The organism is Methylothermaceae bacteria B42 (assembly GCA_001566965.1).
Classification (GTDB): Bacteria; Pseudomonadota; Gammaproteobacteria; order Methylococcales; family Methylothermaceae; genus Methylohalobius.
In genome coordinates this window covers 1-57,507 of sequence record LSNW01000005.1, presented here as the reverse complement: position 1 = coordinate 57,507, position 57,507 = coordinate 1, and the positions used below count along the sequence as shown (strand labels likewise).

Below are 57,507 nucleotides of genomic sequence, written 5' to 3'. Positions count from 1 at the left end.
CGGGCATTTTCAGGGAGTTGAATATCTTCCAATTCATCCGCCGCGCTGACTTGACGGCTGAGGAAGTAAGCCAAGTGCGTGGTAATGCGGGCATCTTGCGCATAGGGCAGGCCCAGTGTGGTTAAGCCGGTTCGGGGGCGGGAGATCGGCTTTTCGTCGATTTCCACAATGGGGAAAAAACCATCGATGAGCGTCCGGTCAACTTCTTCCCGGGTTAATTCACTGCGCAGCGTACCGCCAATCAGTTTCGACCCCCGGCTGGGGACGATCACCGGGGCGGAAGTTAACTCAGGATCGGCCAACAGTTGTTCCTTGGCTTCCCGGCAACTGTGGGTCAGGGCCTGGATCTGCCAGGGATCGAGTTGGGTGCCTTCTTGTTCCAGCTTCATCTTGACTACATAGGCCAGGGCCAAATCCATGTTGTCGCCGCCCAGCAGAATATGGTCGCCAACGGCAACGCGGTTGAGCTGCAGGTTGCCGTCTTCCTCGGTCACCGCAATCAAGGACAAGTCGGTGGTGCCGCCGCCAACATCCACCACCAGAATAATGTCGCCGACGTTGACTTGTTCGCGCCAAGTGCCTTCCGTGCGTTGAATCCAGCTATATAATGCAGCCTGAGGTTCCTCCAGAAGAATGGCGTTATCAAGGCCGGATTCCCGCGCGGCTTCCGCAGTCAGTTCCCGGGCCGCGGGGTCGAAAGAGGCGGGCACGGTGATGATGAGGTGCTGTTGTTCCAGAGGTTCCTCTGGATGATGGTAATTCCAGGCATCCCGGAGATGCTGTAAATATTCCATCGAGGCTTGATAGGGGGAAACCCTGGGCACTTCTTCCGGGGCTTCAATGGGCAGAAAAGGCTCCTTGCAGTTGACCCCGGCGTGACACAGCCAGCTTTTGGCGCTAGAAACCAAGCGTATCGGGGTTTTGCTGCCAAGCTCCCGGGCCAGCACGCCGACAATATGATCTACTTTTTCTTTCCACGGGAGAACGAGATCTTCCGGGCGTAACTCCGCTTCGTGGGGTAGATAGAGAAAGGAGGGAAGTTGTTGCCGTTCTTCCACCTCGCCGGGTGCAATTAACTGCGGAACGCCCAGTACTTCAAGCGGGGCTTTTTCGCCGTCGCACTGCTGCAAATTGACCCACGAAACCACACTATTGGTAGTGCCCAAATCAATTCCTACGGCATAGCGTTTTTCATCACTCACAGTTCCACCTCCGCTGGTGCCAGGATTTCGACCTTGTGGCCTTCAGAGAGCTGCGGCAACTTCACGTTGGACACCCGCCAGCCACGATGTACCAATACTCCCTGAAAGGGGGGTTGGCCTACAATATTGCCGGTAATACGGATTTCCGCGGGGTCGAAACCTTTGGGGATTGTAATTCGTGTGCCTTCCTTTTCGCCGCGAACCGGCTCGATATCGAAATGGTCATGTAAAACCTTACGGCAGCCTTCGTGAACGATTCTGGCGGCGGCGCCAACATCGGCATCTGAATAGCCGCTGATATTTTCTTCGATAAAATCGATAAAACGCGCTTCTCCCTGGAGCAAGCCTAAAAACTGTAGCGCAGCGTCCGGAGTAGGTTCGCGTAGGATCACAGGTTTGGGTGGTGCGGCAGGGGCGGGTTTTTCTTTGGGGGCTTCAGTAATCGCCGCCGCTGGTTGCTCTTTGATGGCCGGAGGGGCTTGTTGGATGATTGCGGGTCTGCTGGAACGCCTGAGTAATGCAATAACGGCAATAGACAGTACCAGAACCAGTAAAAATAGCAGGATAAAGATTGCTATCGCTAACGCAACATGTAAAGCATCCAAAGTGGTTGGGAGCTGAGACAGATCGATTTTCATGAATACCTCTTGGAAGATCCTTATTATTCAGGGAAGCCGTCAAAAAACGGTTTCCTCATGTTAAACAGTTAGGCCTTATCCGCCTTTTTCTTCTTGGTTCACTGTAGGCTGGAATTTATCATGGTAAAAAATTACTGAAATTGTATCATTTTTAAGCACAAATATAGTTTCAGCATCCTGGATAAAGGCACGGCACGGGCATATCTGGTACAGCCTGCGCCGGGATAGGATTCGGGCTACGGTTGATTCGCCGCTCTTTGCCTTGCCTCCATGGACATGATGATGCGTAGTACATGACGGGCGGCTTGGGTGCGTTTCCGGCGTAAATACCGTTGGGTAATAGTGTCATCCACATTTTCTTTGGCAAAGGCGGTGCGGATTGGAGCTAGACGGTTTTCGCACCGCTTCAGCAGCTTGCCGGTTTCATATCTAGAGTCCCCCCCGCGATATTGGTAGCGGATCAATTCATGTTCGATGCAAGAAAAATAATCATTAGAGGCTTGGCGTGCCGATTGGATGGTTTGTGAGGACAAAGTGCTAGGTTGCCAATGTTTGGGTTGGGCTGATTTTTCTGTAGTTGCACAACCGGCCAGCAATAAAAAACTCCAAACCAGGATGTTCGTTTTTGCTCTTGTCATTGTAATCCTCACTTTCATGATTTTGAACTTAGGATACCTCTGATCAATTTGTCCGTGAATTGCAGAGGACGAAAAACAAAAGTACGATTTCCTGTTTTTCGTCACAAAATCAATCGGTTGTTTCTTTTGATTTTAGCGGTACATTCTTAGGAGTGATTTTACGAAAATCGTTCAAAGTCTTCGATAGTTTTCTGAAGATCCGGCTTGAGAAGTGCAAAGGCCAAGGCTGTATTGTTATAAGGTTTGAGAAAAAATAGTAGAAAAAAGACGTCTAAAGCTTGTAAAAAAACAGCAGGTTCAATATGATTACTTGTTTAATTTTGCATTGCTGATAATGGTCGAACATTAAAAATGTTCGGTCTAGATAGAGGTGAAGTACATGAAACCTGGAATTCATCCAGAATATAAAGAAATTACAGTTACTTGTAGTTGCGGACACACTTTTGAAACCAAGTCCACGCTGGGCAAGGACATCCATGTGGAAGTTTGTTCTGCCTGTCACCCATTCTATACAGGCAAGCAGAAAATTGTAGATACCGCCGGCCGGGTGGACAAGTTCCGCCGCAAGTACGGTAGCAATTAATTTCAACCTACATCTTGCAAGCGATTCGAGTACCGAGGGTGTTAGGCAAGGCGGCAAGCCAATTTTCGCGTAGGCGTGGCAGCGCTACTTCGAGCATAAAATTTGGTGCAGCCAACCCAGCATAAGGGCTTGATTTGGCTGCCGAGTGCCGAAATACTTGTAGAATTTAGGTTCAAGTCAGTTGTTGATTTTCTAATGTCTGCGGCACCGCCAGCACACCGGCTGTACCGCAGGCACCCTTAAAGTTGATGCTTCTTTGGCCGGTTACGATTCATCTGCGTTGTAACTGGCCAACAGCTTTCTGAGTTTTTTTAAAGAAGCCCGCGGTGGCGCGTTTTTGGAGGATTGCCGCAAGGCAATTGCGGGGTACAGGAAAATCCTGACGATGCGTTCTTCGCGGGATAACTCAATCACCGGGATTTTCAATAGCCTGGTATTTAATTCCACGTCTGCAAAAGGCATTTCCCTGAAGGGAATGCCGACTTGATTGATTTTTAAGAGAACCTCTTCCGGGGTTTCCGGAAACAAGTGCAGAAGAATGGGGCTATGATCCCCGGCTGTGCCTTCCAATACAGGCCCCACCAAGCGAGGGGAAAAATCCTCAAATAATTCCATGGTTTCCAGCGCAATCTCTTGCAGCTTGCGGATAAACTGGGGCTGCTTCATAAAGCGGAAAATCCGGTGATATTCCTGTAAGGCTAGATCTATTTCTTCGTTGCTTGGCAAGTCTTGATTACCTTCCAGGCCTAGCCTGTGGATGGCCTTTTTTTTGGCCAGGGCATATTGGCTGATGCCTTCTTCAACCATGATGCGGGCGCAGGCTTGAGCAATGTGTTGGCGGATTCTGGAATGGGTTTCCATTGTCGTTAAAATAATGAATTTAAAACCGAATCCTGGGGTTGTTGAGAATCATTTTGAAAATTAGCCGTTTCTTCTTCCGGGGCAAACTCTTCTCTAAAAATTTCATGGATTGCGTGGGCATTGGAAGTAACGCGCAATCCTGTTTCTGGATTGATAGGGACAGTTACGATTCCTTTTGGCATGGGAAAGGCATTTTCCGGCTGATCTTTGAGGGCAGTCTTCATATATTCTATCCAAATCGGCAGCGCAGCCTTGCCGCCTGTCTCGCCATTGCCCAATGGCTTGGCGGAATCGAATCCCACCCAAGAAACCGCGACTAGCGGCGAAGCATAGCCATTAAACCAGGCATCTCTTTGATCATTAGTGGTGCCGGTTTTACCGGCAAGATCGGATCGCTTTAATACTTTTGCCTTGACGGCGGTTCCCCGCCTGACGACATCTTGCAGCAAAGAGTGCATGATGTAATGAATTCTGGGCGCCAAGATACGCGGGGCTGAATCCAGGCATTGGTTACAGGCGCGCTTTGGTTGCGATTGTTCAATGACTGTGCCATCGGCGGTTTCGATCCGCTCTATATAATAAGGATTGATGCGGTAACCTCCATTGGCAAATACAGAGAACATCCGCGCCATGTCCAAAGGTGTTGCCGTGCCGCTACCTAGGGCTAGGGTTGGGCTTTTGGGTAGCTGCTCCGGTTTGAAGCCAAATCGCCGCGCTACTTCAATGACCTTGTCCAAACCCACTTCTTGCAGCAAGCGGATGGACACCAAATTTCTGGAATTGCGGAGCGCCACCCGGAGCCGGGTAGGGCCATAAAATCGGCCGCTGTAATTCTGCGGCCGCCAGTCTCCTTCACTGTCCGTATAAACAATGGGCGCATCATTAAATAAGCTGGCGGCGGTAAAACCGGATTCTAAAGCGGCGGTATAGAGCACCGGCTTGAACCCAGAACCAGGCTGGCGCTGGGCATCCGTAACGCGGTTGAATTTACTCAAGGCGAAATCATAACCTCCCACAAGCGCAATGATGGCGCCGGTTCGGCTATCGACTGAGACGAGAGCGCCTTCAACCTTGGGAATTTGCGTCAGCCGCCATTGACCATCCTTGGTGAAGCGCACTCGGATTAAATCTCCCGGCTTTAAAACCTGGGTGACGGAAGTAGGCGGCTTGCCAAGATGATTGTTAGCCAAGGCAGGCCTGGCCCAGCGGATATTTTCCCAAGTCAGAGTGATGGTTTTGTCTTGCTCTAAAAGCACGTTTGCTGAATTAGCCCGGGGGTTGATGGAAGTAACCCAGCCAGGCGTAGTGAGCCCCTTAGTGCCCATTTTGGCAAGGGATTGCGTGACCTGTTCTATAGGTGTATTCAGGGGGAGCTTCCCTTCCGGGCCACGATAGCCGTGACGTTCATCATATTGATGAAGCCCCTTTTTTACAGCCAAATCAGCGGCTTTTTGCAGTTGCAAATTCAAGGTAGTGAATACCCGATAGCCTTCTGAATAGATAGCCTCTCCATAACGTTCAAACAAATCTTGCCGGACCATTTCAGCCAAATGAGATGCTAACAGCGTTTCCTTGGGTTTGTGCAGATTGGCTGTGACTGGTTGGGCAATGGCTTGATTATATTCACGCACTTCAATCATGCCATGTTCCAGCATATGTTTAAGAATGTAGTTACGCCTTTCCAGAGCCCGGCTAGGGTTGGTGATCGGATTGTAGCGCGATGGCGCCTTGGGGAGCCCGGCTATCATGGCATATTGGGCAAGATTCAGTTCAGCTAGATCCTTACCGTAGTAAACATTAGCGGCGGCGGCTACGCCATAAGCGTGATGGCCCAAATAGATTTTGTTGAGATACAACTCAAGGATTTCATCTTTGCTTAAATGTCGTTCGATTTTTAACGCCAGGAGGATTTCCTTGATTTTCCGTTCATAGGTTTTTTCCGGGCTTAAAAAGAAGTTGCGCGCCACCTGCATGGTAATGGTACTGCCGCCTTGCCGCTTTTGACCGCTGCGGATTAACTCAATAGCAGCCCGTAAAATGCCTTGAATATCAACCCCGTTATGTTGATAAAAACGGGCATCTTCGGCCGCGAGAACAGCGTCAATCATGGGCTTGGGAATTTGTTTGATATCCAGTGGCGTGCGTTTTTTATCCCCAAACTGGGCAATCAATTGGCCATCGTGGCTGTAAATTTCCAGGGGCAGTTGATACTTGACTTCCCGTAGTTGATCGGGGTTGGGCAGTTGTGGATTATAGAGGTAGTAAACACCCCCCAATAATGCGCCACCCAAGAGTAATAACAAGAGCAAAAACCAGACAAATCCTTTGAGTAATCCACGCATGAAAGTTTTTTAAATACTAAAATTTGAGTAAGTAATGAAAATATTCAGAGTAACAGTACGAAAAGCCAAAGCCCTGTCTGCTGCTTCTCGATGTTTGAATTCAAAATATGTGGGAGCAAAAAACTAAAAGCATAAACGAAAAGCAATTAATCACTTCTGAATACAAAAACCTACTTTTCAGGATAGATTGCCTTGCCTAAGGATGACAGCCTACCTGACTTTTCAATGGGGCTTGATGTAGGGCTCTCGCATTTATTGGTTTTTGGCTGGTTTTGAAGGACCGATCGTGTCATGCCACAGCCAACTTATTTTTTTTTACTATACTACAAACTACGACAGGGGCGCTCGATATGCGTTCATTGTCCACACAGGGTATCCAGATCGATTTGTATTGCAGCCCGAAGGAAGTAAGTCTCTATGTTATTCAAACGCAAAAAGCCGCCCTTATTGGGAATAGATATCAGCTCCGCCGCAGTGAAGTTGATTGAACTCAGTAAAAACGGCGACCGTTACCGGGTCGAAAGTTATGCCGTTGAGCCTTTGCCGCCCGATGCCGTGGTGGAGAAAAACATCACCAATGTGGAAACCATTGGCAAGGTATTAAAGTCGGTCGTGAAGAAATCCGGTACCCGTCTCAAGCATGCGGCTGTGGCAGTGTCAGGTTCGGCGGTGATTACCAAAGTGATTGCCATGCCAGCGTCTTTAAGTGAGCAGGAATTGGAAGAGCAAATTGAGCTGGAAGCCGATCAATATATCCCGTATTCATTAGACGAAGTCAGTCTGGATTTTGAGGTCTTGGGCCCCAATGACAAAAATCCGGAAATGAACGATGTCTTACTGGCGGCTTCTCGCCGGGAAAATGTCGACAACCGGGTGGCTGCCCTGGAGTTGGCTGGCCTGAAGGCGGCGGTAGTCGATGTGGAAGCTTATGCTTTGGAAAACACCTTCGGGCTACTGAGTGCGCATATGCCGGACAATGTGACGGAGGAAAGCGCCATAGCCGTTGCCGATGTGGGCGCGACCATGACTACCTTTAATGTGCTTTATAAAAACCGGATCATTTATACACGGGAGCAAGGGTTCGGGGGTAAGCAGCTGACCGAGGAAATCCAGCGCCGCTATGGCTTGTCTTACGAAGAGGCCGGGTTGGCGAAGAAGCATGGCGGCCTGCCTGATAGTTATGTAACAGAAGTATTGGAACCTTTTCGCGTGGCCATGGCCCAGCAGATCGGCCGCTCCCTGCAATTTTTCATGTCTTCCAGCGCCCACCGCAGTGTTGACGCCGTAGTACTGGCCGGAGGATGTGCTTCCATCAATGGCATTAGTCAGTTGGTGGGAAAAAAGATAGGAATTCCCACTATCATGGCGAATCCTTTTGTCAATATGTCGTTGTCGAGCCGGGTCAACGCCCAGAATTTGCGTGACGACGCTCCGGCTATGATGATTGCCTGTGGACTAGCATTGAGGAGTTTTGACTGACATGGCACGGATCAATTTACTGCCTTGGCGCGAGGAACTGCGCAAGCAGCAGCAAAAGGAGTTTTTTTTAAGTATCGCGTTGGCGACAGGGTTGACGGCTTTTACCATGTTCCTGGTGCACATGGCCATCGCGGACAAAATTGAATACCAGGAGCAGAGGAATCGTTACCTGACCATGCAGATCGCGGTACTGGACAAGAAAATCAAGGAAATTCGCGATCTGGAAAAAAAGAAGGAAACCCTGATTTCAAAAATGGAAATCATTCAGAGCCTTCAATCCAGCCGCCCTGAAATTGTCCACTTGTTCGATTCTGTTGCCCGCACGGTGCCAGAGGGCGTGTATATCACCAAACTTACTCAATCGGGCGATAACTTGTCTGTGGATGGATTTGCCCAATCCAATGCCCGGGTATCGGCCTATATGCGCAATATCGAATCTTCGCCGTGGCTGGAAAAACCTCAATTGCAAATTATCGAGACAAAAGCCAAATCCAAACACGAACGGGAAGGACGCTTTTCTTTGAAGATCAAACAGGCCCATCCGAAAGCTAACGAAAATGAAGGCGGCAAGTCATGAATTTGTCTGAAGTCAACTGGGAACTTGAAGCGGCGGGGACCTGGCCCCTGCCCATCAAACTAGCAACGATTGGTATTTTGTGCGCGGTGGTTGCAGGCCTTTGGTTTTATTTTGACACCCAAGATCAACTGGCACAGCTTGAAACTGTTCAAAAGAAGGAAAAGGAGCTCAAGCAAACCTTCGAGTTCAAGCAGCGCAAGGCCGCCAACCTGGATGAATACAAACAGCAATTGGCGGAAATGGAAAAATCCTTTGGAGATATGTTGCGCCAGCTTCCCAATAAAGCAGAAGTGCCGGATTTGTTGGTGGATGTTTCCCAAACCGGTCTGGCCAGCGGTTTGGAATTTGAATTATTCCAACCCCAACCTGAAATCAAAAAAGAGTTCTATGCGGAACTTCCCATCAAAGTGCGAGTTGTTGGGGATTATCAAGAATTGGGGTCGTTCGTCAGTGGTTTGGCGTCACTGCCTCGTATTGTGACAATTCACAATGTGCAGATTGAACCCCTGAAAAAAAAGAAAGAGCTGGTCATGAATGCTTTGATCAAGACCTATCGCTATCTGGATGAAGATGAAATTGGCGCCCAAAAGGGTAAGAAGAAAGGTAGAAAGCGGGGAAGACGATGACAATGGGAATCTTGCGTGAGCCTTTAGCTTTAAACAATAAATCGCTGTTAGTTGTGATTTGTTGCGTGCTCTTAACTGCTTGTAGTGGCCGGGATATGTCAGATTTAGAAGCCTATGTGGCCGAAGTCAAGGCCCGCCCCAAGGCGCCCATCAAACCCTTGCCGGAAATCCAGACAGTGGAAACCTTCGTCTTTGATCCCGAAGGTTTGCGGGACCCATTTGCGCCCGCTAAAGTGGCTCAGCCACCCCGGACCGCAATGATAGGCAGTGGCATTAAGCCGGATCTTGCGCGGCCAAAGGAGGAGTTGGAATCCTACGCGTTGGATAGTTTGCGCATGATGGGGACTGTCAAGAAGGATGGTCAGCTTTGGGCTTTAATTGGTACTTCGGAAGGGACGATTTACCGGGTCCGGCCAGGAAATTATCTGGGCCGCAATCACGGCAAGATTGTCCGTATTTTGGATGATCGGGTAGAGATCGTGGAAATTGTTCCCGATGCCCCGGGTACATGGCGAGAGCGGCAAGCGGCCTTGGCCTTGGCGCAATAAATTATTTGGCTTTTGTAATTTTAGGAAAACCAGTAAGGGTAGATACATATGTTTGATGTAAACGCTTTTAAAAAGCAGATATGTTGGGGGAAAGTGTGGATATTGATTCTGGGCTGGCTATGGGCATCGGTGGCTGCTGCCGAAACCATGCAACTGCGAGATATCCAATTTATTACCTTGCCTGGGGATAAGCTGCAGCTCAAGCTTACATTGGATGGCCCGGCATTCAGTCCCAAGGCCTATAAAACCGACAATCCTGCGCGTATCTTTTTGGATCTGCCCGATGTAAAAAATGCTTTGGGTAAAAAAGCGATTCCGGTAAACACTGGGGTTGTGACCAGTGTCAATGTGGTGGAAGCCGATAACCGCACCCGGGTTGTGATCAATCTGGTTTCTCAAGTACCTTTTGATATTCATACCGAGGGCCGTGAAATCTATGTCACTTTGAAAAATGCAGGCGCAATAGCAACTTCTGCTGCTCCTGTGACTTCAAAAGGATTGTCCGGCCAACGAATTGAAAAAATTGATTTCCGCCGCGGCCCCCGGGGTGAAGGTAGGATTATGGTATTTCTCGCCAGCCCCAATACGTTGGTGGATCTGCGTGAGGAAGGGGGTAAAGTCGTCGCGACTTTCCTTAATACCCAGCTACCGCCCAATTTGGCAAAGAAGCTGGATGTCACTGATTTCGCCACGCCGGTGAAAAGCATCGAGGCGTTTTCTGATGGCCGAAAGACCCAACTGGTGATTACGCCGGCAACTGCTGCTTATGATTATCTTTCTTACCAGTCAGACCGGCTGTTGACTTTGGAATTCAGGCCTTTGACCCCGGCCCAAAAGGCGGAGCGGAAAAAGAAAAAGTTTCCTTATACTGGGGAGCGGCTGTCGCTGAACTTCCAGGATATTCCAGTGCGTTCCGTACTTCAAATCCTGGCGGATTTCACAGGCCTGAACATTATTGCCAGTGATTCTGTACAAGGGAATGTGACCTTAAAACTGAATAATGTCCCCTGGGATCAAGCGTTAGATTTGGTATTGAAGGCGAAGGGATTGGGTAAACGCAAGGAAGGTAATGTGGTTTGGGTGGCTCCCCTGGATGAGATCATCAAGCTGGAAAAGAAAGAGCTGGAGCACGTCCAGTTCCGGGAACAGAAAGAGCCATTGCGCACCGAGCTTATCCAACTCAATTACGCCAAAGCCGCAGATATTTTGAAGGTGCTCAAGGGGATGCAGAAGACTACTTCCCAGACGAGCACCCAGCAAAATCAGGCCCAAGGCATATCTCAATACACCAAGACTTTCGAAGAAACCACTGCTAAGGAAACCGTCGCTGGCGGATCGATTCTTTCTCCACGGGGAGAGGTGAATATCGATGAGCGGACCAATATCCTGATTGTCAAGGACACTGCCAGCAATTTGGAAGCGATTCGCAGGCTTATCAAGGAGTTGGACCGGCCCGTACGCCAAGTACTTATTGAGTCCCGGGTAGTTATCGCCAGCGATGATTTTGGCCGCGAACTGGGGGTTCGCCTCAATGGCTCCAAGCGCGGTGGAAACCAGGGTCAAGGTGGCAGCCTGGGCCAAGGTACACAAACATTATTTGGCGGTACCCAAGGGACGAATTTTGGGATTGTTGATTTGCCTGCCGCCATTGGTCCGGGTGCCGGAGGCGGTTTTGGCATCGCCATCTTCAAGCTCAATAAGTTCCTGATGCAGTTGGAACTCTCCGCCCTCCAGGATGAGAATCGAGGGGAAGTGGTTTCCATGCCGCGGGTGATTACCCAGGATCAGACCCAGGCTTCAATTGAGCAGGGTGTTGAGATTCCCTTCCAGACCGTAAGCCAAAATGGGACTCAAACCCAATTCAAAAAGGCGGTCCTGAAATTACAAGTGACTCCTCATATCACCCCAGATGACAATGTGGTGATGGATCTTCTTGTGAAAAAAGACTCTCGGGGTGAGCTGACTCCCAACGGGCTAGCAATTAATAAACGTGAGATACAAACCACGGTTCAAGTGGCGAATGGGGAGACAGTAGTACTGGGTGGTGTTTACGATAGAGAAAAAAATAAGACGGTGAATAAAGTTCCCTTCTTTGGCGATCTTCCCGTCGTGGGCTTTCTGTTCCGTAAGGAAGTATTAGCGGATAAGAAGTTGGAACTATTGGTATTCATAACCCCCAAGATTCTCAAATCAATGAATTTGCAATGAGGTTGGATTAATGCATGGAAAAAGAATTGTAAAAGGTGGCGAGATGTTGCGTGGGTTGATAGGAAGTGCTGTCCTGTTGGTGACATGTTCAATTCCTGTACAAGCTGATTTGCTGGAAAACTTATTGAACGGGCAAAATCCCTTTCCCACAGGAGGTACTGGGGCTGGTGGTACATCTACCACCGGAAGCAGTAGTAGCGGTACTAACACGGGGGGAACGGCTAGTGGCACGGGTTCTGGCGCAGGGACTGGTACGGGAGTTACTACTGGTGAAGGAACAAATACCAGTGCAGAAGGGGAGGAAAAAAGCCAAAGGTTTCAAGAATTAATTACTATTGCCAAGGGAGAATTGGAGCCGAATAACCACTTGGCGGTTGCTGACCCTCTTTCCCCGGGCCAGCCCGTGAAGGGGCAGCTTTTTTCGATTGAAGATCAGGATTGGTATTCTATCAATACCACTGAGCCAAAAGCCGAAGTGACTATTGAAATGCCTTCAGGACTGGCTGCTTGGAATATTACGATACGCGATCGGTCCGGCAATGTTTTGGCGGCCAAAAACAGCAGCAAGTCCAGCGACCTTGTTTTTTCCACGACTTTGGAAAAGCCGGGAAAATATTATGTTGTTGTATCCAATCTGGAGGATTCAAGAGAGGATTATGTGCTCCTCGTCAGTGGGAGTAACTTGGCAAACCCTGGCGGCAGGCACCCCGATCCCAATTTCCATGACGCCGAAACCGAACTGAACAATGCCCTGGCGGATGCTAATGGTATTGGTTCTGTCGTTCAATTGGTGGGGCATTTGTCCACAGAATCTGACATTGATATCTATAAACTGGAAAGCCAGGGAGACGAGATCCTTTCCGTGGAGCTTTGTCCTGGCAATGCCGCTTGTGCCAATCAAATTGGCGAGGAAGGCGGTCCTTGGGTTGTCTATATTTTTGATGGCGGCAAAGTCAGTCAAGAAATGCTGGATGAGGAAAGACCTTTGTTCGTTTGTGTTGGTGAGACCACACCAACCACGATTTTAGTGCATCATTTATATCTTTCACTGAATGACGGCGTGTTTTCTCCGGCTTTGCTGGGCATTATTGATCCTGCTTTTGGCGTGAGCAAACAGGTAGAAGTCGGATTGCGCAACCCGGGTACTTATTACTTAGTTGTGTCTTCACCATTGAAGCGGGATGAAGACGGCAGTGTCAGAATCAAGGAAGAGGTTAAATGTGGTAAAGATGCCGAAGGTAAAGATAGAACCATCAAGGAAGAAAAAATCATTGTTTTTCCATTCAGTGACGATCAATACGATTTGCGTGTCGTGCAAACCAAATTGACGCCTTCCATCTCCCCTGTACAAAGCGCAAGTTTGGAGGCCAATCGTTCCACCTTTATGGGAGATGTGATGTATATTCCTGTAGTGGAAGCCAATGGCATGGAGTATTCTGCTGAGCTTCGCATGTTTAAACGTAGTAATGAGATTATGTTTGAACTGCTACGGGTTGATTCTTTAGGTCCCATACAGGAGGTCATGGATACCCAGGATCTGGAACGGGAAGCGGGGAAAGCAAGTCTTGAAGGGGATGTGGTGCATATCCCAACCGCGGAGTTCAATGGCCACTACTACTCCGGAGACCTGCGGATGGTCAAAGAAAATGGTAAGCTATTGTTCAAATTGATCAGGGCTCAGCGGCTCAACTGACAATCGGTTTACCGATTTTCTGTCGAGGCCGGGCTTGTCCCGGCCTTTTTTATTCGGCTGATTTGGTTATGCGGCGCAATAACAATCTTTATTTGGTTGGCCCCATGGGAGCGGGCAAAACAACCATTGGTCGTTTCCTCGCGAATGCGTTAGGACGGGATTTTTATGATAGCGACAAGGAAATCGAAGCCAGGACCGGCGTATCCATTCCGGTGATCTTTGAATATGAAGGCGAGGAAGGTTTCCGTAAGCGGGAAAGTGAAGCGCTGGCGGAATTGATAAAGCTGCAAAACATTGTATTGGCCACCGGCGGGGGGATTGTATTGAGGCCGGAAAACCGCGCGCGATTGGCGCAAAACGGTTTTGTGGTCTATCTGCGTTGCCCTGTGGATAAACAAATCCTGCGAACCCGCAAGGACACTAACCGGCCATTGCTGAATGTACCTGATCCAGGAAAACGCTTGCGGGAACTGATGGCGGTTCGGGATCCTCTATATACTTCCATTGCTGATTTGATCATTGATACCGGCATTTGCTCCAGCCGCGCCGCAACCCGCAAAATCCTCAAGGCATATCAACCTACGCAAGAAAACTCCTTTGATGAAAATCGTCAACATTGACTTAGGCAAGCGCAGTTATCCCATCTATATTGGTATTCATTTGCTGGGCAACGAGGGCTTGGTCAACCGGCATTTGCAATCCAATCAGGTAATGGTGGTCACAAATGAAACCATAGCGCCCTTATATTTAACCAAGGTGATGGATGTCTTAAAGGCGCCGGTCAAGGAATCCTTAATTGTGCCGGACGGAGAAATTTATAAAAATCTGGAGTCGGTCAACCGGATTTTTGATGCATTGCTTGATCTGCGCTTTAGCCGCAATGCCACCTTGATTGCACTAGGGGGCGGAGTGATTGGCGACATTGTGGGCTTTGCCGCGGCGTGTTATCAACGGGGAATTCCATTTATCCAGATACCCACCACGCTGCTGGCGCAAGTGGATTCCTCGGTTGGAGGCAAAACCGGCGTCAATCACCCCAAGGGCAAAAACATGATTGGCGCTTTCTATCAGCCCCAATGCGTGATTGCTGATACCAAGGTTTTGGATACCCTGGATGAGCGGCAATTCAAAGCAGGAATTGCCGAGATCATTAAATATGGCTTGATTCGCGATGCGGATTTTTTCTGCTGGCTGGAAACGAATATGGATGCACTGCTGGCACGGGATGACGAGGCATTGGCCTTCGCCATTGAGCGTAGTTGTATCAACAAAGCCGAGGTGGTGGCCGAAGACGAGAGAGAATCAGGGCTGCGCGCTATCTTGAATTTCGGGCATACCTTTGGTCATGCCATTGAAACCGGTACCGATTATGAACAATACTTGCATGGGGAAGCTGTCGCCATAGGCATGTGCCAGGCGGCGGATTTGTCCCGACGCCTGGGTTGGTTGCATCATAATGAGGTGAACCGTATCGAAAAACTGGTCCAGCGGGCAGGCTTGCCCACCTTGCCACCTAAGTCTCTGGATACGGATCGTTTCTTGGAATTGATGGCCGTCGATAAGAAAAATATCAATGGCAAGCTCCGCTTGATTTTACTGGAATCCGTCGGCCGGGCGGCTTTGCCACAGTCGGTGCCTTTAGAACATTTACGAGCGACGCTAAGCGATTATGGTAGATGAATACAGTCACCTTCAAGCTGAATTAAATGAAGCAGGCCCGATAGCTCACTCATTTAACTATCTTTCCCCGGAGCGCAGACAGAAATTCGATTTGCTGCTTCACTTGCTTGTCAACCTGAGTCAACCTTTGCTTCTGACCGGCCCAGAGGGCATTGGCAAATCCACTTTTTTGTCCTGTTTGCAGGAGTTTGCGCCCGATGGCTGGCGTGTATGCACCGTGGAATGCACCCCTCAGCTCAGCTTTGAGGAAATTGAAAATACCCTGGGCCGGTTTTTGGGCGTGGAGAAAGCCACCCTTTCCGAAACCGAACCAGCCTTGATACGGCCACTGGCCAATATGCAGCGGGATGGGCGGATACTCGTGTTGGCCTTGGATAATGCGGGCTGTTTGATGCCGGGTGTATTTGATGCAGTGTGCCGTTTCATTAGCACCGACCCTGCTTTGCGTTTGGTTGCGACGCTGCGTCCAGACGAATTGCACGTGAAAGCTAGCACGGATCCTTGGGCGGTAGAGCAAGCCCATGTGATTGAGCTTCCTCCATTAACTGAATCACAGTGCGGCGAATTTGTCCGTTCCCTTTGGAGCAAGTCTCATCGTTCCTCAGATCCGTTTACGGAGGAAATTGGCCGGCGCATTTACCGTGAATCCCACGGGATTCCTGCCGGGATCAAAAGATTGGCGCAAGAATTCAAGGGAAATCCCCCCATTTATTGGCACAAGGCCATGGCCAAGCCCGTTTATCTTGGTTTGACCGCGCTCGTTTTAGCGGTGGTCGGGATGACTTGGTGGTATCAGTCAAAAGCGCCGGAAGCCCCTGAACCAGGTTCTTCCGTGGTGGACCGGAAAGAAAAGACATCCATTCCGGTCGTTGTAAAATCTGCGCCATCACCGGTTGAGAATGAAAAGCAGGAGATAGCTGAAAATCCGAAGTCTTCCGTCAAGGCTGAGAATCTGCGGGAAAAAGCAGGCCCACTCCCAGTAGAAACCGGTTCTGCGGAAATGCCAGAAGATGTTTTGGCTAGGGAGGGATCGAAACTTAAGCAAGCGCCTATATCCCATGCCCGGTTGAATGAATCTTTACCCAAGGCTGAGCCTGAAATAAAAAAAACGTCGCCTGCACCTTCGCAGCCCCCAGTGACATTGAACAAAACCAAAATAGAGCCCGAGACTTTGAGCCGGTCTCCGGAAAATCCCGTAACCAAGGCATCCCAAAACCCCGGCGAACTGCTGGAAACCAAACTGGCATCTTTGGGTATAAAAGACCGCGCTTGGCTGTTGGCGCAAAATCCCTCCAATTACACCCTACAGATAGCTGCGTTTGACAAGCCGGAAGATCTGTTGGCATTTGCCAAGCGCTATGCGCATCTTGGTTCCTTGGCGGTCTACCGGAAAAAGCGCATGGGCAAGGATTGGTACTCGTTGGTTTATGGGGTGTATACCGATAACATAGAAGCCAAGCAAGCCATCAAGCGCCTACCCCCTGCTCTGGGCAATCCTTGGCTCAGGCGTGTGGGGGTGGTGCAAAAGGAAATCCGCTTGGCTGGTTCTCCCTAGCTAGTTTTTGGAATTTCTGCCTTTAAACTTTATGCGGGAAAGGTGTTCCGGTCTGCCATCAGCGGGACGCCGTGAACCCATCCCTGGTGGCACCGACACTTGCTGTTGGAATAATGATGGCCAAATTCTTATCTACAAACTTTGGAATGACAATGAATGAAAATCCCTATTTGATTGATGCCCTGTTGCGCCGTCCGGTGTCTCGAACACCGGTCTGGTTTATGCGCCAGGCGGGCCGTTATCTGCCTGAATACCGCAAGGTGCGGGAACAAGCGGGTAGTTTTATGAGTCTGTGCACCAACCCGGAGCTTGCCTGCGAAGTCACCCTCCAGCCGCTGCGGCGTTTCCGGCTGGATGCGGCGATCTTGTTTTCCGATATTCTCACCATTCCCGATGCCATGGGCCTTGGCCTGTCCTTTGCCGAGGGCGAGGGACCGCGCTTTGCGCACCCATTGCGCAGCGCTGCGGATATTGAAAGTTTACCCATTCCCGATCCCGAAGCCGAATTGGGCTATGTGATGGACGCGGTGCGGTTGATTCGCCGGGAGCTCGCCGGAAAGACCCCATTGATCGGTTTTGCCGGCAGTCCTTGGACCTTGGCCACCTATATGGTGGAAGGGCGCGGCAGCCGGGATTTTAAGCAAGTCAAAAAATTGCTTTACGACGCGCCGGATCTGATGGCCACTTTGTTGGACAAATTGGCCATGGCGGTGGCGGATTATCTGAATGCCCAAATTGCCGCGGGAGTGCAAGCGGTCATGATTTTCGATACTTGGGGCGGCATGTTGACCACGGAAGACTACCTGGATTTTTCTCTGAAGGCTGCTGAAAAGGTCCGTCAACGGCTGCAAACCCATCAAGGGGGTCAAAAAATCCCCGTGATTTTATTTACCAAGGGTGGCGGGCAATGGTTGGAATCCATGGCCGATGCCGGGTTCGATGCCCTGGGGTTGGATTGGACTTGTGATATTCATCAGGCCCGTAAAAGGGTAGGAGAGCAGGTTGCTCTGCAAGGGAATCTGGATCCTGTGGCTTTATATGCGTCACCTGCCACTATCCGTAATAAAGTCGGGCATATCTTGGAAGCCTTTGGGAAGGGCAGTGGCCACGTGTTCAATTTAGGCCATGGTATTTCACCGGATGTCGATCCCGCCCATGTGGAGGCGATGGTGGAAGCCGTGCACGAACTGAGCCCGAAATTGCATTCTTCCATGTGAAACCGCTTATTCTCGGCATCGCCCTGGTAATTTTTGCCGGGCTGGCACTGGCCCTGGATCTGGGGGATTCTCCCCAGACCGGCCACATGGCGGCGATTGCCATATTAATGGCGCTGCTGTGGATTACCGAGGCAATTCCCCTCGCCGCTACCGCCCTGTTGCCTTTGGTGCTTTTTCCCTTGTTTGGTATCGCCGCCACCAAGGTGGTGGCGGCCAAATATATGAATTCCACGGTGTTTCTGTTACTGGGCGGGTTTATGATTGCTCAGGCCATGGAACGCTGGCAACTTCATCGGCGCATTGCGCTAACGGTGCTTGCCTGGTTTGGCGGCAGACCCGCGTCTTTGATGATGGGCTTCATTGTCGCCACCGCATTTCTTTCCATGTGGATATCCAACACCGCCACGACCTTGGTGATGCTGCCCATCGCCTTGGCGATTTTGGCCCGTTTTGAAGCATTGCTGGGGCCGCGGCAGGCGCATCGATTCGCCGTGGTGCTGTTGTTGGCGATTGCCTATGCCGCTTCCATCGGCGGCATGATGACGCTGGTGGGGACAGCGCCCAACCTGGTTTTTGCCCGCTTGTATGAAGAGACCACAGGGCAGGAAGTGGATTTTCTGCGCTGGATGATGATTGGCCTGCCGGTGGGGATAACGATGTTGATGGCGTTAGTGCTGTATCTCAAGAGCGTTTATCTGCGGCGGTTACCAAAATTGGAACAGCTGGAAACCATTGTCGCCCAGGAAAGAGCCCGGCAAGGCAGGATCAGCCGCGAGGAAAAACTGGTCGCCTGGGTATTCGCCGCTACCGCCATATTATGGATCAGCCGCAAGGGCGTGACCTTGAATAATTTCCACTTGCCTGGCTGGCAGCAGTGGCTTGCCTTTGGTGATTTGATTGACGACGGGACTGTCGCCATTGCCATGGCGATCTTGTTATTTCTGCTGCCGGCCCGCGGCGACTCGGGGCAACGGACCACCTTGTTGGATCAAGGTGTTTTCATGAGACTGCCCTGGCCGGTAGTGATTCTGTTTGGCGGCGGTTTTGCGTTGGCGTCCGGGTTCGAGCAAAGTGGCCTGTCCACTTGGATTGCGTCTCAACTACAGGGACTGGCGGGAACTGGCATGCTGGGTTTGATGGTCTCGGTATCCACGGGCATGACATTTCTGACTGAGCTGACTTCTAATACGGCCACCACCCAACTGGTATTGCCCATTCTTGCCTCGTTGGCCAAGGCGTTGGCACTGGAACCGGTTTGGCTGATGTTGCCCGCCACGGTATCGGCTTCCTGCGCCTTCATGTTCCCCGTCGCCACGCCGCCTAACGCCATTATTTTCGGCAGCGGCCGGGTTCGGGTGTGGGAAATGGTCAAAACCGGCCTGATATTGAATCTGGTGGGTATTGTGGTGGTGACAGGATTGTTGAAATGGTTGATTCCAAAGGTGTTTTTGTGATTTGTTATAATGGCTTTCAATCCTGATTGTGTTGCCGGTATTGGCTATGACAGAACACGCGCGTTTATATCCCACTTCCGTTGAGGAATATCTGCAAGGGGAGCTTGTCAGCGAAGTCAGACACGAATACGTGGCGGGAGAAGTATTCGCCATGGTGGGCAGTACCCGGGGCCATAATCTGGTGGCTTTGAATATTGCGGCGTTTTTACGCGCCCACCTCAAAGGGGGGCCTTGTTTTGCCTATATGAGCGATATGAAGGTCCGCATTGAAGCCGCCGATGCTTTTTATTACCCGGATGTGGTTGTCAGTTGCGAGTCTCTGGCAATGTCCGATGTTTTCCTGCGGGAACCGGTGCTGATTTTTGAAGTATTATCACCTTCCACGGAAACCACCGACCGGCGGGAAAAACGTCTCAATTATCAAAAACTTCCTTCTTTGCAGGAATACGTGCTGGTATCTCCCGAAGAAGTCCGGGTGGAGGTGTATCGCCGCCGTGGCGAAGCGCTGGAACTGGATATTTATGGGGAAGAAGATACGGCCATTGATCTCCGTTCGGTGAAAGCGAACCTGCCGCTGGCGGAGGTCTACGCCGATGTTTTCAACTGATTAACCGGCTTCAAAACGCCGTTCTCGATTCGTATCTTGCCTGCATACTTAGGGATCGGGTGGCTTGGGCTCAGGACTGAATTCAGATTAAGCGGATCGGCGGCAGAGATGACAACCGGTGGGTCCTGATCGGGTTTGTGGGCCTTTCGCAGCATGGACACCGCTTCCGGCAGAGCGAATTGTTCGCCGAATTGCCCGGCGATAAATCGTCCGCCGCGGATTTCTCCCCGTGCTTCCAGACGCCGGTAAACTCTCACCAGGGACAGCCAAGATGGCATGGCCGGTTCCTTGGCGGCCAGGGCACGGCAGACAATGCCGTAGCGCTTGAGCAGCTTGCGGGCCTGATATTCGGTTTGAGTTTCTTCTTCCCCGGAAGCGGAAGACAGCCGGTGCCAGCGGCCGCTGTTTTCCAGCGTATTCAGTTGGCGTTTGTAGCGGCGTTTTTTGGCCTCCGGCAGTTGCAGGGCCTGGAGCCCTTCCAGGCTGTCGGCGCTGATCCAGCCCAAGGCGATTAATTCAGACAAGGCGTTTTCCAGTTGTGAAGGCAGCAAGCGGCAAAGGTCTTGCAGTTCGTCAAAGAAAAGCGCGCCTTCTTTTTCCAGGGTTTCCAGAACCTTTTGGGCTTGGGGGCTTTCGGGAGGGTTCAATGAATCGGGATTGCGCCACAATTTGACATGGCGGCGGGCGACGAAAGCGATGGGCAGGGTTTTCATGGGAGTACGCTTGCCCGATGGCGACAGCCGCAGCCAGGCGTATTTCCCGGACAAACACAAACGATCCAGCCACTCGGGTTGAAAATCCGCCATCCGCATGGGCAGGATCTCCCGCTCCCAGGTTTCCGGGGTGGCCTCAAATCCTTCCAACTGGGAAATTACTTCCATCAATGCTTGCTGGCCTTGCAACCGGCTTTCCGGATGAACATGCTGCCAGCGCAACAGAAAACGCATGAATTGGGCGCCAGAGACCGGCTGGATGGCTTCGCGCAAGGCGTTGAGGGTGAGACGGTGAATCCGGGCCAGGAGGGCCCGCTCGCACCAGCCGAAATCTCCCCGCAGAATGACGCCGTCCTGTTCCAGTTGAAGCAGGGCCTGTTCGATGACGGTGTTGGATAAACCTAATTCTTCCGCCAGGATGTTTGTTTGAATGGGGCCGGTGCAAGCAAGGCGGGCGCGGAGAATTTCCGTCAAGGCTTGTTCGGGGGTAGTTTCCTTGGTTGCCAGTTCAGGAGGCAGTTGTGGCAAGGGAGAGGGCGTGCGGCCGGGGAAAAGCACGTGAAACAAAGGCCAGTGTTCAGCGGCAATCCACAGGGTGTGGTTCGGCAAGGGCAAACGCGCGGTTCGGCCTTGCTCGCATAAATTATCCAACCAGCCTTGCCAATGCGCTTCGGGTTGATTTTCTAACAAGTATCCTGAAACCAGCAATGTATCGTGAAGTTCCTCCGGACTCGTTGGCGCCGGTTTGGCTTCTTGTTGAACCTGGGTGATAGCTTCCGGGGCGAGTTTGCCCAAGTCCTCCGCGTCGTCGGGATCCAGCCAGCGGCGCTGGGACACGGCCCGGACCCGGCGTTCCTCCAGGGGCGCGCCGTCGATAAAGGCATAAACCCGGGCGCTGAGCATCTCCGCCCCCAGGGGCGAGGGTTCCACGGTTTCTTTTGGCGTTACTTTGATCTTATCTGTCTCAATGTTCTTGAGAATGCGTTCCAACCCTTCGATATCCATGGCTTCATGGAGGCAGTCGTCCAGGGTTTGCTGGATCAAAGGGTGGTCGGGAATGGTGCGGTCACCCTGAATATTTTCCAGGCAGGCCATTTGTTCCGGGAATACCGCAGTGACCAGATCTTCCGCCTGCATTCGCACCAGATAGGGCGGCGTCTTGCGGCCGTTTTGAAAGCGCCGCACCGCCAGGGAAATGGTGGCGTTCCAGCGCCAACGGACGGTAAACATGGGGTTGTCCAAAAGGGCTTGGATCAGAAGGTGGCGGACAGTCGCGCTCTTCAAAAAATCCTTGACCGACTCGAGGGGGAAGCTTTGACCGGCGCCGAGGGAGAGCAACAGGGCGTCTTCGGTGGCGGCAGCCTGAAGCTCAAAGTTGAAACCGCGGCAAAAGCGCTTGCGCAGGGCCAGTCCCCACGCCCGGTTGATGCGGCTGCCAAAAGGGCTGTGAATGATGAGGTGAAGATCGCCGGCTTCGTCGAAAAAGCGTTCCATGACAATATTTTCCTGGCTGGGCATGACGCCGAGGGCTTTGCCGGCCGCCGCCAGATATTCCACCGCCTGGCGGATAGCCTGGGGGTTGATGTTGAGTTGTTGAACCAGGTTGTTTTGGGTGGATTGAATGCCGGTTTTTTGAGTACTGTCAAAAATGGCTTGCCGCAGCCGCGAGACCGCCGACGCCAGCACATCGCTGCGCCCCGGCGCTTCTCCGAACCAGAAGGGAATGCTCGGCGGTTGTCCCTGGGCGTCTTCCACCCGCAGGCTGTCTTGTTCCAGCCGCAACACCCGCCAGCTATTATTGCCCAACTGGAATATGTCGCCGGCCAGGCTTTCCACGGCGAAGTCCTCGTCCACCGAGCCGATGCATTCTCCGGAAGGTTCCAAAATCACCCGGTAATCGGCATTGTCGGGAATCGCGCCGCCGCAGGTAATCGCAGTCAAGCGCGCGCCCTTGCGGCCCTTGATTTGGCGGTGAATGGCGTCGTAATGAAGATAAGCGCCGCGACGGCCCCGGCGGGTGGTGTAACCGGTGGCAAGCATTTGAATAACATCGTCGAAGGTATCCCTGGGCAGGTCCCGGTAAGGCGCGGCCTTGCGGATACAGTGGAACAGGTTGTCTTCATGCCAATCTTCACAAGCGGCCATGGCCACAATTTGCTGGGCCAGTACGTCCAAAGGCCGGGCGATAATCTGGTAAGTCTCCAATTCCCGCCGCTGGATGGCGTCAATCAAAGCCAGGGCGACAATCAATTCATCCCGGCTAGTGGGAAACAGACGGCCCTTGGGGGTTTTCTCCAGGCTGTGACCGGCCCGGCCCACCCGCTGCAAAAAGGTGGCAATAGAATCGGTGGTGCCCAGTTGGCAAACCAGGTCCACATCGCCGATATCGATGCCCAGTTCCAATGACGCTGTTGCCACCAGCGCCTTGAGTTCCCCGGCTTTCAGCCTTTTTTCCGCGTCCAGGCGTTGCGGGCGGGAAAGGCTGCCGTGATGGGAAGTGACGTGTTCTTCCCCCAGTCGCTCGCTCAACGCCCGCGCCACCCGCTCCGCCTGCCGCCGGGTATTGACGAATACCAGAGTCGTGCGGTGCTGACGAATCATCCCGGACATACGGTCGTACAGGGATTTGGCCGCTTCCTGAGAGAGAACGGCCTCCAGTGGCAGGTCCGGCAACACGATATCCAGATCCAGAGGGCGCAAGTGGCCGCTATCGATAATTTCACATTGGTCCAAGGGGATATCTGATCCGAGTAGAAATCGGGCGGTGGTTGCCAGGGGCGTCTGGGTGGCGGATAGGCCGATTCGGGTAAGCGGGTGTTGGCAAAGATGTTGCAGACGTTCCAGAGACAAAGCCAGGTGCGCGCCCCGTTTGTTGCCAATCAGGGCGTGGAGTTCGTCGACAATCACTGTGCGGGTGGTTTCAAGCATTCGCCGCCCGCTTTCCGAGGTCAACAGGATATAAAGGGATTCGGGGGTAGTGACCAGGATATGGGGCGGGTGTTTGGCCATGGCGGTTCGAACCGCTTGGGGGGGGTCGCCGGTGCGGCATTGGGCGCGGATGGGTGGATGGGATATACCCTCTTCAAAAAGCTTTTTCTGAATCGCTTCCAGAGGTTCCGCCAGGTTGCGTTCGATATCATGGCTGAGGGCTTTAAGGGGAGAGACATAGACGGCCTGGACACCGGTGGCTAAAGTTCCCTCAGCCGCTTGTTTGACCAGATGGTCGATGGCGGAGAGAAAGGCCGCCAGGGTTTTCCCGGAACCTGTGGGGGCGGCGACCAGGGTGTGGTGGTTTTCCTTCAGGGCTTGCCAGGCAAGCTTTTGACAGTCAGTGGGTTGGCCGAAGGTTTCCCGGAACCATTGGGCTACAGCGGGGTAAAAGGTGTTCATTGGTGGTGATGTTGCCCATGCCGGGCAAATTGGGTAACGTACATGAATTTATTGTGCGCGATGGCGGTGGAAGTGTCCATTGCTTCCGGCAAGACCTAAACCAAGAGAATCTGAGACGTGGCAAAAGTTCAAAAACACTGGGTTTTGGATCCCGACTTGGCGCAGGCGTGGGCGGTTGATGGTTCTTCGACGGTTTCAACATTGTTGTCAAGGGCCGCTGAATCTGGGGTAAAAATCTGGCTGACAGCGGCGACCTTGTCTTATGTGGCTCGCGCCATTGAATCATGCCGGGAAGGAGATCCAGATTTTTGGCGGGGCTTGTTGGCGCGGGCAAATATCCTGAGCGATCACGGTTTCGAGCAGCAGGAGGTTTTTTTGCACGCCCGCAATCCCGTTCAAGCCCAAGTAGCCGCCGCGGCCCGCAGCCTTCCGGATGACCAGACTTATATTGTCAGCCAGGATGAAAACTTCGATACCCTGGGAGAGAAACCCGTGGTATTGCCTGAGAAAGCCTTGGCTGAACTGGAGCGGGAGACGATCAACCAACCGATGCCGTTTATCGATCTCGCCGCCCAACAAGCACGGCTGCGGCCTCATCTGGAGCGGGGAATAGAAGCCGTACTCCGTCACGGCCGCTATGTGCTTGGCCCGGAAGTGGCCGAACTGGAATCCAGACTGGCCGATTTCGTGGGCGTTTCCCATTGCATCACCGTCAGCAGCGGAACAGATGCCCTGTTTATTGCCCTAATGGCCCTGGGTATCGGCCCTGGGGATGAAGTCATCACCACGCCGTTTACTTTCATTGCCACCGCTGAAGCCATTGCCTTGACAGGCGCCAGGCCGTGTTTTGTGGATATTGACCCCAAAACCTATAACCTGGATCCATCCGGAATAGAGGCGGCAATTACCCCCCGGACCCGCGCCATTATCCCTGTCAGTCTTTATGGGCAATGCGCGGATTTTGACCGGATTAATGAAATTGCCGAAAAATCTCGATTGCCAGTGATTGAAGATGGATGTCAGAGCTTTGGCGCCGAATACAAGGGGAGACGTTCCTGCGGCCTGACCCAAATAGGCGTGACCAGCTTTTTCCCCAGCAAGCCATTGGGGGGGTATGGAGATGGTGGCGCTATATTTACCCGTGACGCCGCGCTTGCTGAAGTCATGCGCCAGATTCGAGCGCATGGCCAGAAGCGCCGATACCAACATCAAAGATTGGGCATCAATGGCCGGCTGGACACGCTTCAGGCGGCGGTATTGCTTGCTAAACTGGGTCAATTTGCTTGGGAGTTGGAACGGCGCCGGGAGATTGCCGCCCGTTATTCCCAAATGTTGGCGAATACTGAAGTCATAGTGCCCTATATAGAACCTTACAATACTTCTGTGTACGGGCAGTATACAGTGCAAATTGAAGACCGGGAGCAAGTAGTCCACCGTCTGAATAAAGCAGGAATTCCCACGGCGGTGCATTATCCCTTGCCCATCCATTATCAGCCGGTGTTTGTGGATTTAGGATATGGCGAAGGGGCTTTTCCGGTGGCGGAAAAATTGTCGCGCAGGGTACTGAGTTTGCCAATGGGCCCGGATTTGTCTCCGTCCCGCCAGCGGCGGGTAGTTGAAAAATTATTACAAACATTGGAATAAATAAGAGGTGACATGATGACAGACTTGGATAATCGTTTAATGGAGGTTGTTGGAAAATTGGGGTTGGAAAAGACCCGCCATCATATTTTTTTGTGTTGTGAACCCAGCGAACCCAAGTGCTGCAGCAAAGAAGTGGGGTTGGAATCATGGAATTATCTCAAATGCCGGCTGGATGAATTGAATCTGGCCGGCGCGGGTGGCATACAGCGCACCAAGGCCAATTGTTTGCGGGTGTGCATGAAGGGACCGGTAGCGGTGGTATATCCGGAAGGCGTGTGGTACCACTCCTGTACCCCGGAGGTGTTGGAGCGCATCATCCAGGAGCATTTGATCAAAGGTACAATAGTGTCTGAATATGTTATTGCTGTTGCCAATGCTTGAAATTTCTGAAACTTGCCTATCAATTTTACACAGCATAGATGCTGGGGGAGTTCTTCCGAGGGACACTGTGAACCCATCCTTGAGAGGTTGATAGCGGCCATCCATGCCACTAACACCCGGAAGAACTCCCCCAACACCTTAAAGAAATATCAAACTGAAAGAATAGGTATTTAATGAAATATTTTTCCGGTTATCCTTCCTCCCTAGCGCCCAATCCCAAGTTAGAGATTTATACACTTGGGGATCTGGAAAATAACCGAATTGAGCCGTTGCGAAGGTTTGCCCCGCAGTTCCGCTTCGACATGCAGGTGGTGGCCCAGGTGCTGCCGTTTCGGGTTAACCGCTATGTGGTGGAACAGCTCATTGATTGGAATCGGGTGCCTGAGGACCCCATTTTCAAATTGACCTTTCCCCAGCGCCGGATGTTGGCGGAAGATGACTTCAATGCCATGGCGGATTTGCTGAAAAAGCAGGCTGATAAAAAGACGATTCATGACTTGGCCACCCAAATCCGAGATCGCCTCAATCCCCATCCGGCAGGACAATTGGCGCTGAACAGACCGAAGCAAAGTAACGGTAAAATCATTGACGGGATTCAGCATAAGTACCGGGAAACGGTGCTTTTCTTTCCCAGCCAGGGCCAAACCTGTCACAGCTATTGCACCTTCTGTTTTCGCTGGGCGCAGTTTGTGGGTGACAAAGCATTACGCATCGCAACCCGGGAAAACCAAGCGTTGCTGGACTATTTGCGCAACCATCACGAGGTAACGGACCTGCTGATAACGGGCGGCGATCCCATGGTGATGCGAACCCGCCACCTGGCAGCCTACCTTGAACCCTTGCTCACCCAGGAATTCGACCATATTCGAACCATCCGTATTGGAACCAAAGCATTGACCTATTGGCCCTACCGTTTTTTGAGCGATGACGACGCTGATGATTTACTGCGCTTGCTGGAACGAATCAGTCAGGCGGGCAAACACGTAGCCCTCATGGCCCATTACAACCATTGGCGGGAACTGGAAACCGATGCCGCGCACGAGGCTATTGCCAAGGTGAGAAGCACAGGGGCGGTCATTCGTTCTCAAGGACCGGTGCTGGCGCGTATCAATGATGACCCGGATGTCTGGGCGAGAATGTGGCGTAGCCAGGTATCATTGGGGATTATCCCTTATTACATGTTCGTGGAACGGGATACTGGGGCCCGCCATTATTTTGAAGTGCCGTTAGAGAAATGCTGGCAGATCTATCGTCAAGCTATCCAACAAGTTTCTGGATTGGGGCGCAGCGCACGGGGGCCAAGCATGAGCGCGACGCCGGGGAAAGTGGAAATCCAAGGGGTAACGGAAATCCAGGGCGAGAAAGTGTTTGTGCTCAGGTTTTTACAGGGCCGCAATCCTGATTGGGTCCAGCGGCCGTTTTTCGCCCGCTTTGACGCCCAGGCCACCTGGATAGATCAGTTAAAGCCTGCATTTGGAGAAAAACGGTTTTTCTTCGAAGAAGATAATTAATCTTTTTCGGGGAGCGTTGCGTCGTAGCCGACATTTTCCACGCCGTTGAGTACCAGAAAATGCTTGCCTTTTGCCCGGGAAATTAGTGTCATGCCGATTTTTTTTGCCATCTCCAGTCCCATTTGCGTCGTCCCGGAACGGGAAAGGATGACAGGGATTTTCATTTGCGCGGCTTTGATGACCATTTCCGAGGTTAATCGCCCGGTGGTATAGAAGATTTTGTCATCGCCCCTGATATCTTCCAGCCACATGAATCCGGCGATGGCATCCACGGCATTGTGGCGTCCCACATCTTCGCAGAAAAACAGGATTTCGCTTTCCTTGCATAGGGCGCATCCGTGGACCGCGCCGGCTTGTTTGTATACTTCATTGTAATGACGGATATTGGCAAGCAAATCATAGAGGGTGGATTGTTTGACAGGGGATGGGGTTAACCGGATTTTTTCCAGTTCATCCTGTAAACGGCCGAATACCGTGCCCTGACCGCAGCCAGTAGTGACAGTCCGGCGAGACAGCTTTTCTGCTACTTGCGGAAGATTGGGCGTTTTTGTGGTTACCGCCACTGCTTCCACCTCCCAGTCCACCTGAACGGCGAGGATGTCTTCCAGATTTGGCACTAGCCCTTGATTGCGCAGATAACCCAGGGTCAATAGTTCAGGGTGGGTGCCAATAGTCATCAAAGTGACGATTTCCTGCTTGTCCAAATAGATTGTCAACGCTCTTTCAGCGGCCAGGGAGAGTTCCCGGAGTCGGCCGTATTCATCGTAAGCTGTGGCAGGCACTGCGGAAGCAAGCCCGGCGCGGGTCATGAGAATGTCTGGTTTGCTCATGACGGTTTTGTCCGCAACTGATGTTCCATCTGCTGTAAATCTTCAGGCGTATTGACATTCAAGAATTGATCCGGATTATCACTGCAATCGATTAACACACATTCGTGTTTTTGGGTCCAACGGTCAATTTTTCTTTCTCCCGCGGCAAGCTGGGCGGACAAACTTGGGGCGAGATGGGTGCGCAGCGCCATGATGACAGGATGGGCTCTGCTACCATCGTGGGGCATGGAAATTTCCCCATTCTTTGTTTCCAGGGCCTGAACCAAGCGCCTAAGCGTATCGGCTTCCAGTTTCGGACAATCGCAGGGGATGGAAATTAAATATGGTGTGGAAGCCACATTAAGCCCGGCCAGAATACCCGCCAACGGGCCATCAAAGGTAGTAGTGGCGTCTTGAATGACAGGCATCCCAAATGTTTTATATTGCTCGAGGGAACGGTTAGCGTTGATCAATATATCGCTACAGACTTGATTTAATACGTCAATGGCATAGCTAATGAGCGGTCGGCCGGCGCAATCTATCAAGCCCTTGTCTTGAGTATTCATGCGTTTGGCCCGGCCTCCAGCCAAGACCAGGCCGGTAATCTGATTGGGTGGTATTGTCATGGTTAATTTTGTCTTGCCCATAATTTACACAGCTAGGTGCTGGGGTGGTTCTTCCGTGGGACGTCATAAACTCATCCCTGAGGACTTGATGGCGGCCATCCAGGCCGCCAACACCCACGGAAGAACCACCCCAAGTACTTAAAGAAATCCCAAGCTATCAAATTTTATAGGCATGATTATTTAATAAGTACTCTATTTTGGCACAGGAAAAGGCAAACAGTTTCAGACAAAGCCGGTATTGGTAATGCGGCATAAGGATGGGTTAGTCCAGAGAGTTGCCAATCTTCTGAAAACTTTGCTTTTTTCATTGTTCATCAGCTTGTAAAATGAACTGCTGATGAATTTTCAAAGTTAAGGAGTCGTTCAATGGGAAAAGGTGATTTAAGGACACGGCGGGGAAAAATCGTGAATAAAAGTTATGGAAAAACTCGTCAGAAGGACAAAAAACTCAGGAAGTTAAAATCAAAATCCGGGTCATCGGAATAATGCATTGGTGGATGCTTCAGGCATCCACTTTTTATGTAGCCCGAATATTGCGCCAGCATCCCGGATGATGGCGCAGGACAGGTGCGGTTGGACGCCGGGCTGGACTGAGGCCCATAGCCGTCGTTGCTATGGGTTGAAGGAAGCCCAAGTCCAGGCGTGCCTGGACAAGCCAGGGCCGGGATAGGATTCGGGCCAGGGGCAATCATACCCCACGAATTTTATGAAAATTAAGCATTTTCTTTTTTAATCAATAAATTACTGGAAGGCCTGAAGCCGGCTGGCGCAATATTCGGGCTAGGGGAGGTATGAATGCAAGCAGCCGTCATTGGATTTATCGGCGCCGGGAATATGGCAACTAGCCTGATTGGGGGGCTGGTGGCCGATGGGTTGCCAAAAGATAAGATTCGGGTTGTGGATATCGATCATGAAAAGCTGGGAAAGCTGGCTTCCCACTACGGCATTACTGCTTGTTCCAACAACGCTGATTTGGTTCGTCAATCAGATATTGTGGTTTTGGCGGTAAAGCCTCAGCACATCAGGGATGTAGCCAATGAAATTGCCCCAGAGGTTCAGGAAAAAAAGCCCTTGGTCGTGTCAATTGCCGCGGGCATCAGAGAAGCTTCCTTGGCCCGCTGGCTCGGCGGAGAAGTTCCCATTGTCCGCGCCATGCCCAATACGCCCGCTTTAGTGCAATCTGCCGCCACGGGGTTGCACGCCAATGGGTTAGTGACTGAAGTACAAAGAGAGTCCGCTGAATCCTTACTGCGCGCTGTGGGCATTACTGTCTGGGTGGAAGAGGAAACTTTACTGGACGCGGTAACTGCGGTTTCCGGCAGCGGACCCGCCTATTTTTTCTTGTTAATGGAAATGATGGAAAAAGCCGGGGTTGCGCTTGGTTTGGATGCGTCGGTGGCCCGTTTACTGGTGGAACAAACGGCACTGGGAGCCGCCAAGCTGGCGCTTGAGTCGGATCTTGGCCCTGAACAGCTGAGAATTCGCGTGACTTCTCCCGGAGGAACCACTGAAAAGGCATTGTCTGTGTTTCAAGATTCCGGCTTTGAGGCGATGGTGGAGCAGGCCTTGGCTGCTGCGTGTGAGCGATCAAAAGAATTATCCGAACAGTTGGGAGGAGAAGATTAAATGAGCGGTTTACTAGCCAATCCGATGACATTTCTCATCGACGCAGTATTTGGACTGTATATTCTGGCAGTGATGCTTCGATTCCTGCTGCAGTTGGTGGAGGCGGATTTTTATAATCCGATTTCCCAATTTCTGGTAAAAATTACCCATCCCCCGCTGAGAATATTGCGCCGTTTTATTCCCTCTTTTGGCCGGGTGGATACGGCATCGCTGGTTTTGATGTTCGCATTGCAAATGCTGGGCGACTATTTAGTCGCCTTCCTTCAAGGAGGTGGTCAGGTTGCCGTCGGCGCTTTAGCCGCGGTAGCGTTCATTCAGCTAGTCAAGCTGGCGTTTAATGTTTTTATTTTTGCCATCATCATCCAGGCGCTCCTTAGCTGGATCAATCCCGATCCCTATAATCCTGTCTATTCCTTATTATCCTATTTGACCGAACCGGTGATGAGACCCTGCCGGAGGCTATTGCCGCCCATTGGAGGATTGGATCTCTCTCCCATTATCGCCATTATTGGCTTGGGTTTTCTTATGCGGCTGACTTTAGGGTTGTTGGAAAAGCTGGTAACGATGTTTTTGCTTTAAATGTGGGATTGTGTTAGGGGTAATTTTCAGATTCTGGACTAAACTACTTTTAAACGGAAAAGAAACAACAGGTAGTGAATCGCCCCAATGGCCCTTGAAACCGTCATATCAGCAGAAAAGACACGTCGTGTTGTGCGTCGCCTCAGACATGGACACCACGGATTTTTCGGCTACACTTCCTGTAAGACCTTTTTGGATATTGCACAAACCTGAGTTTAAATGCCGGAGATGAGTACGATGCAATTTCAGCAACAGCTGCAAGCCTATGGCCAATGGAAAAACCGCCTGGTGGAGGCGATAGAACAATACCGTGCTTGGCTCAAAAAGTACGACCTCAGTACCACTGAAGTCGAGGAGGTCCTGCTTGGAATGCGTCAGAATCTCGAAACCGAGAGAATGACCATTGCCTTTGTAGCAGAGTTCTCACGCGGCAAGACCGAGTTGATTAACGCGTTGTTCTTTTCCGAGACAGGTGTGCGCTTATTGCCTTCCACGCCTGGCCGAACCACCATGTGCCCGACCGAGATTTTCTACGATCAAGAAAAAGGCAGCTACATCCGGCTGTTGGCCATTGAGAGTCGTCTCGATAGCGCTTCCATGAGCGAGTATAAAGAGAAGCAAGACAACTGGTTGCAAATTGATCTGGACCCAAGCTCTCCCATACAAATGCAGGAAGCTTTTCAAGAATTGGTGGCGGTCAAGCGGGTCCCTCTCGAAGAAGCCAAGCGCTTGGGTTTGTATCACGAGGATATGAATCATGGCGATATCGAGCCGGAAAGCGTGGAAATCCCCTGCTGGCGCCACGCCATTATCAGCTTCCCCCATCCGCTTCTCCAGGAAGGGTTGGTGATTTTGGATACGCCCGGTTTGAACGCCTTGGGTTCAGAGCCTGAATTGACCCTCAGCATGCTGCCTAGTGCCCAGGCTGTTCTGTTTGTGTTGGCTGCCGATACCGGGGTGACCAAGAGCGACATGGATATGTGGCAAAACCACGTTCGCGGTTTGGATGGTTCAGATCAGCGTCACGTGGCAGTGGTTATGAATAAGATTGATACCCTGTGGGATGATATCCAAAGCGACCCAGATATTGAAAAGTCAATCCACTCCCAAGTATCGGCGACGGCGAAGATATTAAAAGTCGATGAAAAATCCATCTTTCCTTTATCCGCCAAACAGGCGTTACTGGCAAAGGTGAAAAACGATAGAAACTTGCTGGAAAAAAGCCGTCTGCATAACCTGGAGAATTATTTATCCAAGGATGTGCTGGAAGGGCGCCGGGAAATTATGCGCCAATCGGTAACCCAAGGGGTAGGCCATCTAGTGGGGGAATCCCTGAGCGTCGTCCGCTCCGAAGCAGAGCAATTGCGCAAACAGCTGGAAGAACTGCGCAACATGGACGTCAAAAACGAGGCGATGACCGAGCAGTTGATGGATGAAACCCGTCAGCAGCAAAGCCAGTATTTGCAAAGCGTGGACAGCTTTCAGGCCAGCCGCCGGGTTTTTACCATGCAAGCCAAACGGATGCTCGATACCCTTTCACCCAAACGGATTGACCAGATCATCAAAAAGCACACCAAGGCCATGGAGGCGAGCTTTACCACCTATGGCATGAAACAGGCGATGAAAGCCGTTTTTGATGATCTTAACGCGGTTTTGAGCGAAGGCGTCCAGGTGGTGGAAGACACCCAAACCCTGGTCAAAAAAATCTATCATACCTTCGACAAAGAGCATGGTTATGGCGATGTGAAGCCGCCGGAATTTTCCATCAAAGATTATCAAGTGACTTTGGAAGATTTGTTTTCGGAAGGCGAGAATTTCCGCACCAGCATGTCTTCCACCTTGATGGAACAGCATTTGGTGATCCAGAAGCTCTACAATGCGGTTTTGGCCAAGTCCCGTAAGCTCCTCCACAAAGTTCACAAGGAAACTGCCGATTGGAGCGCCATGGCATTGTCGCCCTTGGTGCATCAAATCAAAGAACACAAGAAGATGATTGAGCAGCGTCTGGCGGTATTGCGCAAGGTCAATCAATCCAAGGAATCCATGGAAGTGGAAATTGAAAAACTGGAGCGGGAATTGGCGCCACTGCTAGCCCAGCAGCGCGATCTGGAGCGCATTGTCGCCATGATCGAAGGCAAGAAAGGCCTGCCGGACGAAACCACCAGCAGTGGTTCTTCCGCCGAGGCCATGGCTTCCTAACGGCGAAGATAGGCCAAATCTGTAATAGGATGCCCCAAACGCTGCCCCCGCCACTCATATTTGGTTAAGGGCCGGGGTGGGGTGATATTAGAAGGATCCATGGGGGAAAATGCAGGCTGAAGGGCTAATGTTTCTTCAATGTGTCGGGCATAATCCGGCCAGTCAGTAGCGATGTGGAGTATCCCACCTGGTTCGATCTTATTTTCCAGCCTTTGAATAAAGGCGGGTTGGATGAGTCGGCGTTTGTGATGTTTTTTCTTATGCCAGGGATCGGGAAAGAAGATATTCACCCGTTGGAGGGAAGCATCGGGAATGCATTTTTCCAAAACCTCCACCGCATCGGCGCAATAGACTTTGACGTTTTTTAGTGCTTGGGCTTCCAATGCCAACAGCAACCGGCCAACCCCGGGCCGATGCACTTCAATACCAATAAAATCCAGATCCGGCCGACTTGAGGCCATTTCAATCAAGCTTTCCCCATTACCAAAGCCGATTTCCAGAATTAATGGTGCGTTGCGGCCGAAAATCCTTTCCGGTTGCAGGCTGTTGTCAACATGCAAGCCGTAATCTGGCCATAAGGTGTCCAAAGCCCGTTGTTGCGCTGGCGTAAATCGGCCTTCCCGGCGCACGAAACTGCGGATTCTTCTACGGACGTCTGCTGTCATGCGGCTTTTTGGCTGAGAAAAGCCAACCACTGCTGGGCGGATTGACGGGTTCGTTTGTATTGCAAGGCTTTTTTGAAAGCCTGGATTGCTTGGGTCGTCTTTTTCATTTCGTACAGCACACTACCCAGAAGCAGCCATGCCTTGCCCGGTGATTTAAGCCCGCCTTTCTTTAATGCCGAGCGAAGCGCCTGGGCCGCTTTTTGCCACTGCTCTTGCTCTATATACAATTGCCCGAGACGGAAATGTATTTTTCCATCGGCGCTTAAAGCGGCAGTGCGTTCCAAAACTTGCAGCGCCTTTTTGAATTCCCTGGCTTCAGTCCAGCATGAAGCGAGCAGGTTTAGATTTTTTAGCGTCTTCTTTACCCGCCCTTTCGTCATTTCCTGCTGTAATCTTCGGCCGGCAAGGTAAGGGACATGGATGGCCCGGAGCAGTTGTATGCCTTGCAGGATCTCCTTTTCCTTCGTCAACATATCCACTAATACTTGTAGTTCAACTACTGCAGCCGCCGTGATGGGTTTCCTGGATAATTGATAGAGCGCGGTCAATTGCTCCCAGTAAGGTTTGTGGTTGGGTTTCATTCGGATCAGACGGTGCAAATCCTGAATGGCCGCCGAATAGTTTTTCAAATAGTAATTAAGGCTGAGCCGCAATTGAATCCAGGATTCTTTGGGCTTGGAAGTTTGGGCGATTGCCTGGTTGATATATTTGAGAGCCGGGCGGTAACGTTTCAGTTGTGTGTAAGCATGGGCCAAGAGCAGGTAATCTTCCGGCTCTATTTTGGGAGCGGTTTTCAGCCAGGATTCCAGGGTTTTTACGGCCTTTGCCGGTTGGTTTTGTGCTAGATATAGTTGCCCGAGCATTCTCAGGGCTTGGCGCTTTTGGGTATCGGTCAGGGCATTGGTTGCCAATGCTCTTTCCAATAAGGGGATGGCGCTCTGGTAATTGCCTTTGGCAGCATGGGCAGAAGCAAGCGCTCTGAGGATTAACGCCTGTTCCAAGGGTTTCTTACCCACCTTGTTCAACCGGGCTTGCAAAATCGCAATGGCCTTCCCGTAGGCTTTTTTATCGAGAAGCTGTTCGGCCTTTTTGAGAGTATTGAAAGTCTGGGGAGAAACGGTAGCCGCGTGAACCGGCCATCCAGAGGTAGTGGTCAGGATCAACAGCAGAAATAATCGGGTAAGTCTCATCATCGCCGGCGCAGCTTGAATTCCAAAACCTGTACCGCCCTTTGGGGAACTTTTTGGCCATCAATTTCCTTGGGCTTGAATTTCCATCGCTGGATGGCTTGCAAAGCGGCGTGCTCAAATACGCCCTTGGGATGAGCTTCCACGACTCTGGCATCTTTAACCGAGCCATCTTCGGTAATGGTAAATTCAATCTTGACCCAACCTTCGATTTTGCGCATCTGGGCCCTTACGGGGTAGCGAGGTGGGACTCTAACCAATGGGATCAGATTGGCGCTGGGTTGAAGCCCAGGTCCGGGAGCAACTCCCACAGTCAATGAACTGGTGAGTCGTTCGCTATTGAGCGGGATATCCAATGGGGGTAAATCAATGTCTGGTGCTTGTGTTGCCACTTGTCGAGGCGTGGTCAAGGGTATTTTAGGGGGCGGCGGTTCTTTTTCCGGCGGTTTGGGCGGTTCTCTTCGGGTAGGTGGGGGCAGTTTGGGTTGTGGTTTCAAGCGCACGAAATCCACCATCCGGATAGGCTCGGTTTCTGGCAGCTTTAGGTTCTCAGTAGAAATCATCAGCTGCATCAGCCAAAAAAGTCCCAGGGAAACGAGCAACCCGGTGGCCGAGGCAGTAAGCCACAAGCGGATGTTCATTGGGCCTGTGCGGTTGCGGCGATGGCCATGTCGGTAACCCCTGCCAGGCGTACCTGGTCCATCACCCGGGTCAAGATGTTGACTTTGGCGTCGCGGTCCGCGGCAATGATCACGGTTCCCAAGGGATTTTCAGCCCGCAGCCGGGCAACCACTGCCCGTACAGAGCGGATATCCACCGGCCTTTTGTCAATCCAAATTTCACCATTGGGCTTGATGGCGATGACGATATTCCCCCGTTCCTTACGCTGGGCGGTCTGGGCGCTGGGACGGTTGACTTCGATGCCGGCTTCTTTGACAAAAGAGGTGGTGACGATAAAGAAAATCAACATGATGAACACAATGTCCAACATGGGCGTCAGGTTGATTTCACCGGTTTCTTGATCGTCGCTGCGGGAAAATCGTCGTTTCATGGGCTTAGTCGAAATGGAGCATGTCGGTGAGGTGGCGGGTTTCTTCTTCCACTCGTTGCTGAATCCGTTGGGTGAAATACAGTCCTGCAATCGCAACTGTCATCCCAGCCATAGTGGGTAGGGTGGCGTGGGAGATATGGGTGGCCATGGCGCGGGCGTTGCCGCTGCCAAAGACGGCCATGGCGTCAAACATGTGAATCATGCCGGTGACGGTTCCTAGTAGACCCAGCAAAGGACACAAACCTACCAGGGCCTTGATGAGCAAAAGCGTTTTACCCAGTTGCTGGCGGGCTTTCGAGATCATTGCCTCGCGAATTTTATGAGCATACCAAGAATGCTTTTCCTGACGCTGGGACCACTGATTCAGCCACTGATCACGAAGGTTCGGATAGACCCAGCGGAAAAACAGAAATCTTTCCGTGACTAGGGTCCAAAGCACAACGGAGAGCAATAGAATGTATTGGATGACAGGCCCCCCAAGGGCCAGAAAGTCTTCAATGGATTCCAACAGTAGCATGGTTTAAGCGGCGCGTTTTTCCACAATAGCGCTGATAACTCCGGCGCTTTGTTCTTCCAGGATCTGGATCAGGGTTTTGCTTCGGCTGGCCAGCAGCGAATGAATAAACAACAAGGGAATGGCGACAATTAAACCCAGCATGGTCGTAACCAACGCCTGGGAGATGCCGCTGGCCATCAACTTGGGATCGCCCGTGCCAAACAGACTGATGGATTGAAAGGTTTCAATCATCCCAGTCACCGTTCCCAATAGACCCAGCAGAGGCGCTACAGCGGTAATCAGTTTGACCAGGGAAATGCCGCGCTCAATGGCTGGAATTTCCCGCAAAATCGCCTCGTCAAGCAAGTTCTCCATGGTTTCCGGTGGCAAGTTTTTGGCTTGCAGCCCCGCTATTAACACTCTGCCCAAGGGATTGTCGTCACGTGGATTGTCCAGATCTTGCAATTGCACGTTTATCTTTTTGCCAATGCCGCTAAGCACAATAAAGCGCCATAGCGCCAGCAGCAAACCAATGGCGCCCAATGCCAGGATGATATAACCAATGAGCCCGCCTTGTTGAATGCGTTCCCAGACGGTTGGTGAGCTAATCAACATGCTTAACAGTACGCCGCGGGTGGGATCAATGCCCAAAGGGGCGTAATCCCCGGTGGCGTCCATAAACCCATGAGCCAGTTTTTGCAGCCGCCGTTCAGGCTGGCGTGGAAGCATAATAAGCCCTTCGGTCTCTGGTAAGTACCGTAAATATTGACCTTGCGCCAGCGCATTGAAGACGCCAACGCGAATGACCTCGCTGGATTGTGGTTCTCCACCGGCAGTCAGGATTTGGGTTTTGAATTTGGTAACCTTGCCCGATTCGGTCATCTCATGCTGGTAGAGATACCATAGGGATTCCAGTTGCTCTAAGGTGGGCAGCCGCTTGCTGTTGGTGATGGGCGCCAATTTTTCAGCCCGTCCGGGAAACTGGGCGGAAACCAGAGATTCTTTCAGCGTGGTCTGCAAGTCACCAGCAGCCTGCCGTACCGTGCCAACGATTTCTCCCAGTATGCCACTGCTCTGTTGTAGTTCCTCCTCCAACTTGGCCAGGGTTTCCTGGTTGGCGGTAAATTCTGCTTTCAGTGCCTTGCTTAGTTTCTCCAGCCTGGCCAATTCCGCTTTGGCCTGAGCCAAAAGCCTTTGCTGCTGACTCTTTTCTGCCCGGAAGCGCGCTTCCCGTTCGCGGTTCAGTTGGCTGACTTCTTGTTGCTGTTGTTTGACTTTCTCTAATAATTGATCCAAAGGACCCGGCGCCGCTGCAAGCCATTGCGGACTGGCAATAGTCAAAAACAATAAAAGCAACCAGCGATAATTCATCGACTTGTCTCCGGCGTTGGGGTGGGTAGCGTCAGAATATCCGGGGCGGCTTGTTTGCGGGCAATGCGAAGTCCCTTGCGGATAGGGCGGCGGTAATTGTCCGGTAAAATCTCCCAACGTCGCTGTTTAGGGTTCCAGAAGCCCGAAGTTTCACCGTCCAGGGTTTGATAGAACAATGCCACTCTACCCACCCTTAAAAAATCCACCGGCCGGGTTTGGTTTTCCAAGGTTAAATCGGCGCGGTAGGCTTCAATGGTGCGGGCATATTCGTTTTCGATTTGAAAGGCTTCCAGAATCCGGCGGAATTTTTCCGCATCGCTTACTTCTGCGGATTTTAACAAGGATTTGAGTTGCGCCACTCGTTGCCCACGTTCTTCTGGCAGGAAAGGCGTATCCAGTTTGATGAATTGGTCCAGCGATTCCACCATTTTAATCATCAATGGCACAATTTCTCGTTCAGCCACTGCTATCTCATGGATTTGCCTTTCCAATTCCGCCTTTTCCTGACGCTGGGATTTTATTAACGTTTGTAAGTGTTGAGTATAGGTTTTGAGAGACTCAATTTCCCTGAGGGTACGGCGGTACTCATCCAGCATTTGCCTGCTGGCATCATCCAAATGATCGATTTTTTTCTGACTTCGGGCAGAATCGGAAAGTAGGCCTTCTTCCTTTTTGATGGCTTGTTTTAGCGCATCAGCGTAAGCACTGCCGGTAATGAAAAGAACGCCGAAAACCGCAAAAATTTTTGTCAACATATGTGTGTAAAAGGTTCAATGCAAAATTCCATGAACCTTAGCACAATGTAAGAAAAAACTAAATCCTGCGCCCTTTCCTTACCGCAATATGTGCCTGTATTACACAAATAAAAAAACCCTATCGGGTGAGTCCAACAGGGCTTTGATTATTTGGTGGCCAGGGACAGAATCGAACTGCCGACACGGGGATTTTCAGTCCCCTGCTCTACCGACTGAGCTACCTGGCCATGTATTGGAAAACGCGTATTAAACTAAAGATTGGGGGTGGCTGTCAAGATTGATCTTTGTCCTCAGCCACTGGAACATAGCCTTCTGGCATGGTTGCGCCTGAGCCGAAAAGGAATTTTTCCCGTTCTTGGGCAAGGAAGGCTTTGGCTTCGGGTTCGAAAACCGTGAGTCGGTGCTCGTTAATGAGCATGGTCTGAAAATTCAGCCATTCTTGCCAGGCCTGTTTGGAGATGTGTTGGTATATTCTTTTACCTTCCTCTCCCGGGAAGGGTGGAGCGTCCAATCCTTCTGCTTCGATGCCGAGTTTTGCACATTTGATGATGCGTGCCATTTAGGATTGCCTCAGATAGTCCGTCGTTTTTAGTCTGATCATTTTATCACACGTGTCTGGCAGCCTAGACGAGTAGGGCTTGCATGAGTTTTTTTACCGGCGCGGGCGCCGCCAGGTGTGGATTATCAAAACGATGCCATTGTCCCGTGGATTCCTTGATTTCAAGAACCGATGGCGGGCTGGAATAGACGGCAGGGGTGAAATCCAAGTGAAAGTGGGTGAAGGTGTGTCGTTGTTTATTCAGCCATTGAATCTTTTTTGGGTCAATGCCGGTATTTTGGCAATGATTTTCCAATGCGTGGCGGGATTCCCATTGGGGAAATGCCCAAAGGCCGCCCCAGATACCAGAAGGAGGGCGTTTGATCAGGAAGAAATGGTTTTGATTATTGTGTAGTACCAACCAGTAACTCTTTTTGATGGGTTTTAGGCTGGTTGGTTTTTTTGCTGGAATTGAGGCTACTTTGCCGCTTTTAAACGCCAGGCAATGGTCTTTAAGAGGGCATGGGTCGCATTGTGGACCAGTGCGGGTACAGAGCGTTGCGCCAAAATCCATCAAAGCTTGTGTATATTCCCGGCACCGGGTTGGGGGCAGATATATCTCGCTCAGTTGCCACAACTGTTTTTCGGTGGTTGATTCCCCAGGCCAGGTTTCGATACCGTGAAGGCGGGTCCACAAGCGTTTTACATTACCATCCAGCATGGGGGCTGGCCGGTTGAATGCCAGGTTAATGATGGCGCCCGCGGTTGAATGGCCAATGCCGGGCAGGGTGGAGAGTTGCTCTGGGGTTTCAGGGAATCGGCCATCAAAATCTGCGACAATCTTTTGCGCGGCACGGTGGAGATTGCGGGCGCGGGTGTAGTAACCCAGGCCTGCCCACAGGGGCAAGACTTCGTCCAGATCGGCAGACGCCAAGCTTTGCACTTCTGGAAAAGCATCCATAAAACGCAGGTAATAGGGGATGACCGTGGCCACCTGGGTTTGCTGGAGCATGATTTCCGACACCCAAACCCGGTAAGGTGTCGGATTGTGTTGCCAGGGCAGGCCTTTGCGTCCATTCTTGTCATACCAATCCAGTAGAATTGTCTGGAATTGGCGGGCTGGAATCATTTGCCAAAGAGGCCTTTCAGTGCGCCGCCCACGCCTTTTTCGAGCACTTCACCGGCTTTGCCGCCCAGTTCCTTGCCCAGCTTTTTCTCCAGTTTCTTGACGACCTTTTTCTCTATTTTCCCCTTCACTTTTTCAATCTTTTGTTTATTTTTTTCGTAGGCCATTTGCACGACATCCAGCATGTATTTGGGTTTGCCCAAGGGGCCGGTAACTTTGATAATGACGGGCATGCCTTTGGCTAAAGCGACTTCCTTGCCGGCTTCTTCCTTATGTTTCAGGCGCACCGCGGTAATCCGGTAATCCAGTTGTTCCTGCACCAAATCGATGGTGCCGGTGCCTTCAATCCGGATTTTCCTGCTATCTATTAAGAATTCATCGGTATTGACCACGCCGTTTCTAACGCTGGCCAGGAAGTTCAAGCCCACGAAGCGGAGCTTGTTGAGCTGCTCGCCTCCCACTGCGCCCTTTCCCTTCCACCAGGCTTCACCTTGTTTGATGAGTTTTAGGATCTGGACATTATTCAAGCTGCCGTCTTTGACGTGAAAATTGATTTTTCCATTCAAGTTGCGTTTGATAGCCGGCACATCCTTGCCGCGGGTAGTGAGATTGGTTTTTAAAATCGTGGTGCCGGCAAGGTAAGTTTTTCCCGTCAAATCTTTCAGCAAAGGTTCAATTTGAACCTTGTCCATTTCTTCAGAGATTGCCAAAGCAGGCGTTTTCCCGCGGGCGTTGATATTGATGACAGCTTTTGAATAGCCTTGATAAAGCTTGCCAATCACGGGCTTGAAGGTCATTTTTTTGTCTTTCCCCTTGGCGGTCAGGGAAATGTCTTGCATTTTCAAACCCTTGACTTTTACGCTGCCGATATGAATTTTTCCGTCCAGATTCAATCCGGCAATGGCCGCCAGGGGCAGTTCGCCAGGTTGGGTATCCTGTTTTGGGGCTGGTTGTGCAGCCTTTTCTGCCTTGGCTTGAGGGGCTTTGCTTGGTGGCGGAAGATAACGGTCCACATCAATCCCATTGGCTTCCAGGTTGAATGCGATGTTGGGGTTGGCAAAATTGTTGAGGTTGACGTGCCCTTTCATTTGGGTCTCGTCGAGAAGTAAAAGCAGGTTTTTAAGTGCCAGGGAATCCTTGCCTGCCAGAAGATCAAAATCGATTTCCACTTTTTCCAGAACATTGGGATCTTGGGTCTTGGGGGCTTCCATGGCCAAAACCGACATAGTTTGTTTGGGGTTGAGCCGCGTCTTCAGCTTGCCGCTGATTTTGGGATTGTCGATAATGCCTTGGCCTTGCAGATTTCCGCTGACCACGGTTTTTGCCGCTTCCAGTTTGAGGCCGGTAACTTTGAGGGTTTGCTTGTCCAGATCCAGGACGATGGAAGCGTTCAAATCAGTGTCAAGACGGCCGCTTGGAATAGTACTGCCTTCGGTGTGGGATTTGAGTTTTAAATGATTAAGTTCAAATTGCTTTAGGTTTTCCGCGATGACCAGGTCTGTGGATAAAGAAATGGTTTCCTTAAGCGGGGGATCGTTCAATTGCAGTAAAAAACCCAGGGTAAAATTGGTGGGTTTGCCGAATTTCAAGGCATCCAGGCGGGCGTTCAAATGCTCGATGCGAATTTTTTTGCCGGCTTGCTGGTCGTTCCAGACGACGGTGGCATCTTGAAGGGTGAAGCCCCCCAGGGCCAATGCCGGAAGCGCTGCTTTGGTTTCGGGCGGTGCTTCCTGCGGGGAAGGTTTTGCTTTTTCTTTGGCCTCTTGGGCTTTGGCCAGATCATCCCAATTGGTGATGCCTTTGGCATTTTTCTCCAGATTCAGCGCCAAGCCTTTTAATACTATGTGTTTGACTTCCACTCTTTTTGAAAACAAGGGAAGTAATTTGACCTTGATATCGGTTTCTTCGATGGCGGCAAAGGGTTCCGGGCCAAAGCCTGGCGCGTTGCCGAGTACCAATTTGCCGGTTTGAAGGCCAATCCAGGGGAAGAGGGACAGTTTTAGGTCGCCTTCTATAGCAAGTTCGCGACCCGTCTGTTTTTTTACAACCTCAGTGATTTTGTCCTTATAGTCATTGGGATCCACGAGAATCATTACTGCGACGGCGGCAATAATGACGATAAGAATGATTGAAAGAATGCTGTAAAGAAGGAATTTAGCTGCTTTCCCCATTGTATCCTCCCGCTGGGACTAATCCTTAAATTGCCTATTGTATCCGGTTTGCTTGCAAGCGGCTTGATGTTGTACAAGCGCTTTCCGCTATAACAGGATATGATTTATCCGTCACAGGAATGTGACGGCATCGAAAATTGCGGGTGCATATGATTTGAACACCCGCTTTTTGATGATGTAAGCATAAGGCTGAATTTCAAATGAATCGAGATGGATTTATGATGTAACTGAGTCAAGTCAATAAAAAAATATAAGGAGGAGTGTCATGATAGGAGGATTAATTGCTATCGCCATTGCCATCTGGTTTTACCGGACAGCGGTTCAGATGAATGACCCAAGACCCGTGTTTTGGGCGGTAAACGGCGTGGCGGCCTATTATATAGTGGTTTTTTTATGGTGGATTTTAGTGCTGAAACCTGCCAGTGCAACACTGCATCACGGCGGTACGATGAAGTTGTACGCTTTGCATGTGGCAGGTTACGCATTGGGACTGTTATTGGCCTGGTTCGTCCGCAAACGGTGGCTGGCTAGTTCTGCGGGTGAATCGTCTTAAGAAATAATTTAAGCTGATGTTACGCACTTGTCCGGATTGCCCCCCCCCCCTAGCCCCTCTCCCACAGGGAGAGGGGAGCAACGTTTGGTTTGCCGCTACTCCTATCCGTTCCGTTGTAGAGGAAGGGTGGAGAACAGTCCACATTCTCTTCCTCGCCGGCGTGGCAGGATTAGAGAATCCGCCTTTGCCCCCTCCCCCTTTTGTGGGGGAGGGTTGGGGAGAGGGAAGATAATGCGGAAGGATCGTGCGTAACATCAGAGTTAAGGCTAACGAAAAAAACCGCCAGAGGTTTACTTCTGGCGGCTTTTTTAACTCAAGCCATCTGCGATTTGCTTTATAGTTCCTTGGCGTGTTCTTCCAGGAAGTGAGCGACGCCTTGGGGATCTGGCTTCATGCCTTCTTGGCCTGGTTTCCAGTTGGCGGGGCAGACTTCGCCGTGTTGCTCGAAGAATTGCAGCGCGTCCACCATTCTGATCAATTCGTCCATGTTCCGTCCCAGTGGCAGGTCGTTGACTACCTGATGGCGAACAATACCATCTTTGTCAACTAAAAAGCTGCCGCGATAGGCAACATGGGGACCTTCGGCTTCCACGTCGTAAGCGCGGACCACTTCATGGCCGATATCCGCCGCCATGGTATAACGGACCGGACCAATGCCGCCTTTTTCCACCGGGGTGTTGCGCCAGGCATTGTGGGTGAACTGGGAGTCAATGGAAACGGCAATGACTTCCGTATTGCGTTTCTGGAATTCTTCGACGCGATGATCAAGCGCAATCAGCTCGGTGGGGCATACGAAGGTGAAATCCAATGGATAGAATACCAAAACGGCATATTTGCCTTTGGTGGCTTCAGAAAAGTTGAATTCGTCGACAATTTGGCCATCGGCCAAAACCGCCGGCACAGTAAAATCGGGAGCAGGTTTACCTACTAATACACTCATGGAGTCCCTCCTCGTGCTTGGTGTTGATGTTAATTCCAGTTTCCCCAGAGATGTGAGGGGTCACGAACCTCTCAATTTTACACAAAAACACTCAGAAATTAAGAATTTTTACTGGAAGGTCAGGTCTTCGTCATTTAGTCATGCGGGGGCTGGTGGTCTGATTCGAAAAACGCCGTGAATACTTCCCTGTAGGCTCCACGCCGGCCTCCCTGCCGGTGAGGCTTTCGAATCAGACCACCAGCCCCTCCATTCAACCCTTTACATGTTTAAATGAAGAGGTCCTGACAGGAAGGCCAAGCTTTTAATAACGCTTGAACTCATCAGAATAATGGGGAAGCCGACGGCTTTTTTCAATGCTTCAAAATCCATGGTTTGTGATTGCCTGCCGGTTTTGAGTTGGGGTAATGCTTGCCTCATGGCGTGCATGGAGACATTGAGTATGGCAGGAGTTTTTCGGCGGCGGATATCAAATTTTTCAAGAAGTGGCATTGGATTTGACTGAAGCCACTGGGGTTTGCAATGGGCTCCGGTCCAGCTTCCGGTACCCTATGGCCTCGCTGATATGCGGTATGGAAATAGACTCATTGTGATCGAGGTCGGCAATGGTGCGGGCCATTTTCAGAACTCGGTGAAAAGCCCGGTGGGACAGCCCCAATCGTTCCACGGCCTGGGCGAGAAGTGTTTGAGCTGATTTTTCCACTAAGCAAAATTGATCGATTTCCTTCACACTGAGATGCGCATTCAGTTTGCCGCAGCGATCCAAAGCTATCTTTCTGGCGTTTGCTACCCGGGCGCGCATTTCAGAGCTGGCAAGGGGAGGGGGATGATCAGCGTCGAGCAGTTCCGTTGTTTGGCACAAGACCTCGATGTGAATATCAATTCTGTCCAACAGGGGGCCGGAGATGCGCTCCCGGTAGCGGCGGATTTGCTCCGGAGTGCAATGGCAGCAGCCGGATGGGTCGCCGTGATAGCCGCAAGGGCAGGGATTCATGGCGGCGATTAGTTGAAACCGGGCTGGGAAGTGGGCTTGGTGAGCGGCCCTGGAAATGGTGATATGGCCGTTTTCCAAGGGCTCGCGCAGAACTTCCAGAACCTTGCGGTTGAATTCCGGTAGCTCATCCAGAAATAAAACCCCGTTATGTGCGAGACTGATTTCACCGGGTTTGGGTTGTCCGCCACCGCCCACCAGCGCAGGCGCCGAGGCGGTGTGATGGGGGGCTCTGAACGGTGGGCGGCGCCAGCCGGAGGCTTCCAGGGGAAGTCCGCTGATAGAAGCAATGGCGGCGCTTTCCAAGGCTTGTTCTTCTGTCAGTGGCGGCAAAATCGTCGGCAATCGTTGCGCGAGCATGGATTTGCCCGATCCTGGCGGACCGATCATAAGAAGGTTGTGTCCACCTGCAGCAGCGACTTCCATGGCCCGCTTGGCTTGATACTGTCCCCGTACTTCAGCGTAGTCCAAGGTATCCTGTGAGATAGAGGTTACTGCGGGTGACGGGTGTGGTGAAAGCAGTTGCCGGTTTTGCAAGTGAGCGCACACTTCCAGCAAGTGATGAGCCGGAAGCACTTCCAGCCCTTGTACCAGCGCGGCTTCATCACTGTTATCGGTAGGCAGAATCATTGTCCGGCCGGATTTTTTACATTGGAGGGCAGCGGGGAGGGCGCCGCGGAAGGGCCGCAGTTCACCGCTTAACGACAGTTCTCCCAAAAATTCAAAGTTGGATAAATTGTTTGCGGGGATTTGCTGGGATGCGGCCAAGATCCCCAGAGCAATGGCCAGATCGAAACGCCCCCCTTCCTTGGGAAGGTCGGCGGGGGCGAGATTGACGGTGATGCGTTGGGTGGGGAAGTCAAAGCCGCAATTGATCAGCGCCGCTCTGACCCGGTCTTTGCTTTCTTTGACTGCGGTTTCCGGCAGGCCAACAATGGCCAGGCTCGGTAGACCGTTTGCCAGGTGTACCTCGACGCAGACCTCTGGCGCATCAATGCCTGCCTGACCCCGGCTGTAAACGAGGGCGAGGGACATTCAGGGCTTGAGCTGCTGCTCTAGTGCTTCCACTTGTTTTTCCAGGGATTCCAGCTTTTCCCGGGTGCGTTTGAGTAAGGCGGCCTGGACTTCGAATTCTTCCCGGCTGACCAGATTCATTTGGGAAAAGGCGCTTTGTAAAATGGCGCGGAAATTCTTTTCCATGTCCTCGCGCAGATGCTGAAGGCCCGCGGGCATCGCGTTCGCTAATCGTTGCGCCAGATCATCCAGATTTTTGGGATCGAACATGGTAGGCCTCATTTGGATTGAATGATCCACTTAGCATAGTTGATTTCGAGACTTGCCGTCTATGGGAAGACGCTAGATCGGGCAGTTTTGCACGAATGTTCAGATGCGATCCGCAAAAGTTCGTTGTGTCATCCACCCGAGAAAATGTACTGGTTATTCCCATGGATTAATGACAGTCAAGTTATTGATGCCTTCGAAGTCTCTCGTGTTGCGTGTCGCCAAAAGCAGGTGGCAGGATGTGGCGATAGCGGCGATTTGGGCGTCTTCCACAGTGATGGGGTGCCCGGCTTGTCTTCTTGCGGCAACAATATCCGCATAGTTTTTGGCTGCAAGATCATCGAAAGGAAGGCAGCTCCCGGCGAAATCTTCCTGAAACATGGTTTCGGCCAACCGCAATAAGTCTGATTTGCGCTTGCCATCAGCCAGCAGACGGATTCCAAATAAAATCTCCGCCATCGTGATGGCGGAGATCCAGACATCTTCCGCGGGCCAACCATCCAACCAGTCCATGACCTTGGGATTGGGCGCCGGGCGCATCAATTCAGACAATACGTTCGTATCAAGCAGCACCATTGCTTAGTTGTCTTCAGTAACACAGGGCGGGTTACGGGGTTTTGAGCGTTCAGGTTGTGGCAGATCTACTCCGCCTACCTCCCGGAAGCGCCGTGCTATGCGGGTGGCAAGGCCGGAAGCGCCTCTTTCCTTCAGGACAGCCCGCCGGAGAATCTGACGCGCTTCCTCTTCCAGGGAATGGCCATGACGGGCGGCAATTAACTTCAAACGTTGCTTGATGTCCTCATCGAGATTTCGGATGGTCAAACTGGCCATGAGTGATAATCTGCAATCAATGATTTCGATGATTGCATTTTAGTTGGTTGATGGCTGTTTTGCAATCCATTTTGTTCCCTTCGGCTTGCTTGGAAAAAACGACCAGCCAGGTAATACTGCCCTGGCTGGCCGCACGAAAGGATTCTACTTAAGGACTCTAAACTCTTGAATGCTAAAAATTTATTCATTAAAAACCCAAGAAATTACTTAAGCGCGTATGAATATAAATTTTGGTTATTAAATAAAGCCGATTGGCTGTTAAGGTCTAGAATGGTGTTTTTTAAGTACGCGGGTTGGAATGTTTTCAGGATATGGAGTGCTGGCTTTCATTGTATTTTGCCCCATTTTGGGGCATAGTTTGCGGGAAAATTTGTTTGTTACCTGGAGGAGTAAGCTAATGAAATTGATTACTGCAATCATAAAGCCTTTTAAGCTGGACGATGTCCGCGAAGCTTTGTCCGATATCGGCATTGCCGGGATGACTGTCACCGAAGTCAAGGGTTATGGGCGGCAAAAGGGACATACCGAGTTGTACCGCGGCGCGGAATATGTGGTGGATTTTCTTCCCAAGGTAAAGGTTGAGGTGGCGGTGGCGGAAGATTTTGTCGACCGGGTGGTGGAAGTCATTGTCAAATCAGCGCGCACCGGTAAGATTGGAGATGGCAAGGTGTTTGTTTCTTCTCTGGAACAGGTGGTGCGTATTCGAACTGGTGAATCCGGCATGGATGCTCTTTGAATCGACTCGGAGATAAGCATGAAAATAATAAGTCGAAAATGGCTATTTGCTAGCGTTGCCATGCTTGGCCCGGTGCCAGCGTGGGCTGATCAGATGAATGGTGCGGATACCGCCTGGATTCTTGCTTCGACGGCGCTTGTCTTGTTTATGACATTGCCAGGTCTGGCGCTGTTTTACGGCGGGCTGGTGCGGGTCAAAAACGTTCTGTCGGTGCTGATGCAATGTTTCGTGATTGCAGGTGTCGTCTCTTTATTATGGCTGGCAGTGGGATACAGTCTGGCATTTACCGATGGGGGTGGACTCAATCCATTTATTGGCGGTTTTTCCAAGGTCTTTGCCAACGGAATTGGACCTGAGAGCCTGACCGGTAACCTGCCCGAGTCCGTTTTCCTGATGTTTCAAATGACCTTTGCCATCATTACTCCGGCTCTGATTGTGGGCGGCTTTGCCGAGCGGATGAGGTTTTCAGCCATGATTTGTTTCAGTGCATTATGGCTACTGTTGGTCTATGTACCCATTTGTCACTGGGTATGGGGCGGCGGCTGGCTGTTTGACTTGGGGGTGATGGATTTTGCCGGCGGTATCGTCGTGCATATCACTTGTGGCGTGGCGGCGTTGGTTTCAGCATTGGTTTTGGGGGCGCGCAGGGGATTTCCCGATGTCCCCATGCCGCCGCATAATATGACCATGACAGTTTCTGGTGCCGGTATGCTTTGGGTGGGATGGTACGGCTTTAATGGCGGCAGCGCCTTGGCCGCCAATGGCGCTGCGGGCATGGCCATTTTGGCAACCCACATTGCCGCCTCGGCAGGGGCTTTGACTTGGATGTTCATTGAATGGATCCGGTTTGGAAAACCCAGCGCTCTCGGTGTGGTGACCGGAATGGTAGCCGGCTTGGGAACGATTACTCCGGCCTCGGGTTATGTTGGTCCATTGGGAGGAATGGTTTTGGGTGTGCTGGCGGGTGGCATTTGTTTTACCGCCACTCAGATTATCAAGCGGGTCTTGAAAATTGATGATTCGCTCGATGTTTTCCCCGTTCACGGAATCGGCGGCATACTCGGTTCTCTCATGACAGGAATTTTGGCTGCTGAATCGTTGGGAGGACTGGGGTTGCCCGATAGCGTGACTATTGGTCACCAGGTCGGCGTGCAAGCGATTGCAGTGATATCGGCAGTAGCTTGGTGTGCCGTGGTTTCCTTCGTTTTGTTGAAATTGCTTGATGCTCTTTTGGGATTGCGCGTTTCCCGCGACGAAGAAACCGAAGGCCTGGATATTGTGCTACACGAGGAAAAAGGCTATCACTGGTAGTAAAGGAAGGTCCCCCCTTCGTTATCGGAGGGGGATCAGGCTACTTTATTGGTTGCCGGGGGCTTGGGCGTCAAATGTTCCCGGCAAATAAGTTCAGTTTCTTCCTCGCGAAGCGTTTGACCGGTCAGCTGGCAGGAATAGCCGTTTTCATCGCGGTTTAATCTGTGACAAGTCCTGCATTCGCCAAAGGTTTTAAGCCCGTGGGATTCCTGCATTGCACTGAGCAAATGGTGCAAGCTGTCAATAATTTGCGCGTGTTGCTGCGGCGGCAACCTTTCTAAACCCATGGTTAATACTTTGGGGGGCAGGCTGCCGGCTAATATATCCCGCCCTTTCTTGGTTAACTTTAAATGCACGACGCGGCGATCTTTTTTATCAATGGTTTTGCTCAGGTACCCCTTGCTTTCCAGTACGCTAAGGGACTGCGAAACTGTGCCTTTGGTAAGCCCCAAATATTCAGTAATAGCGGCGGGTGTATCACTGTAACGGTTACAAATATTCAAGTAGTGCAGCATTTCCAGTTGCACGGGTTGCAACTTAGCTTTAGTTTTTCTAGCTTCTGCCCGGATCAAGTTTCCAAGTCGCTCGAGATAATGATAAGTTTTAAAAGCTGTCATAATGTCTCATATAACATATTGAATTTATAGGAATAATAACCTTTTGGCTTGATGTCTTTTTGAGCTACCGAGCCGGAAAGCAAGTAATATTCATTATCTTCACAATGGGCTTGTCTAAATGCCAAAATTGGTTGCCGAAAGATTGACAATGCTTTATAGATTTGGTGATCTGTACAGTGCCTTAATGCAAGAAGGGAGGAGTAAATGAAAAAGTATAAATTTTTAATCAGCATAACGTTGTTTTCTGTAATGGCTGTGTGTCAATTTCCCGTTTTGGCCGCCGATGCGGAAGCAGGCAAACAAATTAGCCAGTCCAAGGGTTGTGTAGGTTGCCATGGTGCCAACGGAATCAGCGCCGCGGGCACTTCCTATCCCAACCTGGCGGGCCAAAAAGAAGCCTATATTGTTAAAGCATTAAAAGCGTATAAAGATAAAACCCGTACCGCGCAACTAATGAACGGTATGGCTGCGGGCCTTAGCGATGAAGACATCGCCAATCTCGCAGCCTATTATTCTAGTTTGAAACCCTGTCCCTGAAATTATCCTGAATGGGCAGGTGGTTGCCTGCCCGTCTTTTGCTCACTGTCTGGTCGTATCGGAATGGTTTCATGGGGCTGTTCCGGAAAGTGCAATAGATATGTCCATGTTTTGTTCTCCCTGCCAAAAACACGTCATCGACAGCCCCGTGGAGCCTTACCTGGTTCTCACGCCTTTAGTTTTCCAGTTGCTCAATATTTTCGAGAAAGAAATCAGGCGCCGCAAAAGCCGCGTGGTGGGTATGCTCATTGTAATATCGAGTGGAAAAGGGCTTGTTGCGTAGATCTTCCTCTCTCAATTTGCCAAGGCTGTCTGTGCAAGCCATCGTCCCGCTCCACCAGCCGGATGGATACACAGGTTGAGGAAAAAACAAGGTGTGAAGTTCTTTGAATCCTGCGGACTTCATAGCCTTGCGCATGGGATGCAGGATATGGGGGTGGAACAGGGGAGACTCGCTTTGCTGAATGAGCAGCCCTTCGGGCCGCAGGCAACGCAGGCAATTGCGGTAAAACCTTTCGGTGAATAAACCTTCTCCAGGTCCCAACGGATCGGTGCTGTCCACAATAATGACGTCAACGCAGTTGCCTCGGGCTTCTTCAACCCAGCGGATGCCATCTTCAAACTTCAATTGCGCCCGGGGATCGCCATTAGCTTGGCAAAGTTCCGGGAAATACTGTTCAGACAGCCGGGTGACTCGCTCGTCAATTTCGATTTGAATGGCCGATTTTACCTCTGGGTGCTTCAGAATTTCTTGCAAGCTGCCGCAATCGCCGCCGCCGATGATCCATACATCTTTGGGATGGGAATGGGAAAAGAGGACAGGGTGAGTCATCATCTCGTGATAAAGAAAATTGTCCCGGCTCGACAGCATGATGAATCCATCAATCACCATCAAATTGCCGAAACCTTCGGTTTCATAGATCTCGATTTTCTGGAATCGGGTCTGCTCTTCATGTAGTTTGCGCCTGATTTTGAGGGAAAAGGCGCTGTGGTTGTCTTCGTCAATTTCCGTGAACCATTCCTGATTATTTAGCATGGTGATTAATCTCCTGAGGATGAAAGGTTGTGGCGGGGAAGTTTCTTATATTGTTGGCGGGACTGCAAATTTGATGAAACCCGATATGGCGATGTTCACGCAATTACTGAATCAGCCAATTTTGAATTGTTACCGCGTAGGGTAATATGGAAGGAAAAAAATTTTGAATAAAGAAGTTGCCATCAATGGAGTGTCCTTCTAGCAAATCCCTCTCACCCCAAGAAATGAAAGCAATTGGTGACGAGATCTCGCAAAAATACGCACCGGCTTATTTCTCTAAGACGACAGAAATCGTGATATTGCCGGTAGACCCTTATCACCTGCACGCCTACTGGGCGTTGGCCGATGACAAAGCGGCTTTGCTAAAACGAGGCAAGTTCGTGCTTAGAGTGCATTGGTTGCCGGACGGCGTTAAAAAACCTTCTAAGTCAAAGCTGTGGTTTGATATAGGTTTGAAGCCGTTTTCCAAAAGTAAAAAGATTACTCTGCTCATAGATGATACCTGGTACCTCGTTGAAATAGGCATACGGGCCGAGCATAAATTCACTGCCTTTGCAGTCTCCAATACCATTCATGTACCCAGAGCTAGATTGACAGTGGTCCAGGGGGATTTGCCCCGTCGGAAGACGCGGCTGGAAGTTTCAGAAGAAGACAAAATCTTCTATGACGAAGCCCTCATCGACGCCGAAATCAAAAAAACCCTTGCGGGCAAAAATATGCTAAAGGTATTGGATTTGCTTCCCGCACCCCGGGAAATGAAATTGCCAATTAACCCGTATGACGAAGAAAGCATCGATGCGGAAATTCGGGCTGCATTACGTCAAAAAAGGATCGCTATGAGTTTGGAAAACCCATCCCAGGAAATAACCGGTCACCAAGAAAAGTCTCAATCCGGTCAGGGAATCAATGCTTCCCGCCTATGAAAAAAGGCTTTCTTTGCCTCGTCCTTCACGCGCATTTACCTTATGTTCGTCATCCGGAAGCTGGTGATTTCCTTGAGGAAAGATGGTTGTTTGAGGCAATAACTGAATGTTATCTGCCTTTGCTCCAAGTGTTCGAACGTCTCCTGGAAGATAGTATTCCATTCCGCCTGAGCCTTTCCTTGTCGCCAACCCTGATTACCATGCTCGCGGATGAGCTTCTTCAGAGCCGGTATATTATTTATTTGCAAAATCTTATTGATTTGGCGGAAAAGGAAATCGCAAGAACCAAGGGTGATCCGGCCATGCACAATCTGGCCCGGTTTTACCATCGCCTTTTCTCTAAGACGCTCCAAAATTTTCAAGAACGCTATCATGGAGATCTGCTTTCCGTCTTCAGAAAACACCAACAAGTGGGCAATCTTGAATTGCTCACCACTGCGGCTACCCACGGATTTTTGCCCCTGCTAAGCGTCAGCGACACCGCGGTGCGCAATCAAATTCAAATCGGCCTGCAAACCTTTGAATCGTATTTTGGGGCACTCCCCCAAGGCTTCTGGTTGCCCGAGTGCGGCTATTATCCCGGACTGGAATCGCTTTTACTGGAAGCCGGCATCAGCTATTTCTTTGTTGATACCCATGGCATTCTGCACGCCAGCCAAAGGCCGAGATGCGAGGTTTACGAGCCCTTGGACTGCGGTAATGGGGTCATGGCCTTCGGCCGCGACCCCGAATCCTCGCGTCAGGTCTGGAGCGCCCAGGAAGGTTATCCTGGCGACTTCGACTACCGGGAATATTATCGGGATATCGGTTTTGATCTCGATCTGGGATATCTGGCGCCTTGTTTGCCGGAAGGAAAAATCCGCATCAATACCGGCATCAAGTATTATCGGGTTACAGGCGGTGACCGGCCAAAAGCGGTTTATGAGCCGCAAAGGGCCAGAGAAAAGGCCCGCCTCCACGCCGTGGATTTTCTACAAAAACGCCAGCGCCAAATCGAAAAGTTGTCTGAGAGCATGGAAATTCCGCCCGTCCTCGTCGCCCCCTACGATGCCGAGCTGTTCGGGCATTGGTGGTTCGAAGGCCCTGTCTGGCTGGAAGCGGTATTGAGACAAGCCGCCACCAATCCTGACGGCCCCCAGTTGGCTACTTGCGGCGACTATTTGAAGGCATTTCCTGACCATCCGGTTGCTACCCCTTCTGCTTCTAGTTGGGGCGGTCAGGGTTATTCCAGCTTTTGGATCAATGATACCAATGATTGGATTTACCCGTTGCTGCATAAGGCCGAATCGGAACTGGAAGCCGTTGCTTGCCAATGGCGGGACAAATCGAACCCGCCATGGCTAGAAAGAGCCCTAGACCAGGCGGCCCGTTCACTTTTACTTGCTCAAGGTTCGGACTGGCCGTTTATAATGCAATCGGGAACCACGGTTGACTACGCCAACAAGCGGATTACCGACCATTTGGCTAGGTTTAATTACCTCATGGATGCCATCAGGAATCATCGAATTAACGAACGTTATCTGGTGGCGCTGGAAACCATGGATGCTATTTTTCCTGACCTGGATTTCCGCGATTACTGTCCAAAACATAGCTAGCTTTTTATCCTTCTCATCTTGAAGTACTTGATATGGTAAAAAAACGCTCAGATAAAAACACCTCGTCCAAACCGTCTGGCAAAAAGAAAGCCACCACGCCAAAGAAGTCTGTTGCGCCGAAGCGAAAGCCGGAGGAAACAGGTAAGGGAAAAGCGCTCTTGGTTCCCCCTCAAAAACCTGAGGAAGAAAAAAAAGCCCCGTCTGAGGAAAGCAAAGAGGCGGTCAGCTCAAAAGAAAAAGCAGAACAAAAGCCGGCCGGGGAAATTACACCTGCTCCGCAGGCAGAACCTGTCACCAAAAAAGAAGAGAAAAAGCCAGAGTATCCAGAGCCAGAAACCCCGCTGGCGCCCACGCCTGAACCTGTGGAAGCCGCCGAATCGGTCGCCCCGCCCATTCCCCAGGAACCTCCCGCGGAAGAAACACCGGCGCCGCAACCCGAACATCACGAACCGCCTCCAGGACCACAGTATCCGCCTATGTATATCGTACAAATCACGCCGGAATTGGCCCCTCTGGCAAAAGTGGGCGGGCTTGCCGATGTGGTCATGGGACTCAGCCGGGAGCTGGAACTGCGCGGCAACCACGTGGAAATCATTCTGCCCAAATACGATTGCATGCGGTACGACCATATTTGGGAGCTGTATGTCACCATGGAAGACCTCTGGGTACCGTGGTACGACGGGCATATCCATTGCACCGTTTGGTTTGGATTTGTCCACGGCCGTAAATGTTTTTTTATCGAACCCCACTCCCAGGACAATTTTTTCAACCGGGGTTCGATTTATGGCTTTGACGACGATATATTACGGTTTGCCTTTTTCTCCCGGGCGGCCATGGAATTTTTATACAAATCCGGCAAGCACCCGGACATCATTCACTGCCATGACTGGCAAACCGCGCTGGTGCCGGTATTCCTCTACGAAATCTATCAGCATTTGGGGATGATCCATCCGCGGGTTTGCTTTACGATCCATAATTTCAAACATCAAGGCATCACCGGAGATTTTCTGCTGGCGGCTACCGGACTGCACCGGCCCGAGTATTATTTTCACCCGGATCGCCTGCTCGACAACCATATTCCCCATGCTCTGAATATCATGAAGGGTGGCATCGTTTATTCCAATTTTGTCACCACCGTTTCTCCCCGCTATGCCGGAGAAACCATGCACGGCGGCCAGGGATTCGGATTGGAACCGACGCTACAGACCCACCAGCACAAATACGGCGGGATTGTGAACGGGATTGATTACGATGTTTGGAACCCGGAAATCGACTCCCATATTCCTGTTCACTACAACGTAGATTCCATCGATAAGAAATACGACAACAAACGGGCCTTGCGGCACCGGCTGTTGCTGGCGGACAATGAAAAGCCGATTATCGCCTTCATTGGCCGGCTGGACCCGCAAAAGGGGCTCGATCTGGTCCGCCACGCTTTGTTCTATGCTTTGAACAACAATGCCCAGTTCGTGCTGTTGGGTTCCAGCCCTGACATGGAAATCAACAATTATTTCTGGGAACTCAAGCGCCACCTCAACGATTCTCCCGACTGCCATCTGGAAATCGGCTTTGACGAGGATTTGGCCCACTTGATCTATGCCGGAGCGGATATGATTGTGGTGCCCAGTTTGTTCGAGCCTTGCGGGCTGACCCAATTGATCGCCATGCGTTACGGCACCATTCCCATTGTCCGTGCCGTCGGTGGTCTGGCCGATACTGTCTTCGACAAGGATTATGCCCACGACAAGCCCTTGCATGAGCGTAACGGCTACGTCTTCAACGACTATGACTATGGCGGCATCGAGTCTGCCCTGTCCCGTGCCATCGCTTGTTATTATCAGTATCCGGAGCATTTCCGCGAGCTGATCCGCAATGCCATGCGCTATGACTATTCCTGGAAACATCCCGGGCAACACTATCTCAATATCTACGAATATATTCGGGATAAATAATCCGGGTTCCTTGCTTCGTGGACATCGGGGACGGCCTTCAGGGACGCCATAAACCCTTTCCTGAGGGCGCGCACGCTTTTCAGCTAAATCCCCGAAACCCAATGATCTATCACTTGAACGGATGGGTACAACGTTGATGAGAATCTATAATTTATTTCCTTTACTGGCCGGTGAATTCAAGCACTGGGACCAACATATCGAACGCGCCGCCGCTATGGGTTTCGACTGGATCTTTGTCAATCCCATCCAGAAACCCGGACGTTCCGGCAGCCTCTATTCCATTGCCGATTATTTCGCTATCCATCCCAAGCTGGTCAACAAGCGTTCCCGCAAAAAACCGGAAACCCAAATCAAAGAAGTCATTCAAAAGGGGGAAAAGAAACACGGCGTCCGCTTTATGATTGATCTGGTCATCAATCACTGCGCCGTGGATTCTGAATTAGTGAAAAAACACCCCAAATGGTTCGCCCGGGATGGTGGCGGCAAAATCGAGCATCCTTACTGCATGGAAGACGGCAAAAAAGTCGTATGGTACGATCTGGCCCGCTTCGACCATCGGCATACCGCCGAACCGGAAGTGCTTTATCGATATTTTCTCAAGATTGTAGAGCACTATATCGGCCTGGGGTTTAAGGGATTCCGCTGCGATGCGGCTTATCAGATCCCAAAAGACTGGTGGCAGCGGTTGATTCACGACATCAAAACCAAGTACCCCGATACGGTTTTCGCCGCCGAAACCCTGGGCTGCACCGCCGATCAAACCAAGGAAACCGCCCAGGCGGGGTTCGATTATATTTTCAATAGCTCTAAGTGGTGGGACTACAGCAGCCCCTGGCTGATTGAACAATATCAACTGATCCGGGAATTCGTGCCCTCCATCAGCTTCCCGGAAAGCCATGACACCCCAAGGTTGTTCCAGGAGGCAGGACACAATGTCGACGTTTTAAAACAGCGTTACGCCTTCGCCGCATTGTTTTCCGCGGGCGTGATGATGCCCATGGGTTATGAATTCGGGTTTGAAAAGCCCCTGCACGTGGTCAAAACCACGCCGCAGGATTGGGAAGCAACGGATATTGATTTAACCGGCTTCATCAGCCAGATTAACCGGATCAAAGCCAGCCACAAGGTTTTTCAGGAAGACGGCCCGCTCAACGTTCTCAGTCACGACCACAGCCCCACTTTATTCTTTTGGAAGGCCTCCAACTGCAGCCGGGAAGAAGCCTTGATCATCCTCAACAAAGACCCTTGGAATAAACAAACCTTCCAGGCGGACAACCTTTACGACTACGTACAATCCAAGGAACCCTTGCAGGATCTTTCCCTGGAATACCCCCTCGACTTCATCCCCACCCCTTACCATTTTGAAATGAACCCCGGTTCGGTGCCCCCCTGCGTCAGACTAGTTGTCGCCTCTATAAAACAGAGGAATTAAACGATGTCCCAACGTTATAGTGACGCATT

At 51.1% G+C, this 57,507-nt stretch carries 52 protein-coding genes, 1 tRNA gene and 1 pseudogene (1 of these 54 only partly in view); 27 read left to right on the top strand and 27 right to left on the bottom strand.

Annotated features, from left to right (window positions below; translation table 11 throughout):
- The 3 genes and pseudogenes from AXA67_03500 to AXA67_03490 form a co-directional block, all read right to left on the bottom strand.
- Positions 1-1,202 (bottom strand): annotated as a pseudogene (locus AXA67_03500) (molecular chaperone DnaK) (it extends 640 nt beyond the left edge of the window).
- Positions 1,199-1,840 carry a hypothetical protein gene (locus AXA67_03495; protein KXJ41871.1) on the bottom strand — a complete coding sequence of 214 codons (642 nt, stop codon included), beginning with the start codon at positions 1,838-1,840 and terminating at the stop codon, positions 1,199-1,201. The pseudogene AXA67_03500 and the gene AXA67_03495 overlap by 4 nt, the downstream one beginning before the upstream one ends.
- Positions 1,841-2,076: 236 nt before the next feature.
- Positions 2,077-2,478 (bottom strand): hypothetical protein, encoded by a 402-nt coding sequence (locus AXA67_03490; protein ID KXJ41870.1) that lies wholly within the window; start codon positions 2,476-2,478, stop codon positions 2,077-2,079.
- A gap of 379 nt (positions 2,479-2,857) precedes the next feature.
- Between AXA67_03490 and rpmE the strand changes: the two genes are divergently transcribed.
- Positions 2,858-3,061, top strand: coding sequence for a 50S ribosomal protein L31 (gene rpmE / locus AXA67_03485; protein ID KXJ41869.1), 204 nt, complete (start codon positions 2,858-2,860; stop codon positions 3,059-3,061).
- A gap of 264 nt (positions 3,062-3,325) precedes the next feature.
- Here the strand turns inward: rpmE and AXA67_03480 are convergent, their stop codons facing one another.
- Together AXA67_03480 and AXA67_03475 are read right to left on the bottom strand one after the other, a co-directional pair.
- On the bottom strand, positions 3,326-3,922 hold the full coding sequence (locus tag AXA67_03480) for a hypothetical protein (protein ID KXJ41868.1): 597 nt from the start codon (positions 3,920-3,922) through the stop codon (positions 3,326-3,328).
- 5 nt (positions 3,923-3,927) lie between these two features.
- Positions 3,928-6,264: a peptidase gene (locus AXA67_03475; protein KXJ41867.1), complete on the bottom strand. Its 2,337-nt coding sequence runs from the start codon at positions 6,262-6,264 to the stop codon at positions 3,928-3,930.
- A gap of 417 nt (positions 6,265-6,681) precedes the next feature.
- Between AXA67_03475 and AXA67_03470 the strand changes: the two genes are divergently transcribed.
- The 12 genes from AXA67_03470 (at position 6,682) to AXA67_03415 (ending at position 19,908) form a co-directional block, all read left to right on the top strand.
- Positions 6,682-7,743 carry a pilus assembly protein PilM gene (locus AXA67_03470; protein KXJ41866.1) on the top strand — a complete coding sequence of 354 codons (1,062 nt, stop codon included), beginning with the start codon at positions 6,682-6,684 and terminating at the stop codon, positions 7,741-7,743.
- Position 7,744: 1 nt separating this feature from the next.
- Complete coding sequence (locus AXA67_03465) at positions 7,745-8,320, top strand: pilus assembly protein PilN (protein ID KXJ41865.1); 576 nt, start codon at positions 7,745-7,747, stop codon at positions 8,318-8,320.
- On the top strand, positions 8,317-8,946 hold the full coding sequence (locus tag AXA67_03460; GenBank protein ID KXJ41864.1) for a pilus assembly protein PilO: 630 nt from the start codon (positions 8,317-8,319) through the stop codon (positions 8,944-8,946). The genes AXA67_03465 and AXA67_03460 overlap by 4 nt, the downstream gene beginning before the upstream one ends.
- A gap of 44 nt (positions 8,947-8,990) precedes the next feature.
- Positions 8,991-9,494 carry a pilus assembly protein PilP gene (locus AXA67_03455; GenBank protein ID KXJ41911.1) on the top strand — a complete coding sequence of 168 codons (504 nt, stop codon included), beginning with the start codon at positions 8,991-8,993 and terminating at the stop codon, positions 9,492-9,494.
- 129 nt (positions 9,495-9,623) lie between these two features.
- Positions 9,624-11,702 carry a hypothetical protein gene (locus tag AXA67_03450; protein KXJ41910.1) on the top strand — a complete coding sequence of 693 codons (2,079 nt, stop codon included), beginning with the start codon at positions 9,624-9,626 and terminating at the stop codon, positions 11,700-11,702.
- Between the two features lie 10 nt (positions 11,703-11,712).
- Positions 11,713-13,395, top strand: coding sequence for a hypothetical protein (locus AXA67_03445; protein ID KXJ41863.1), 1,683 nt, complete (start codon positions 11,713-11,715; stop codon positions 13,393-13,395).
- 68 nt (positions 13,396-13,463) lie between these two features.
- Positions 13,464-14,015 carry a shikimate kinase gene (gene aroK, locus AXA67_03440; GenBank protein ID KXJ41862.1) on the top strand — a complete coding sequence of 184 codons (552 nt, stop codon included), beginning with the start codon at positions 13,464-13,466 and terminating at the stop codon, positions 14,013-14,015.
- Positions 13,996-15,075 (top strand): 3-dehydroquinate synthase, encoded by a 1,080-nt coding sequence (locus AXA67_03435; protein ID KXJ41861.1) that lies wholly within the window; start codon positions 13,996-13,998, stop codon positions 15,073-15,075. Before aroK ends, AXA67_03435 begins: the two co-directional genes overlap by 20 nt.
- On the top strand, positions 15,065-16,630 hold the full coding sequence (locus AXA67_03430) for a hypothetical protein (protein KXJ41860.1): 1,566 nt from the start codon (positions 15,065-15,067) through the stop codon (positions 16,628-16,630). Before AXA67_03435 ends, AXA67_03430 begins: the two co-directional genes overlap by 11 nt.
- A gap of 146 nt (positions 16,631-16,776) precedes the next feature.
- A complete protein-coding gene (gene hemE, locus AXA67_03425; protein ID KXJ41909.1) occupies positions 16,777-17,847 on the top strand; it encodes a uroporphyrinogen decarboxylase in 1,071 nt (356 codons plus the stop codon).
- Complete coding sequence (locus AXA67_03420) at positions 17,844-19,301, top strand: hypothetical protein (GenBank protein KXJ41859.1); 1,458 nt, start codon at positions 17,844-17,846, stop codon at positions 19,299-19,301. Before hemE ends, AXA67_03420 begins: the two co-directional genes overlap by 4 nt.
- Positions 19,302-19,347: 46 nt before the next feature.
- Positions 19,348-19,908 (top strand): hypothetical protein, encoded by a 561-nt coding sequence (locus AXA67_03415; protein ID KXJ41858.1) that lies wholly within the window; start codon positions 19,348-19,350, stop codon positions 19,906-19,908.
- On the opposite strand, the gene AXA67_03410 is transcribed toward AXA67_03415, so the two are convergent.
- On the bottom strand, positions 19,887-24,011 hold the full coding sequence (locus AXA67_03410; GenBank protein KXJ41857.1) for an ATP-dependent DNA helicase: 4,125 nt from the start codon (positions 24,009-24,011) through the stop codon (positions 19,887-19,889). The two genes, AXA67_03415 and AXA67_03410, sit on opposite strands and share 22 nt — an antisense overlap.
- Positions 24,012-24,560: 549 nt before the next feature.
- On the opposite strand from AXA67_03410, the gene AXA67_03405 reads away from it, so the two are divergent.
- From AXA67_03405 to AXA67_03395, 3 genes are all read left to right on the top strand, one after another.
- Positions 24,561-25,655 carry an aminotransferase DegT gene (locus tag AXA67_03405; protein KXJ41908.1) on the top strand — a complete coding sequence of 365 codons (1,095 nt, stop codon included), beginning with the start codon at positions 24,561-24,563 and terminating at the stop codon, positions 25,653-25,655.
- Positions 25,656-25,667: 12 nt separating this feature from the next.
- Positions 25,668-26,036, top strand: coding sequence for a ferredoxin (locus AXA67_03400; protein KXJ41856.1), 369 nt, complete (start codon positions 25,668-25,670; stop codon positions 26,034-26,036).
- A 173-nt stretch (positions 26,037-26,209) separates the two neighbouring features.
- Positions 26,210-27,547: a lysine 2,3-aminomutase gene (locus tag AXA67_03395; protein KXJ41855.1), complete on the top strand. Its 1,338-nt coding sequence runs from the start codon at positions 26,210-26,212 to the stop codon at positions 27,545-27,547.
- Here the strand turns inward: AXA67_03395 and AXA67_03390 are convergent.
- Together AXA67_03390 and AXA67_03385 are read right to left on the bottom strand one after the other, a co-directional pair.
- Positions 27,544-28,377, bottom strand: a complete 834-nt coding sequence (locus tag AXA67_03390) for a formate dehydrogenase family accessory protein FdhD (GenBank protein KXJ41854.1) — start codon at positions 28,375-28,377, stop codon at positions 27,544-27,546. The two genes, AXA67_03395 and AXA67_03390, sit on opposite strands and share 4 nt — an antisense overlap.
- Positions 28,374-29,003 carry a hypothetical protein gene (locus AXA67_03385; protein ID KXJ41853.1) on the bottom strand — a complete coding sequence of 210 codons (630 nt, stop codon included), beginning with the start codon at positions 29,001-29,003 and terminating at the stop codon, positions 28,374-28,376. The genes AXA67_03390 and AXA67_03385 overlap by 4 nt, the downstream gene beginning before the upstream one ends.
- A gap of 774 nt (positions 29,004-29,777) precedes the next feature.
- Between AXA67_03385 and AXA67_03380 the strand changes: the two genes are divergently transcribed.
- From AXA67_03380 to AXA67_03370, 3 genes are all read left to right on the top strand, one after another.
- Entirely contained in the window at positions 29,778-30,608 is an 831-nt protein-coding gene (locus AXA67_03380) for a pyrroline-5-carboxylate reductase (GenBank protein KXJ41852.1), read from the top strand.
- Positions 30,609-31,187, top strand: coding sequence for a hypothetical protein (locus AXA67_03375; GenBank protein KXJ41851.1), 579 nt, complete (start codon positions 30,609-30,611; stop codon positions 31,185-31,187). It begins immediately after the preceding gene.
- A gap of 228 nt (positions 31,188-31,415) precedes the next feature.
- The gene (locus tag AXA67_03370) at positions 31,416-33,386 is read left to right on the top strand and encodes a dynamin family protein (protein KXJ41907.1); all 1,971 of its coding nucleotides are present in this window, start codon (positions 31,416-31,418) and stop codon (positions 33,384-33,386) included.
- Here the strand turns inward: AXA67_03370 and AXA67_03365 are convergent.
- The 11 genes from AXA67_03365 to AXA67_03315 form a co-directional block, all read right to left on the bottom strand.
- On the bottom strand, positions 33,383-34,051 hold the full coding sequence (locus tag AXA67_03365) for a tRNA (guanine-N7)-methyltransferase (protein KXJ41850.1): 669 nt from the start codon (positions 34,049-34,051) through the stop codon (positions 33,383-33,385). The two genes, AXA67_03370 and AXA67_03365, sit on opposite strands and share 4 nt — an antisense overlap.
- Positions 34,048-35,241: a hypothetical protein gene (locus AXA67_03360; protein KXJ41849.1), complete on the bottom strand. Its 1,194-nt coding sequence runs from the start codon at positions 35,239-35,241 to the stop codon at positions 34,048-34,050. The genes AXA67_03365 and AXA67_03360 overlap by 4 nt, the downstream gene beginning before the upstream one ends.
- Positions 35,241-35,879 carry a hypothetical protein gene (locus AXA67_03355; GenBank protein ID KXJ41848.1) on the bottom strand — a complete coding sequence of 213 codons (639 nt, stop codon included), beginning with the start codon at positions 35,877-35,879 and terminating at the stop codon, positions 35,241-35,243. The genes AXA67_03360 and AXA67_03355 overlap by 1 nt, the downstream gene beginning before the upstream one ends.
- On the bottom strand, positions 35,876-36,289 hold the full coding sequence (locus AXA67_03350) for a biopolymer transporter ExbD (protein ID KXJ41847.1): 414 nt from the start codon (positions 36,287-36,289) through the stop codon (positions 35,876-35,878). Before AXA67_03350 ends, AXA67_03355 begins: the two co-directional genes overlap by 4 nt.
- 4 nt (positions 36,290-36,293) lie before the next feature.
- The gene (locus AXA67_03345; protein KXJ41846.1) at positions 36,294-36,806 is read right to left on the bottom strand and encodes a biopolymer transporter ExbB; all 513 of its coding nucleotides are present in this window, start codon (positions 36,804-36,806) and stop codon (positions 36,294-36,296) included.
- A 3-nt stretch (positions 36,807-36,809) separates the two neighbouring features.
- Positions 36,810-38,156, bottom strand: a complete 1,347-nt coding sequence (locus AXA67_03340; GenBank protein KXJ41845.1) for a hypothetical protein — start codon at positions 38,154-38,156, stop codon at positions 36,810-36,812.
- Positions 38,153-38,911: a hypothetical protein gene (locus AXA67_03335; protein KXJ41844.1), complete on the bottom strand. Its 759-nt coding sequence runs from the start codon at positions 38,909-38,911 to the stop codon at positions 38,153-38,155. The genes AXA67_03340 and AXA67_03335 overlap by 4 nt, the downstream gene beginning before the upstream one ends.
- A gap of 151 nt (positions 38,912-39,062) precedes the next feature.
- Positions 39,063-39,138 (bottom strand) — tRNA-Phe (locus AXA67_03330).
- A 44-nt stretch (positions 39,139-39,182) separates the two neighbouring features.
- Positions 39,183-39,470, bottom strand: coding sequence for a Fe(2+)-trafficking protein (locus tag AXA67_03325; GenBank protein KXJ41843.1), 288 nt, complete (start codon positions 39,468-39,470; stop codon positions 39,183-39,185).
- A 64-nt stretch (positions 39,471-39,534) separates the two neighbouring features.
- Complete coding sequence (locus AXA67_03320; protein KXJ41842.1) at positions 39,535-40,578, bottom strand: hypothetical protein; 1,044 nt, start codon at positions 40,576-40,578, stop codon at positions 39,535-39,537.
- Entirely contained in the window at positions 40,575-42,746 is a 2,172-nt protein-coding gene (locus tag AXA67_03315; GenBank protein ID KXJ41841.1) for a hypothetical protein, read from the bottom strand. Before AXA67_03315 ends, AXA67_03320 begins: the two co-directional genes overlap by 4 nt.
- Before the next feature lie 265 nt (positions 42,747-43,011).
- On the opposite strand from AXA67_03315, the gene AXA67_03310 reads away from it, so the two are divergent.
- Positions 43,012-43,299: a hypothetical protein gene (locus tag AXA67_03310; protein ID KXJ41840.1), complete on the top strand. Its 288-nt coding sequence runs from the start codon at positions 43,012-43,014 to the stop codon at positions 43,297-43,299.
- Between the two features lie 334 nt (positions 43,300-43,633).
- Here AXA67_03310 and AXA67_03305 read toward each other — a convergent pair whose 3' ends face one another.
- The 6 genes from AXA67_03305 to AXA67_03280 form a co-directional block, all read right to left on the bottom strand.
- Positions 43,634-44,239, bottom strand: coding sequence for an alkyl hydroperoxide reductase (locus tag AXA67_03305; protein ID KXJ41839.1), 606 nt, complete (start codon positions 44,237-44,239; stop codon positions 43,634-43,636).
- A 258-nt stretch (positions 44,240-44,497) separates the two neighbouring features.
- Positions 44,498-44,728, bottom strand: coding sequence for a hypothetical protein (locus AXA67_03300; GenBank protein ID KXJ41838.1), 231 nt, complete (start codon positions 44,726-44,728; stop codon positions 44,498-44,500).
- Entirely contained in the window at positions 44,715-46,262 is a 1,548-nt protein-coding gene (locus AXA67_03295) for an ATP-dependent protease (GenBank protein ID KXJ41837.1), read from the bottom strand. The genes AXA67_03300 and AXA67_03295 overlap by 14 nt, the downstream gene beginning before the upstream one ends.
- Positions 46,263-46,511: a hypothetical protein gene (locus AXA67_03290; GenBank protein KXJ41836.1), complete on the bottom strand. Its 249-nt coding sequence runs from the start codon at positions 46,509-46,511 to the stop codon at positions 46,263-46,265. It abuts the gene before it with no gap.
- A 153-nt stretch (positions 46,512-46,664) separates the two neighbouring features.
- Positions 46,665-47,084 (bottom strand): plasmid stabilization protein, encoded by a 420-nt coding sequence (locus AXA67_03285; protein KXJ41835.1) that lies wholly within the window; start codon positions 47,082-47,084, stop codon positions 46,665-46,667.
- Between the two features lie 3 nt (positions 47,085-47,087).
- Positions 47,088-47,339, bottom strand: a complete 252-nt coding sequence (locus tag AXA67_03280; protein KXJ41834.1) for a plasmid stabilization protein — start codon at positions 47,337-47,339, stop codon at positions 47,088-47,090.
- A 397-nt stretch (positions 47,340-47,736) separates the two neighbouring features.
- Between AXA67_03280 and AXA67_03275 the strand changes: the two genes are divergently transcribed.
- Together AXA67_03275 and AXA67_03270 are read left to right on the top strand one after the other, a co-directional pair.
- Positions 47,737-48,075: a transcriptional regulator gene (locus AXA67_03275; protein ID KXJ41906.1), complete on the top strand. Its 339-nt coding sequence runs from the start codon at positions 47,737-47,739 to the stop codon at positions 48,073-48,075.
- 18 nt (positions 48,076-48,093) lie between these two features.
- The gene (locus tag AXA67_03270) at positions 48,094-49,386 is read left to right on the top strand and encodes an ammonia channel protein (GenBank protein ID KXJ41833.1); all 1,293 of its coding nucleotides are present in this window, start codon (positions 48,094-48,096) and stop codon (positions 49,384-49,386) included.
- A gap of 35 nt (positions 49,387-49,421) precedes the next feature.
- Here AXA67_03270 and AXA67_03265 read toward each other — a convergent pair whose 3' ends face one another.
- Positions 49,422-50,003 (bottom strand): hypothetical protein, encoded by a 582-nt coding sequence (locus tag AXA67_03265; GenBank protein KXJ41832.1) that lies wholly within the window; start codon positions 50,001-50,003, stop codon positions 49,422-49,424.
- A gap of 204 nt (positions 50,004-50,207) precedes the next feature.
- Here AXA67_03265 and AXA67_03260 point away from each other — a divergent pair, with 204 nt between their 5' ends.
- Complete coding sequence (locus AXA67_03260; protein ID KXJ41831.1) at positions 50,208-50,540, top strand: hypothetical protein; 333 nt, start codon at positions 50,208-50,210, stop codon at positions 50,538-50,540.
- A gap of 175 nt (positions 50,541-50,715) precedes the next feature.
- Here AXA67_03260 and AXA67_03255 read toward each other — a convergent pair whose 3' ends face one another.
- Positions 50,716-51,576, bottom strand: a complete 861-nt coding sequence (locus tag AXA67_03255; protein KXJ41830.1) for a spermidine synthase — start codon at positions 51,574-51,576, stop codon at positions 50,716-50,718.
- Positions 51,577-51,800: 224 nt separating this feature from the next.
- Here AXA67_03255 and AXA67_03250 point away from each other — a divergent pair, with 224 nt between their 5' ends.
- The 4 genes from AXA67_03250 (at position 51,801) to AXA67_03235 (ending at position 57,478) form a co-directional block, all read left to right on the top strand.
- Entirely contained in the window at positions 51,801-52,499 is a 699-nt protein-coding gene (locus AXA67_03250; protein KXJ41829.1) for a hypothetical protein, read from the top strand.
- A complete protein-coding gene (locus tag AXA67_03245) occupies positions 52,496-54,094 on the top strand; it encodes a glycoside hydrolase (GenBank protein KXJ41828.1) in 1,599 nt (532 codons plus the stop codon). The genes AXA67_03250 and AXA67_03245 overlap by 4 nt, the downstream gene beginning before the upstream one ends.
- A gap of 476 nt (positions 54,095-54,570) precedes the next feature.
- Entirely contained in the window at positions 54,571-56,046 is a 1,476-nt protein-coding gene (locus tag AXA67_03240; protein ID KXJ41905.1) for a glycogen synthase, read from the top strand.
- A gap of 136 nt (positions 56,047-56,182) precedes the next feature.
- Positions 56,183-57,478 (top strand): alpha-amylase, encoded by a 1,296-nt coding sequence (locus tag AXA67_03235; protein KXJ41827.1) that lies wholly within the window; start codon positions 56,183-56,185, stop codon positions 57,476-57,478.
- Positions 57,479-57,507 lie beyond the last annotated feature (29 nt).

Excerpts from the sequence above, each read along its gene's own strand:
- AXA67_03285 (KXJ41835.1), bottom strand. The coding sequence starts at position 47,084 with ATGGTGCTGCTTGATACGAACGTATTGTCTGAATTGATGCGCCCGGCG.
- AXA67_03255 (KXJ41830.1), bottom strand. The coding sequence starts at position 51,576 with ATGCTAAATAATCAGGAATGGTTCACGGAAATTGACGAAGACAACCAC.
- AXA67_03315 (KXJ41841.1), bottom strand. The coding sequence starts at position 42,746 with ATGGGGAAAGCAGCTAAATTCCTTCTTTACAGCATTCTTTCAATCATT.
- AXA67_03475 (KXJ41867.1), bottom strand. The coding sequence starts at position 6,264 with ATGCGTGGATTACTCAAAGGATTTGTCTGGTTTTTGCTCTTGTTATTA.
- AXA67_03415 (KXJ41858.1), top strand. The coding sequence starts at position 19,348 with ATGACAGAACACGCGCGTTTATATCCCACTTCCGTTGAGGAATATCTG.
- aroK (KXJ41862.1), top strand. The coding sequence starts at position 13,464 with ATGCGGCGCAATAACAATCTTTATTTGGTTGGCCCCATGGGAGCGGGC.
- AXA67_03270 (KXJ41833.1), top strand. The coding sequence starts at position 48,094 with ATGAAAATAATAAGTCGAAAATGGCTATTTGCTAGCGTTGCCATGCTT.
- AXA67_03245 (KXJ41828.1), top strand. The coding sequence starts at position 52,496 with ATGAAAAAAGGCTTTCTTTGCCTCGTCCTTCACGCGCATTTACCTTAT.
- AXA67_03445 (KXJ41863.1), top strand. The coding sequence starts at position 11,713 with ATGCATGGAAAAAGAATTGTAAAAGGTGGCGAGATGTTGCGTGGGTTG.
- AXA67_03260 (KXJ41831.1), top strand. The coding sequence starts at position 50,208 with ATGAAAAAGTATAAATTTTTAATCAGCATAACGTTGTTTTCTGTAATG.
- AXA67_03325 (KXJ41843.1), bottom strand. The coding sequence starts at position 39,470 with ATGGCACGCATCATCAAATGTGCAAAACTCGGCATCGAAGCAGAAGGA.
- AXA67_03385 (KXJ41853.1), bottom strand. The coding sequence starts at position 29,003 with ATGGGCAAGACAAAATTAACCATGACAATACCACCCAATCAGATTACC.
- AXA67_03355 (KXJ41848.1), bottom strand. The coding sequence starts at position 35,879 with ATGAACATCCGCTTGTGGCTTACTGCCTCGGCCACCGGGTTGCTCGTT.
- AXA67_03435 (KXJ41861.1), top strand. The coding sequence starts at position 13,996 with ATGAAAATCGTCAACATTGACTTAGGCAAGCGCAGTTATCCCATCTAT.
- AXA67_03275 (KXJ41906.1), top strand. The coding sequence starts at position 47,737 with ATGAAATTGATTACTGCAATCATAAAGCCTTTTAAGCTGGACGATGTC.
- AXA67_03460 (KXJ41864.1), top strand. The coding sequence starts at position 8,317 with ATGAATTTGTCTGAAGTCAACTGGGAACTTGAAGCGGCGGGGACCTGG.
- AXA67_03410 (KXJ41857.1), bottom strand. The coding sequence starts at position 24,011 with ATGAACACCTTTTACCCCGCTGTAGCCCAATGGTTCCGGGAAACCTTC.
- AXA67_03395 (KXJ41855.1), top strand. The coding sequence starts at position 26,210 with ATGAAATATTTTTCCGGTTATCCTTCCTCCCTAGCGCCCAATCCCAAG.
- AXA67_03240 (KXJ41905.1), top strand. The coding sequence starts at position 54,571 with ATGTATATCGTACAAATCACGCCGGAATTGGCCCCTCTGGCAAAAGTG.
- AXA67_03405 (KXJ41908.1), top strand. The coding sequence starts at position 24,561 with ATGCCGTTTATCGATCTCGCCGCCCAACAAGCACGGCTGCGGCCTCAT.
- AXA67_03470 (KXJ41866.1), top strand. The coding sequence starts at position 6,682 with ATGTTATTCAAACGCAAAAAGCCGCCCTTATTGGGAATAGATATCAGC.
- AXA67_03280 (KXJ41834.1), bottom strand. The coding sequence starts at position 47,339 with ATGGCCAGTTTGACCATCCGAAATCTCGATGAGGACATCAAGCAACGT.
- AXA67_03400 (KXJ41856.1), top strand. The coding sequence starts at position 25,668 with ATGATGACAGACTTGGATAATCGTTTAATGGAGGTTGTTGGAAAATTG.
- AXA67_03380 (KXJ41852.1), top strand. The coding sequence starts at position 29,778 with ATGCAAGCAGCCGTCATTGGATTTATCGGCGCCGGGAATATGGCAACT.
- AXA67_03365 (KXJ41850.1), bottom strand. The coding sequence starts at position 34,051 with ATGACAGCAGACGTCCGTAGAAGAATCCGCAGTTTCGTGCGCCGGGAA.
- AXA67_03360 (KXJ41849.1), bottom strand. The coding sequence starts at position 35,241 with ATGAGACTTACCCGATTATTTCTGCTGTTGATCCTGACCACTACCTCT.
- AXA67_03350 (KXJ41847.1), bottom strand. The coding sequence starts at position 36,289 with ATGAAACGACGATTTTCCCGCAGCGACGATCAAGAAACCGGTGAAATC.
- AXA67_03480 (KXJ41868.1), bottom strand. The coding sequence starts at position 3,922 with ATGGAAACCCATTCCAGAATCCGCCAACACATTGCTCAAGCCTGCGCC.
- hemE (KXJ41909.1), top strand. The coding sequence starts at position 16,777 with ATGACAATGAATGAAAATCCCTATTTGATTGATGCCCTGTTGCGCCGT.
- AXA67_03290 (KXJ41836.1), bottom strand. The coding sequence starts at position 46,511 with ATGTTCGATCCCAAAAATCTGGATGATCTGGCGCAACGATTAGCGAAC.
- AXA67_03340 (KXJ41845.1), bottom strand. The coding sequence starts at position 38,156 with ATGAATTATCGCTGGTTGCTTTTATTGTTTTTGACTATTGCCAGTCCG.
- AXA67_03375 (KXJ41851.1), top strand. The coding sequence starts at position 30,609 with ATGAGCGGTTTACTAGCCAATCCGATGACATTTCTCATCGACGCAGTA.
- AXA67_03430 (KXJ41860.1), top strand. The coding sequence starts at position 15,065 with ATGGTAGATGAATACAGTCACCTTCAAGCTGAATTAAATGAAGCAGGC.
- AXA67_03305 (KXJ41839.1), bottom strand. The coding sequence starts at position 44,239 with ATGAGTGTATTAGTAGGTAAACCTGCTCCCGATTTTACTGTGCCGGCG.
- AXA67_03320 (KXJ41842.1), bottom strand. The coding sequence starts at position 40,578 with ATGATTCCAGCCCGCCAATTCCAGACAATTCTACTGGATTGGTATGAC.
- AXA67_03345 (KXJ41846.1), bottom strand. The coding sequence starts at position 36,806 with ATGCTACTGTTGGAATCCATTGAAGACTTTCTGGCCCTTGGGGGGCCT.
- AXA67_03390 (KXJ41854.1), bottom strand. The coding sequence starts at position 28,377 with ATGAGCAAACCAGACATTCTCATGACCCGCGCCGGGCTTGCTTCCGCA.
- AXA67_03335 (KXJ41844.1), bottom strand. The coding sequence starts at position 38,911 with ATGTTGACAAAAATTTTTGCGGTTTTCGGCGTTCTTTTCATTACCGGC.
- AXA67_03310 (KXJ41840.1), top strand. The coding sequence starts at position 43,012 with ATGATAGGAGGATTAATTGCTATCGCCATTGCCATCTGGTTTTACCGG.
- AXA67_03250 (KXJ41829.1), top strand. The coding sequence starts at position 51,801 with ATGAAAGCAATTGGTGACGAGATCTCGCAAAAATACGCACCGGCTTAT.
- AXA67_03295 (KXJ41837.1), bottom strand. The coding sequence starts at position 46,262 with ATGTCCCTCGCCCTCGTTTACAGCCGGGGTCAGGCAGGCATTGATGCG.
- AXA67_03465 (KXJ41865.1), top strand. The coding sequence starts at position 7,745 with ATGGCACGGATCAATTTACTGCCTTGGCGCGAGGAACTGCGCAAGCAG.
- AXA67_03495 (KXJ41871.1), bottom strand. The coding sequence starts at position 1,840 with ATGAAAATCGATCTGTCTCAGCTCCCAACCACTTTGGATGCTTTACAT.
- AXA67_03370 (KXJ41907.1), top strand. The coding sequence starts at position 31,416 with ATGAGTACGATGCAATTTCAGCAACAGCTGCAAGCCTATGGCCAATGG.
- AXA67_03235 (KXJ41827.1), top strand. The coding sequence starts at position 56,183 with ATGAGAATCTATAATTTATTTCCTTTACTGGCCGGTGAATTCAAGCAC.
- rpmE (KXJ41869.1), top strand. The coding sequence starts at position 2,858 with ATGAAACCTGGAATTCATCCAGAATATAAAGAAATTACAGTTACTTGT.
- AXA67_03490 (KXJ41870.1), bottom strand. The coding sequence starts at position 2,478 with ATGACAAGAGCAAAAACGAACATCCTGGTTTGGAGTTTTTTATTGCTG.
- AXA67_03265 (KXJ41832.1), bottom strand. The coding sequence starts at position 50,003 with ATGACAGCTTTTAAAACTTATCATTATCTCGAGCGACTTGGAAACTTG.
- AXA67_03300 (KXJ41838.1), bottom strand. The coding sequence starts at position 44,728 with ATGCCACTTCTTGAAAAATTTGATATCCGCCGCCGAAAAACTCCTGCC.